The 55161-nt window shown below is 61.9% G+C and carries 61 protein-coding genes (1 of these 61 only partly in view); 18 read left to right on the plus strand and 43 right to left on the minus strand.

The annotated features are described in order from the left end of the window. Positions 1-148: 148 nt before the first annotated feature. From MRY75_RS08800 to MRY75_RS08815, 4 genes are all read right to left on the minus strand, one after another. Positions 149-1426, minus strand: coding sequence for a folylpolyglutamate synthase/dihydrofolate synthase family protein (locus tag MRY75_RS08800; RefSeq protein ID WP_292307033.1), 1278 nt, complete (start codon positions 1424-1426; stop codon positions 149-151). Then, positions 1423-2355 (minus strand): acetyl-CoA carboxylase, carboxyltransferase subunit beta, encoded by a 933-nt coding sequence (gene accD / locus MRY75_RS08805; protein WP_292307035.1) that lies wholly within the window; start codon positions 2353-2355, stop codon positions 1423-1425. The genes MRY75_RS08800 and accD overlap by 4 nt, the downstream gene beginning before the upstream one ends. 65 nt (positions 2356-2420) lie before the next feature. Next, positions 2421-3335 (minus strand): DMT family transporter, encoded by a 915-nt coding sequence (locus tag MRY75_RS08810; protein WP_292307037.1) that lies wholly within the window; start codon positions 3333-3335, stop codon positions 2421-2423. Positions 3336-3403: 68 nt separating this feature from the next. Beyond that, positions 3404-4180: a sulfite exporter TauE/SafE family protein gene (locus tag MRY75_RS08815; protein WP_292307039.1), complete on the minus strand. Its 777-nt coding sequence runs from the start codon at positions 4178-4180 to the stop codon at positions 3404-3406. Positions 4181-4281: 101 nt separating this feature from the next. Between MRY75_RS08815 and MRY75_RS08820 the strand changes: the two genes are divergently transcribed. Then, complete coding sequence (locus MRY75_RS08820; RefSeq protein ID WP_292307041.1) at positions 4282-5472, plus strand: hypothetical protein; 1191 nt, start codon at positions 4282-4284, stop codon at positions 5470-5472. An 11-nt stretch (positions 5473-5483) separates the two neighbouring features. Here MRY75_RS08820 and MRY75_RS08825 read toward each other — a convergent pair whose 3' ends face one another. From MRY75_RS08825 to MRY75_RS08865, 9 genes are all read right to left on the minus strand, one after another. After that, positions 5484-5861 carry a hypothetical protein gene (locus MRY75_RS08825; protein ID WP_292307043.1) on the minus strand — a complete coding sequence of 126 codons (378 nt, stop codon included), beginning with the start codon at positions 5859-5861 and terminating at the stop codon, positions 5484-5486. Positions 5862-5871: 10 nt separating this feature from the next. After that, on the minus strand, positions 5872-6645 hold the full coding sequence (locus MRY75_RS08830) for a DUF6478 family protein (protein WP_292307045.1): 774 nt from the start codon (positions 6643-6645) through the stop codon (positions 5872-5874). Between the two features lie 62 nt (positions 6646-6707). Beyond that, complete coding sequence (locus MRY75_RS08835) at positions 6708-7397, minus strand: dihydroxy-acid dehydratase (protein ID WP_292307047.1); 690 nt, start codon at positions 7395-7397, stop codon at positions 6708-6710. Next, positions 7394-9157: a dihydroxy-acid dehydratase gene (ilvD, locus tag MRY75_RS08840; RefSeq protein WP_292307048.1), complete on the minus strand. Its 1764-nt coding sequence runs from the start codon at positions 9155-9157 to the stop codon at positions 7394-7396. The genes MRY75_RS08835 and ilvD overlap by 4 nt, the downstream gene beginning before the upstream one ends. 157 nt (positions 9158-9314) lie before the next feature. Further along, positions 9315-10637: an FAD-binding oxidoreductase gene (locus MRY75_RS08845; protein WP_292307049.1), complete on the minus strand. Its 1323-nt coding sequence runs from the start codon at positions 10635-10637 to the stop codon at positions 9315-9317. Next, positions 10634-11452, minus strand: coding sequence for an ABC transporter permease (locus MRY75_RS08850; RefSeq protein ID WP_292307051.1), 819 nt, complete (start codon positions 11450-11452; stop codon positions 10634-10636). The genes MRY75_RS08845 and MRY75_RS08850 overlap by 4 nt, the downstream gene beginning before the upstream one ends. A gap of 106 nt (positions 11453-11558) precedes the next feature. Beyond that, positions 11559-12449: an ABC transporter permease subunit gene (locus MRY75_RS08855; protein ID WP_292307052.1), complete on the minus strand. Its 891-nt coding sequence runs from the start codon at positions 12447-12449 to the stop codon at positions 11559-11561. Positions 12450-12452: 3 nt separating this feature from the next. Then, positions 12453-13577 carry an ABC transporter ATP-binding protein gene (locus MRY75_RS08860; RefSeq protein WP_292307054.1) on the minus strand — a complete coding sequence of 375 codons (1125 nt, stop codon included), beginning with the start codon at positions 13575-13577 and terminating at the stop codon, positions 12453-12455. A gap of 67 nt (positions 13578-13644) precedes the next feature. Beyond that, entirely contained in the window at positions 13645-14730 is a 1086-nt protein-coding gene (locus MRY75_RS08865) for a polyamine ABC transporter substrate-binding protein (protein WP_292307056.1), read from the minus strand. Between the two features lie 179 nt (positions 14731-14909). On the opposite strand from MRY75_RS08865, the gene MRY75_RS08870 reads away from it, so the two are divergent. Together MRY75_RS08870 and MRY75_RS08875 are read left to right on the plus strand one after the other, a co-directional pair. Beyond that, complete coding sequence (locus MRY75_RS08870) at positions 14910-15581, plus strand: GntR family transcriptional regulator (protein WP_292307058.1); 672 nt, start codon at positions 14910-14912, stop codon at positions 15579-15581. Between the two features lie 64 nt (positions 15582-15645). Then, on the plus strand, positions 15646-17049 hold the full coding sequence (locus MRY75_RS08875; RefSeq protein WP_292307060.1) for an aspartate aminotransferase family protein: 1404 nt from the start codon (positions 15646-15648) through the stop codon (positions 17047-17049). 45 nt (positions 17050-17094) lie between these two features. On the opposite strand, the gene MRY75_RS08880 is transcribed toward MRY75_RS08875, so the two are convergent. The 17 genes from MRY75_RS08880 to folK all read right to left on the minus strand — a co-directional run bounded on the left by MRY75_RS08880 (position 17095) and on the right by folK (position 30392). Further along, positions 17095-17865 (minus strand): FCD domain-containing protein, encoded by a 771-nt coding sequence (locus MRY75_RS08880; RefSeq protein WP_292307062.1) that lies wholly within the window; start codon positions 17863-17865, stop codon positions 17095-17097. A gap of 58 nt (positions 17866-17923) precedes the next feature. Then, entirely contained in the window at positions 17924-18370 is a 447-nt protein-coding gene (locus MRY75_RS08885; RefSeq protein WP_292307064.1) for a molybdenum cofactor biosynthesis protein MoaE, read from the minus strand. Beyond that, entirely contained in the window at positions 18370-18615 is a 246-nt protein-coding gene (moaD, locus tag MRY75_RS08890; RefSeq protein ID WP_292307065.1) for a molybdopterin converting factor subunit 1, read from the minus strand. Before moaD ends, MRY75_RS08885 begins: the two co-directional genes overlap by 1 nt. Before the next feature lie 4 nt (positions 18616-18619). Then, entirely contained in the window at positions 18620-19279 is a 660-nt protein-coding gene (gene pgsA, locus MRY75_RS08895) for a CDP-diacylglycerol--glycerol-3-phosphate 3-phosphatidyltransferase (protein WP_292307066.1), read from the minus strand. Between the two features lie 93 nt (positions 19280-19372). Then, positions 19373-20110, minus strand: coding sequence for a DNA repair protein RecO (gene recO / locus MRY75_RS08900; protein ID WP_292307067.1), 738 nt, complete (start codon positions 20108-20110; stop codon positions 19373-19375). Between the two features lie 9 nt (positions 20111-20119). Further along, positions 20120-20458, minus strand: a complete 339-nt coding sequence (locus MRY75_RS08905; protein WP_292307069.1) for a DUF1491 family protein — start codon at positions 20456-20458, stop codon at positions 20120-20122. Continuing rightward, positions 20451-21359, minus strand: coding sequence for a GTPase Era (era, locus tag MRY75_RS08910; RefSeq protein WP_292307071.1), 909 nt, complete (start codon positions 21357-21359; stop codon positions 20451-20453). The genes MRY75_RS08905 and era overlap by 8 nt, the downstream gene beginning before the upstream one ends. Positions 21360-21387: 28 nt before the next feature. After that, positions 21388-22287 carry a DMT family transporter gene (locus MRY75_RS08915; RefSeq protein ID WP_292307073.1) on the minus strand — a complete coding sequence of 300 codons (900 nt, stop codon included), beginning with the start codon at positions 22285-22287 and terminating at the stop codon, positions 21388-21390. Next, entirely contained in the window at positions 22284-22973 is a 690-nt protein-coding gene (gene rnc, locus MRY75_RS08920) for a ribonuclease III (protein ID WP_292307076.1), read from the minus strand. Before rnc ends, MRY75_RS08915 begins: the two co-directional genes overlap by 4 nt. Then, the gene (gene lepB / locus MRY75_RS08925) at positions 22973-23809 is read right to left on the minus strand and encodes a signal peptidase I (RefSeq protein ID WP_292307077.1); all 837 of its coding nucleotides are present in this window, start codon (positions 23807-23809) and stop codon (positions 22973-22975) included. The genes rnc and lepB overlap by 1 nt, the downstream gene beginning before the upstream one ends. 71 nt (positions 23810-23880) lie before the next feature. Further along, positions 23881-24279 carry a holo-ACP synthase gene (gene acpS / locus MRY75_RS08930; RefSeq protein ID WP_292307079.1) on the minus strand — a complete coding sequence of 133 codons (399 nt, stop codon included), beginning with the start codon at positions 24277-24279 and terminating at the stop codon, positions 23881-23883. After that, entirely contained in the window at positions 24276-25760 is a 1485-nt protein-coding gene (locus MRY75_RS08935; protein ID WP_292307081.1) for an alpha/beta fold hydrolase, read from the minus strand. The genes acpS and MRY75_RS08935 overlap by 4 nt, the downstream gene beginning before the upstream one ends. Before the next feature lie 9 nt (positions 25761-25769). Further along, the gene (locus MRY75_RS08940) at positions 25770-26522 is read right to left on the minus strand and encodes a pyridoxine 5'-phosphate synthase (RefSeq protein WP_292307082.1); all 753 of its coding nucleotides are present in this window, start codon (positions 26520-26522) and stop codon (positions 25770-25772) included. A gap of 26 nt (positions 26523-26548) precedes the next feature. After that, positions 26549-27202 carry a DUF2062 domain-containing protein gene (locus MRY75_RS08945; protein WP_292307084.1) on the minus strand — a complete coding sequence of 218 codons (654 nt, stop codon included), beginning with the start codon at positions 27200-27202 and terminating at the stop codon, positions 26549-26551. A 20-nt stretch (positions 27203-27222) separates the two neighbouring features. Then, on the minus strand, positions 27223-29361 hold the full coding sequence (locus MRY75_RS08950) for a bifunctional (p)ppGpp synthetase/guanosine-3',5'-bis(diphosphate) 3'-pyrophosphohydrolase (protein WP_292307085.1): 2139 nt from the start codon (positions 29359-29361) through the stop codon (positions 27223-27225). A gap of 39 nt (positions 29362-29400) precedes the next feature. Then, entirely contained in the window at positions 29401-29754 is a 354-nt protein-coding gene (gene rpoZ, locus MRY75_RS08955) for a DNA-directed RNA polymerase subunit omega (protein WP_292307087.1), read from the minus strand. A gap of 74 nt (positions 29755-29828) precedes the next feature. After that, positions 29829-30392: a 2-amino-4-hydroxy-6-hydroxymethyldihydropteridine diphosphokinase gene (folK, locus tag MRY75_RS08960; protein WP_292307089.1), complete on the minus strand. Its 564-nt coding sequence runs from the start codon at positions 30390-30392 to the stop codon at positions 29829-29831. A gap of 154 nt (positions 30393-30546) precedes the next feature. Here folK and MRY75_RS08965 point away from each other — a divergent pair, with 154 nt between their 5' ends. Further along, positions 30547-31119, plus strand: coding sequence for an NYN domain-containing protein (locus MRY75_RS08965; protein ID WP_292307091.1), 573 nt, complete (start codon positions 30547-30549; stop codon positions 31117-31119). Between the two features lie 25 nt (positions 31120-31144). Then, positions 31145-31582, plus strand: coding sequence for a YqaA family protein (locus tag MRY75_RS08970; RefSeq protein WP_292307093.1), 438 nt, complete (start codon positions 31145-31147; stop codon positions 31580-31582). Here MRY75_RS08970 and MRY75_RS08975 read toward each other — a convergent pair. Both MRY75_RS08975 and MRY75_RS08980 read right to left on the minus strand, forming a co-directional pair. Beyond that, positions 31563-32816 (minus strand): MFS transporter, encoded by a 1254-nt coding sequence (locus MRY75_RS08975; RefSeq protein ID WP_292307095.1) that lies wholly within the window; start codon positions 32814-32816, stop codon positions 31563-31565. The genes MRY75_RS08970 and MRY75_RS08975 overlap by 20 nt on opposite strands. Positions 32817-32894: 78 nt before the next feature. After that, on the minus strand, positions 32895-33350 hold the full coding sequence (locus MRY75_RS08980; protein WP_292307096.1) for a c-type cytochrome: 456 nt from the start codon (positions 33348-33350) through the stop codon (positions 32895-32897). A gap of 150 nt (positions 33351-33500) precedes the next feature. Here MRY75_RS08980 and ispH point away from each other — a divergent pair, with 150 nt between their 5' ends. Next, positions 33501-34451, plus strand: a complete 951-nt coding sequence (ispH, locus tag MRY75_RS08985) for a 4-hydroxy-3-methylbut-2-enyl diphosphate reductase (protein WP_292307098.1) — start codon at positions 33501-33503, stop codon at positions 34449-34451. A gap of 66 nt (positions 34452-34517) precedes the next feature. On the opposite strand, the gene MRY75_RS08990 is transcribed toward ispH, so the two are convergent. Next, complete coding sequence (locus MRY75_RS08990) at positions 34518-36734, minus strand: DEAD/DEAH box helicase (RefSeq protein WP_292307100.1); 2217 nt, start codon at positions 36732-36734, stop codon at positions 34518-34520. Positions 36735-36845: 111 nt separating this feature from the next. On the opposite strand from MRY75_RS08990, the gene MRY75_RS08995 reads away from it, so the two are divergent. From MRY75_RS08995 to MRY75_RS09015, 5 genes are read left to right on the plus strand one after another with little or no spacing between them, the layout of a single operon-like run. After that, the gene (locus MRY75_RS08995) at positions 36846-37460 is read left to right on the plus strand and encodes a LysE family translocator (RefSeq protein WP_292307102.1); all 615 of its coding nucleotides are present in this window, start codon (positions 36846-36848) and stop codon (positions 37458-37460) included. A 37-nt stretch (positions 37461-37497) separates the two neighbouring features. Beyond that, positions 37498-37950 carry a DUF3429 domain-containing protein gene (locus MRY75_RS09000; protein ID WP_292307104.1) on the plus strand — a complete coding sequence of 151 codons (453 nt, stop codon included), beginning with the start codon at positions 37498-37500 and terminating at the stop codon, positions 37948-37950. Continuing rightward, a complete protein-coding gene (locus MRY75_RS09005; protein WP_292307106.1) occupies positions 37947-38537 on the plus strand; it encodes a class I SAM-dependent methyltransferase in 591 nt (196 codons plus the stop codon). The genes MRY75_RS09000 and MRY75_RS09005 overlap by 4 nt, the downstream gene beginning before the upstream one ends. Then, positions 38530-38991, plus strand: coding sequence for a ribonuclease HI (gene rnhA / locus MRY75_RS09010; RefSeq protein ID WP_292307107.1), 462 nt, complete (start codon positions 38530-38532; stop codon positions 38989-38991). Before MRY75_RS09005 ends, rnhA begins: the two co-directional genes overlap by 8 nt. After that, complete coding sequence (locus MRY75_RS09015) at positions 38988-39611, plus strand: trimeric intracellular cation channel family protein (protein WP_292307108.1); 624 nt, start codon at positions 38988-38990, stop codon at positions 39609-39611. Before rnhA ends, MRY75_RS09015 begins: the two co-directional genes overlap by 4 nt. A gap of 2 nt (positions 39612-39613) precedes the next feature. On the opposite strand, the gene MRY75_RS09020 is transcribed toward MRY75_RS09015, so the two are convergent. After that, positions 39614-40792 (minus strand): MalY/PatB family protein, encoded by a 1179-nt coding sequence (locus MRY75_RS09020; RefSeq protein WP_292307110.1) that lies wholly within the window; start codon positions 40790-40792, stop codon positions 39614-39616. 134 nt (positions 40793-40926) lie between these two features. Between MRY75_RS09020 and def (MRY75_RS09025) the strand changes: the two genes are divergently transcribed. The 5 genes from def (MRY75_RS09025) to MRY75_RS09045 are packed head-to-tail and all read left to right on the plus strand — an operon-like array spanning position 40927 to position 43356. Continuing rightward, complete coding sequence (def, locus tag MRY75_RS09025; protein ID WP_292307112.1) at positions 40927-41445, plus strand: peptide deformylase; 519 nt, start codon at positions 40927-40929, stop codon at positions 41443-41445. Beyond that, the gene (gene def / locus MRY75_RS09030) at positions 41442-41939 is read left to right on the plus strand and encodes a peptide deformylase (RefSeq protein WP_292307113.1); all 498 of its coding nucleotides are present in this window, start codon (positions 41442-41444) and stop codon (positions 41937-41939) included. Before def (MRY75_RS09025) ends, def (MRY75_RS09030) begins: the two co-directional genes overlap by 4 nt. Before the next feature lie 3 nt (positions 41940-41942). After that, positions 41943-42854, plus strand: coding sequence for a methionyl-tRNA formyltransferase (fmt, locus tag MRY75_RS09035; RefSeq protein ID WP_292307115.1), 912 nt, complete (start codon positions 41943-41945; stop codon positions 42852-42854). A gap of 2 nt (positions 42855-42856) precedes the next feature. Further along, entirely contained in the window at positions 42857-43117 is a 261-nt protein-coding gene (locus MRY75_RS09040) for a hypothetical protein (protein WP_292307117.1), read from the plus strand. 5 nt (positions 43118-43122) lie between these two features. Further along, positions 43123-43356 carry a GlsB/YeaQ/YmgE family stress response membrane protein gene (locus tag MRY75_RS09045; protein ID WP_292307119.1) on the plus strand — a complete coding sequence of 78 codons (234 nt, stop codon included), beginning with the start codon at positions 43123-43125 and terminating at the stop codon, positions 43354-43356. 1 nt (position 43357) lies between these two features. Here MRY75_RS09045 and MRY75_RS09050 read toward each other — a convergent pair whose 3' ends face one another. Together MRY75_RS09050 and MRY75_RS09055 are read right to left on the minus strand one after the other, a co-directional pair. Next, entirely contained in the window at positions 43358-44215 is an 858-nt protein-coding gene (locus MRY75_RS09050) for a universal stress protein (RefSeq protein ID WP_292307121.1), read from the minus strand. Positions 44216-44226: 11 nt separating this feature from the next. Next, positions 44227-45717 (minus strand): SulP family inorganic anion transporter, encoded by a 1491-nt coding sequence (locus MRY75_RS09055; protein WP_292307123.1) that lies wholly within the window; start codon positions 45715-45717, stop codon positions 44227-44229. Positions 45718-46037: 320 nt separating this feature from the next. On the opposite strand from MRY75_RS09055, the gene MRY75_RS09060 reads away from it, so the two are divergent. Continuing rightward, a complete protein-coding gene (locus MRY75_RS09060; protein WP_292307124.1) occupies positions 46038-47027 on the plus strand; it encodes a glutathione S-transferase family protein in 990 nt (329 codons plus the stop codon). On the opposite strand, the gene MRY75_RS09065 is transcribed toward MRY75_RS09060, so the two are convergent. The 3 genes from MRY75_RS09065 to smc form a co-directional block, all read right to left on the minus strand. Next, entirely contained in the window at positions 47024-47386 is a 363-nt protein-coding gene (locus MRY75_RS09065; protein ID WP_292307126.1) for a response regulator, read from the minus strand. The two genes, MRY75_RS09060 and MRY75_RS09065, sit on opposite strands and share 4 nt — an antisense overlap. 184 nt (positions 47387-47570) lie before the next feature. After that, positions 47571-47927, minus strand: coding sequence for a hypothetical protein (locus tag MRY75_RS09070; RefSeq protein WP_292307128.1), 357 nt, complete (start codon positions 47925-47927; stop codon positions 47571-47573). Positions 47928-47969: 42 nt separating this feature from the next. Beyond that, entirely contained in the window at positions 47970-51425 is a 3456-nt protein-coding gene (gene smc, locus MRY75_RS09075) for a chromosome segregation protein SMC (protein ID WP_292307130.1), read from the minus strand. A gap of 240 nt (positions 51426-51665) precedes the next feature. Between smc and MRY75_RS09080 the strand changes: the two genes are divergently transcribed. Next, positions 51666-52883 (plus strand): hypothetical protein, encoded by a 1218-nt coding sequence (locus tag MRY75_RS09080; RefSeq protein ID WP_292307132.1) that lies wholly within the window; start codon positions 51666-51668, stop codon positions 52881-52883. Between the two features lie 33 nt (positions 52884-52916). On the opposite strand, the gene MRY75_RS09085 is transcribed toward MRY75_RS09080, so the two are convergent. The 4 genes from MRY75_RS09085 to MRY75_RS09100 all read right to left on the minus strand — a co-directional run. Further along, positions 52917-53693, minus strand: a complete 777-nt coding sequence (locus MRY75_RS09085) for an HpcH/HpaI aldolase/citrate lyase family protein (RefSeq protein WP_292307134.1) — start codon at positions 53691-53693, stop codon at positions 52917-52919. A 50-nt stretch (positions 53694-53743) separates the two neighbouring features. Further along, entirely contained in the window at positions 53744-53941 is a 198-nt protein-coding gene (locus MRY75_RS09090) for a hypothetical protein (protein WP_292307135.1), read from the minus strand. A gap of 57 nt (positions 53942-53998) precedes the next feature. Then, on the minus strand, positions 53999-54808 hold the full coding sequence (locus tag MRY75_RS09095) for a division plane positioning ATPase MipZ (RefSeq protein ID WP_292307137.1): 810 nt from the start codon (positions 54806-54808) through the stop codon (positions 53999-54001). A 113-nt stretch (positions 54809-54921) separates the two neighbouring features. Next, on the minus strand, positions 54922-55161 hold the 3' portion of the coding sequence (locus MRY75_RS09100; RefSeq protein WP_292307139.1) for a hypothetical protein. The gene runs 807 nt beyond the window's last position; the window shows 240 of its 1047 coding nt (coding positions 808-1047); its start codon lies off the right edge, out of view; its stop codon occupies positions 54922-54924.

The following is a 55161-nucleotide window of genomic DNA, read 5'->3' on the forward strand; positions in this document are numbered from 1 at the left end:
ATAATCAAACAGTACCAGCCGCTGCCCTGTTCAACATGTGGCAGAGTGAATCGGCCTAACAAAAAGTCAGGTCAATTCAGGAGGACGGGTATATATAGGCGATTTAAGGCAATTTGGTCAATATAAAGTGACCTGACCGAAATTTAGGTCATCCGATCTGCCGCAAAACGTGACCGGCAAGATAGAGCGAGCCGCAAATCAGGACGCGGGCCTGTGGTTCGGACCGGGCGATCCGGCGCAGTGCATCTTCAACGCTATCTGCCTGATCCGCCATCAATCCGACGTCGCGGGCCGCAGTTTCGGTGTCTTGCGCGCTGAGCGTGTTGGTCTCGTCGGGGATGGAGATGGCGGTCAGGTTGTCGGCCACACCGGCCAGAGGGCGCAGGTAGCCGCGCACGTCCTTGGTGTTGAGCATGCCGCAGATCAGGTAGGTCGGGCGCTTGGGCAGGCCGCGCAGATGCAGGGCGAGGGCTTCGCCCGCCGCCGGGTTGTGGCCGCCGTCAAGCCAGAGGTCGGTCTGCGGGGCAAGGTCGTTCAGAAATGTGCCCTTGAGGTGCTGCATGCGGGCGGGCCAGTAGGCGTTCTGCACCGCGCCGTCAAAGGCCGCTTCGGGCATGTTCAGATGGCGCAGCGCGGCAAGGGCAGCGCCTGCGTTCTGGATCTGGTGCTGGCCGGGCAGGTTGGGCAAGTCGAGATCGAGAAGCCCGGTTTCGTCCTGATAGACGAGCCGCCCGCGTTCCTCAGAGACGTGCCAGTGCTGGCCATAGGCGAGCAGCGGTGCTCCAAGGCGCGCGGCTTGGGCTTCGATAACCTCTAGCGCGTCCTCGTGCTGTGGACCGACGACACAGGGCACGCCGCGTTTGATGATCCCGGCCTTTTCACCCGCGATCTTGGCGATCGTGTCGCCGAGAAAGCCTTCGTGGTCCATCGACACCGGGGTGATGATTGTCAGCGTGGGCTGGTCGATCACGTTGGTGGCGTCGAGCCGTCCGCCAAGCCCTACTTCGAGCAGCGTGAAATCGGCAGGGGTGCGGGCAAAGGCCAGCAGGGCGGCGCAGGTGGTGATCTCGAAATAGGTGATGTTGGCGCCGTCATTGGCGCGGTAACATTCGTCCAGAACCTCGGTCAGGTGCGCCTCGGTGATCAGCTCACCGGCTAGGCGGATGCGTTCGTGAAACCGCGCGAGATGCGGCGAGGTATAGGCGTGGACGGTTTTGCCAGCGGCTTCAAGCCCGGCGCGGATCATCGCCTGGGTCGATCCCTTGCCGTTGGTTCCGGCGATGTGGATCACCGGGGGCAGCTTGCGTTCCGGATTGTCGAGCGCGTTGAGCAGCGTCCAGACGCGGTCGAGGGTGAGGTCGATCACCTTGGGATGCAGGGACATCATCCGATCCAGGATGAGGTCCGACCCGATTTTGTTGTTCATGATGTCTGATCAGCAGGGGCCGGTTGGATCGGCGTTGTGTCGGCTGGTCCGGGGGCGGGCAGATCGCCTGCGACGGGGGGTGGCATGTGCATGAGCATGCGGATGATCTGCACCAGTTCCTCGCGCATCTTGCGGCGGTCAGTGACGCGATCAAGCATGCCGTGTTCGAGCAGGTATTCCGCACGCTGGAAGCCTTCGGGCAGCTTTTCGCGGATCGTCTGTTCGATCACGCGCGGGCCGGCAAAACAGATCAGTGCGCCGGGTTCGGCGATCTGGATGTCGCCCAGCATCGCGTAGGACGCGGTCACGCCGCCTGTCGTCGGGTGCGTTAGGACGACGATGTAGGGCAGGTTCGCCTCTTTCAGCATCTGCACCGCGACAGTGGTGCGCGGCATCTGCATCAGGCTCAGGATGCCTTCCTGCATGCGCGCGCCGCCGGCAGCCGAGAACAGCACCAGCGGGCGGCGGAGTTCGACGGCTTTTTCGGCAGCGGCGATGATCGCGTTGCCGACATACATGCCCATGGAGCCTGCCATGAAGCTGAAATCCTGCGCGGCGGCGACAATGGGTGTCCGGCCGATTTCGCCGGTCGCGACGAGCATGGCCTCTTTTTCGCCGGTGGCTTTCTGCGCGGCGCGCATCCGGTCGGGGTATTTCTTCTGGTCGCGGAACTGCAGCGGGTCGGGTAGCGGTTCGGGCACCTCGACCTCGGTGAAGATGCCGCCATCGAAGAGCCCCTGGAAGCGTTCGCGCGGGGTGATGTTCATGTGGTGGCCGCAATTGGTGCAGACATTCAGATTGTCCGACATCTCGCGGTGGAACAGCATGGTGCCGCAATCGTCACATTTCACCCAGAGGTTCTCGGGGATCTCGCGACGCGAGAAGATCGAGTTGATCCGGGGTCGGACGTAGTTGGTGATCCAGTTCATGCAGGCGGCTCCCGTCACCCTGACTTTGCTCGACGTGATCTAAGACCCCTGCGGCGGAAATGCAATCAACCGTGCGGGGTGAGATTGGATCGTGCCGGGCCGCGTTTGACGCCCAGTTGGCGTTCTCGCCAGATGATCAGGACGCCTGCACCGATGATGACAACCGATCCGATCAGCGTGTGGATCGTCGGGATTTCGTCGAAGATCGTGTAGCCGATCACAAGGGCAAACAGGATCGACGCATAGTCGAACGGCGCGAGGAACGCCGCTTCGGCATGGCGGTAGGACGAGGTCAGAAGGATCTGTGCCACGCCACCGATGACCCCTGCGCCAATGAGCTGGCTTGCGGTGATGGCGTCGGGCATGACCCAGCCGAACGGTATCGTGAAGAGCGACAGGCAGGAGGCGGTCACGGCGAAATAGAAGACAACCGACGAGGTGGTTTCAACCTGGACCAGTTTGCGGATGTGGACATGGGCCAGGGCGCGCAGCGTGGCCGAGGCCAGAACCAAAGCCACACCCCAGCGCGCGGCGGTGCCCATCTCTTCGTTGCCAAGCTGAGGCAGCATGACGATCACCACGCCGACAAGGCCGATGACAACGGCGGACATGCGCACCAGACGGATTTTTTCACCCAGCAAAAAGGCGGCAAAGATCACGGTCAGGATGGGGGCGGCATAACCGAGGACGGTGACTTCGGGCAGCGGCAGCAGACCGAGCGCCGCAAATCCGCAGGCCATCGCGCTGACCCCGAAAAGGCCGCGCCAGAAATGGCCAGATGGATTGCGGGTGCGCAACCCGGTGGCCAGTTCGCCGCGAAGGACAAGCCAGAGCAGGATGACCGGGATTGCAAAAAAGGACCGGAAGAACACCGCTTCGCCCGGCGGCACCACATCGGAGCTTGCTTTGATCAGAGCCGCCATGATGACGAATAGCAAGACAGCGCTGAGCTTCAGCGCCATGCCGCGTAGCGGGGACATAAGTTCTCCGGGTTCGGGTTATAGCGCTAACCTGCCCCCGCGATGCCGGAAGGTCAATGCGCTGCGGTTCAAGCCAGAAGGACTTCGTAGAGCAGTTTGACCGACACGACGGCCAGTGCGATTTCGATCAGCATGTAGAAGATGCGCTCCGGCAATGCGCGCGAGATGCGGGATCCGGTCCATGCACCGGCGAGGGCGAAGGGGACGAGCCAAATCGCTTGTGTGGCGCTGTCCCAGGTGATCTGGCCGGCAAGGATGAAGGGCGGCACCTTGAGCAGGTTCACCACCGTGAAAAAGATCGTCGTGGTCCCGAGATAGACCATCTTGTCGAGCTTCTGTGGCAGAACGTAGGCCTGATAGGGCGGCCCGCCCGCATGAGAGATGTAGCTGGTCAAACCTGCGACGGTGCCCCAGAACAACCCGCGCGGCACATCCGCCGGGCGGGGAGAAACCGGGTTGCCTGAAAACCGGCGTCGCAGCGAGGTGATCAGGTAATAGATGCCGATCCCGGCCACCAGCAGCTTGCCTGCATCTCCGGGCACATAGGACACCGCAGCAAATCCGATCAGAATGCCGACGATCGCGCCGGGCAGGAGAGTCCTGAGGTTCCGGAGCGAGAAGGCCCGGCGGAACAGGTAGACCGCGTACATGTCGGCCACGATGTAGATCGGAAGAAGCAGACCGGCGGCCAAGGCCGGGTTCATGAAGAGCGACATCAGCGGGACGGCAAGGATCGCGATCATGGGCACACCGCCCTTGGACAGCCCCATCAGAAAGGCTGCCAGCCCTGCCACGATCCAGAATTCCAAGACACGCCTCGTCGGTTGGTCGGTGTCTGGTCTCATGGAATGGAGGTCTTGCCAAGGGTCGTTGCGCGGCATGACGCGCGCTTGATTGTCCGTCGGGCAACCCGATAGGAGTAGGCGCATCAAGAGCGGGCTGGATCATGCTGAATATCGGCATTGTGGGGGTTGTGATCGCGACAGCGGCGCTGCTGCTGTGGCCACGGGTGTCGCGGGCTCCGCTCTGGCGGGCGACGATCACGCCTCTGGCGTCGATCATCGGCAGTGGCTTTCTCGTTCTTGGTCCCATTCTCGAGGTCAATTTCGGTCTCTATGCACCCGGTGTCATGCTGGCCCTGACCACTATGGCCTATGCGTTCGGCGCTGCAATCCGCTACAATATCCGTCAGATTGCACAGCGGCCGTCGCGGCCAAATCCCGTGGCTCGGATCGAAGAACTGGCTTCGCTCGTTCTGGCCTTCGCCTACGTGATTTCTGTGGCGTATTACCTCAATCTCTTTGGGGCGTTCGGCTTGAGCCTGACGACGCTGGACAATCCCGCAGATGCCCGGCTGCTGACCACGGCTGTCTTTGCGCTGATCCTGTTCGTCGGTTGGACGCGGGGATTTTCGGCCTTGGAGCGGCTGGAGCAGTTGTCGGTCGGCGTGAAGCTGACGATCATCGCGGGCTTGGTGTTCGGTCTTGGTGTGCACTTTGCCGACACAGCGCGGTCCGGCGGGCTTCTGGTCAATCCCGCGCAGGTGACGGGATGGCCCGCAATCACGCTGGTTTTCGGTTTGATCGTCACGGTGCAAGGGTTCGAGACCTCGCGCTATCTGGGTGAGACCTATGATGCCGATACGCGGATCCGGTCGATGAAGCTTGCTCAGATCGTGTCGACGGTGATCTACGTCGTCTACATAGTGCTCCTGGCATATGCATTTGTGCCGGGCACGATGACCCTCGATGAAACCTCAATCATCGACATGATGCAGATCGTCGCGCCGATCCTGCCCGTCCTTCTGGTGGCCGCGGCGCTGAGCGCGCAGTTCAGTGCAGCAGTTGCCGATACAAGCGGTTCTGGCGGTTTGATCGCCGAGATCAGCCGCAACCGTGTGTCCCCGCGTTGGGCCTACACGATCCTCGTGATCGTTGGTGTGATCCTGACTTGGAGTTTCAACATCTTCGAGATCATCAGCTATGCCTCGCGCGCCTTCGCGGCCTATTACGCGTTGCAGGCGGCGATTGCGGCCGTCACGGCGCGGTCAGACGGGCGGCACCTGACCGCTGCGGGCTTTGCCGCTTTGGCCTGTGTGGGGATCGCAATCCTGATTTTTGGACAACCCGTCGAATAGATCGTCCGCGCTCAGGCGGTCTCGCGGCAATGCCTGCGGAACGACCTCTTGAGCATGTCGAGTTCTGCCCGAAGCAGGGACAATTCGGCGCGGATGTCTTCGCCGGCCGCATCGCCCGCGATGATCGAAAAGCTGCCCAGCGATTGCCCAAGCGTGGCTTCCGAAATCATGAAGGTGTGGACGCCATCCGCCAACAGGTTTGCCGGGACCGGCACCTTGAGAAGCCACGATCCCGGATCGGGCAGCGGATCAAGCGATACATCGGCAATGGGTTTGTCATGCACGCGGACATCGACCTTGGGGGCCGGGCTGTCATCGGCATCGCCGGCGATCACGCCTTCCCAGACACCTTCGAAGAAACGGGCTTTCGACATGGAATACGCGGTCACGGTCGGGTCCTCACATCTCGGCTCGGGGGCGACGGCTGAAGAACAGGTCTCGCAGGATCACCTGGCTCATCTCGGGGTTTTCGAAGATCAGGTCGATCCAGATCTTCTCCACGCGTTTTTCGTTCAGCTTGGTATAGGCCAGATCGAATTCCACCGCGAGTTCGCGGTCGTTCACGGGCAGCTCGCGCACGATCTGTTCGGTATTGGGGCCATGCTGGATGTTCAGACGGGCGAAGATTTCCAGCGGGCGTTCCAGTTCGACAATCACGTCACAGCGTACCAGATGCCTGCGCTTGAGATCGACGGTCGCCTCGGGCGGGAGGTCAATCACCAGCGACAGGTATGAGCCGTCAAAGCGGAACACGTCGAGCCGCAGCCCGTAGGCGGCGAGATCATCGGCGCTGGTGTTGCGCAACTGGCGCAGGGTGAGTTCGGACTGGCTGCAGTCATGAAAGAGCGTCACTTCGCGCCCGAGCATGGACTTGTTCTCGACCGAGGAGATGCCCTGCACCGGCAAGGGGCCACACCAGATTTCCGGCCGCCACGACCAGTCCGCGTCATAGGGGATCGGCACCGCCTGATTGCCCAGAACCGGCAGGGCTAGGCGGTTGTCGGCAACATGCAGCAGTTCGTCGAGATAGTATTTGAGGCGCCGGGCAGCCGCCCGGTTCTGGCGCAGATCCCGCAGGTTCATGTCGCGCGCGGTTTCCGCCCAGCGGCGGAACCGCCGAAGTGCAGATTGCAGGATCACGCGATCAAGCAGACCGGGTTTCATTTCCGTCATGAGCTGCTCGCCCCTGATGATGTCTTTCGTCCGTCACTGTGCCGTTCCGGTTGCGACGCATATTACAGATCCCGTCTTGCAAATAAACGGCCAAGTCGCTCTGCCAGCGGATCGCGGGAAGACTGCGGCTGATCTGCACGCGCGGCGGTGTCTGTCCGAGCCTTAGCGCGAATGGTTGAAGAAACGGTGTTCACGAACGCGGCGCCCTGTGCGCCGACAAGCGGGCTGTCCTTGGGTGCATAAAGCGTTACGCCGATCAGATGAGGTCCGATGACGAATGCGCCGCGCCAGTGCCGGGGGTCGCTGCCGTCGAAAGCCGCTTCGCCGCCGGTTGCCATCAGGCCGACCGCCAGCGCGCTGAGTTCGCGGTCCTGCAACAGCGTCGTGCCAAGCACCTCGGCCAGATCCGACGGGCCTGGCACCTCGTCGGGAGCGGGACTGACGGTCACGGTGATCAACGCGGGTTCGACGATCGGACCCGTTTGTCCGCCGGACATGATGTGACAGCTGGCCAGCGCGGCAAAGCCGCCGCTTGGCGTCCGTCGCAGCGTTGCCGGGTCGATGCAGTAGCCGTCAGGCCCGGAAACGGTGATGGCCCCGCGCGCCAGTTCTGCGGACGTGACCAAGGGGGCTTCGGAGGCGGCATCCCCCTGCAACAGGGACATGCTCCCGAATGCGCCGGTCGGGCCGCATCCGGTCAGGTATGCCGCGCCCAGAAGCGCGGCATAAAAGGTGGTGCGTGTGCCGATCAAAGATCGGAATACACGTGTTTTTCGCCTTCGGCGCCCGGATGGGTGACGGCACCCTTGTAGGTCGGACCGACGAGTTTGGCGAATTTCCAGACGGCACCGGAGGTGTAAATGGTCTCGCGCGGGCCTGCCCATTCGGCTTTGCGCTTGGCCAGTTCCTCGTCCGACAGATCGACGGTCAGCGCACCGTTCACGGCGTCGATGGTGATCATGTCGCCGTTCTTGAGCAAGGCGATCGGGCCGCCCTGAGCCGCTTCGGGGCCAACATGTCCGACGCAGAACCCACGGGTCGCACCGGAGAAGCGACCGTCGGTGATAAGAGCCACCTTCTTGCCCATGCCCTGACCGGACAGAGCCGCTGTTGTCGACAGCATTTCGCGCATGCCGGGGCCGCCTGCGGGGCCTTCGTTGCGGATGACGATGACTTCGCCTTCCTTGTATTCCCGCGCCTTGACGGCGGCGAACGCCTCTTCCTCGCATTCGAAGACGCGCGCCGGGCCGGTGAAGACCTGATCTTCGGCCTTGATGCCTGCGACTTTCACAATGGCGCCTTCGGGGGCGAGATTGCCCTTGAGGCCGACCACGCCGCCGGTCTTGGTGATCGGGTTCGAGATCGGGTAGATCACCTTGCCATCCGCTTCGCGTTCGATGCGGTCCAGCTCTTCGCCGATGGTGCGGGTGGAGGCGGTGATGCAGTCTTCGTGGATCAGACCCGCCTTGCGCAGTTCCTTCATGACAACGGGGATACCGCCTGCGTCGTAGAGGTCCTTCGCAACGTAAGCCCCACCCGGCTTGAGGTCGACGAAATAGGGCGTGTCCTTGAAGATCTCGCAGACATCGTCGAGGTAGAATTCAATTCCAGCCTCATGCGCGATTGCCGGCAGGTGCAGACCGGCATTGGTGGAGCCGCCGGTGCAGGCCACGACGCGCGCGGCGTTTTCGAGCGCCTTGCGGGTGACCACGTCACGGGCGCGGATGTTCTGTTCGAGCAGGTCCATAACGGCGCGGCCCGACGCCTCGCCATACGCGTCGCGGGACTCGTAGGGTGCGGGCATGCCGGACGAATTGAAGAGCGCAAGACCGATGGCTTCGGACACGCAGGCCATGGTGTTGGCGGTGAACTGGCCGCCGCAGGCGCCCGCCGACGGGCAGGCCACGCGTTCCAGCATGTCGAGTGCCTTGTCGGAAAGCTCGTTGTTCTGGTGACGGCCCACCGCTTCGAACATGTCCTGAACGGTCAGGTCGCGGGTGCGGAAATCCTCGGGGATCTCGTCGACCTGCGGGGCTTTGCCCGGCAGGATGGAGCCGCCATAGATGAAGACGGACGGCACATTGAGGCGAACCATGGCCATCATCATGCCCGGCAGGGATTTGTCGCAGCCCGCAAGACCGACCACCGCGTCATAGCAATGGCCGCGCATGGTCAGTTCGACGGTATCGGCGATGGCTTCGCGCGAAGCGAGCGAAGAGCGCATGCCCTCGTGGCCCATGGCGATGCCGTCGGTCACGGTGATGGTGGTGAATTCGCGCGGGGTGCCGAAGGCTTGCTTGACGCCCATCTTCACGGCTTGCGCCTGACGGTTCAGCGCGATGTTGCAGGGTGCGGCTTCGTTCCAGCAGGTGGCAACGCCGACGAGAGGCTGATGGATTTCTTCCTCGGTCATGCCCATCGCATAGTAATAGGAGCGATGTGGTGCGCGCTCGGGGCCTTCGGTGACGTGACGGCTGGGCAGTTTCGACTTGTCGAATGGACGCTTGAGCATGACGCTCCTCCCTGAATTCGTTGCTTGCTCCGGAATAGCGAACCGGGCAGGGCGGCACAAGGGATTGGGCGGGGGCAAGCCATTTCGAAATGGCTTGCGGAAAGCGCCTTGAGCGCGGTTTCGAAACTGCGTGTCCGCCGCCTTTCGAAGGACGGGTCTAGCGGTCGAACAGGGTTGCCGCTGCGTAGGCCGGGGCGAGGATGAGGCGCCGCAGAGATCCGAGCGGAAATCGCGCCGGGGGCTTGGACAGGAACGCGGGGATGGGGCCATTTGGAGTATGTCCCAGCATCGTTTCGGCCAGTCGCGCACCAAGGTAACTTCCCATGGCCACGCCATTTCCGTGATACCCCATCGCGGTATAGAGGCCGGGCTGGTCCGGGACGGGGCCTGCGAAGGGTGTCAGAGAGCGCATGAGGCAGACCAGCCCGGACCATTCATGGGTGATCTCGACGTCCCGCCATTCGGGGAAGAGCGTGTGGAAATCCGACCGGATCTTGCGCGACAGGGTGGCCGCGGCCCTTGGCGTCGCGCGCAACCCGCCTCGCATGCCGAAGAGGAAACGCCCGTCGGGCATCAGGCGGAAATAATGCAGCAGGATGCGGCTGTCATAGCACATCTGAAGGCTCGTCCAGCCCTGACGGGCTTGCTCGCTGTCGGTGATCGGTCGGGTGACGATGATCGAGGATTGCACCGGCAGGTAGCGGGCGCGGAGCCAATCGGGCACGTCTTCGGCGGAATAGCCGTTGGTGGCGAGGAGCACCTTGTCGGCAGTGATGGTTCCGCCGGGGGTGGTGATGCGCCACGACGCCCCGCAGCGGGTGATCGCCTGAGCCGGGGTCTGGCCATAGAGGCGCACGCCTTTTGATCGCGCGACGCGGGCCAGACCGGCATGATACTTGGCTGGGTTCAGGGCAAAGCCGATCGGCAGGGTGATGCCGCCATGAAACGCGCCACCAAGGCCGCGCTGGCGGAGGTGTTCTTTTGGGATGATCTCGGGTGTCACGCCGTAGGTTGCGGCGGTTTGATCGGCACCGTTCTCGATGTCGCGCATGGCCCTGGGCGTATGGGCAAGCAGCGTTTCACCGTCGGAATGGCGGTCCACGTCGATTTGATGCTCCGACAGCAGCGCGTCGACATGATCGACCGCTGCGCGTTCGGCCCTGTGCCATGCGTCGCGCTGGTCGCTACCGAAGCGCTGCGCGAGCAGCGTGCTGCCGAGTTTCGAGCCACCCAGACAGCAGAACCCGCCGTTGCGCCCGGATGCGCCCCAACCGGGCTGTTCCGCGTCGATGACGGTTGTTTCCACCCCCGCCTTTGCAAGCACGAGCGCCGCGTTCAGGCCGGTGAAGCCCCCGCCGATGATGGCGACTTCGCACCTGTGGTCGCCCTCAAGCCGCGGCTGGTCTTCGGGTGGCGCGGTGTCGCGCCACCAGCAGGACTGCGGTGTTCTGTAGGCCGCGTCCTCGTAGATGCGCCTCATGCAGTCCGTTCGGCCATGCGCTCATCGCGGGCCTGCCGTACCGCCGCCTGTTTGGTGATCAGCGAGGCCGTGATCACGCCGATTGTCACGATGGCGATCATGATCGTCGAGAGCGCGTTGATCTCCGGACTGACGCCCAGGCGCACGGCCGAGAAGATCTTGATCGGCAGGGTGGTGGCCGACGGGCCAGTGGTGAAGCTGGCGATCACGAGGTCGTCCAGCGATAGGGTGAAGGCCAGAAGCCAGCCCGAGATGACGGCGGGCGCGATGATCGGCAGCGTCACAAGGCGGAACGCCTCGAACGGAGAGCAGCCGAGGTCGAGGGCCGCTTCCTCGAGCGACCTGTCAAAGGTGACAAGGCGCGACGACACGACAACCGACACGTAGCACATCGAGAATGTGGTATGCGCCAGAACGATGGTCAGAACGCCCCGGTCCAGCCCGATGCCGATGAAGAGCAGCAGGAGCGACAGGCCGGTGATCACTTCGGGCATCACGAGTGGTGCGTAGATCATCCCGGAAAAGAGCGTCCGGCCTCCAAAGCGTCCACCGCGGACCAATACATAGGCAGCCATCGTTCCCAAGACCGTGGCGATTGTGGAACTCATCACCGCGACCTTGATCGTGACCCAGGCTGCGTTGAGGAATTCCTCGTTTCGGACCAGTTCCCCGTACCACTGCGTCGAGAACCCGGCCCAGACCGTGACCAGCTTGGAAGCGTTGAAGCTGTAGATCACGAGGATGATCATCGGGATGTAGAGAAACGCAAAGCCCAGCGTGAGCGCGGTTGCGTTGAACCAGGAAAACCGTCTCATGCCGCGTGCCTTTCGGTTTCGTCCGCCTGCGCGGCCAACCGGCTGGGGGTTTCACCCCCAGACCCCCAGACTTTATTTGGCAAGATGAAGGGAGCAGGCAAGCGCATCATCCTTCGGCCTCGCGCTGTTTCTGTTCGTTGCGCTGGAAGAGGATGATCGGGATCACGAGAATAAGCAGCAGGATCACCGCCACGGCCGAGGCGACGGGCCAGTCGCGGTTGGAGAAGAACTCTTCCCACAACACCTTGCCGATCATCAGCGTGCCCGATCCGCCCAGAAGCGACGGGATCACGAATTCCCCGATGGTGGGGATGAAGACAAGGAAACAGCCGGCAATGATGCCGTTCTTCGACAGCGGGATCGTGACCAGCCAGAAGGCACTGAGGCGCGAGCAGCCGAGGTCTTCGGCGGCTTCGAGCAGGCTGTCATCCATGCGTTCCAGCGCCGAATAGATCGGGAGGATCATGAAGGGCAGGTAGGTGTAGACGATGCCGATATAGACGGCTGTGTTGGTGTTGAGGATCGTCAATGGTTCGTTGATCACACCGAGCCAGAGCAGGAACTGGTTGAGCAGACCCTCGTTCGAAAGGATTCCCATCCACGCGTAGACGCGGATCAGGAAGCTGGTCCAGAAGGGCAGGATCACCAGCATGAGCAGGGTCGGGCGCCATTCCGGGGCTGCGCGGGCCATCGCGTAGGCGATTGGATAGCCGACAATCAGCGTCATCACTGTCGAGGTGAGCGCGATCTGGAGCGAGCTGAGATAGGCTTTCCAGTAGAGATCGTCGGTGGTCAGGAACCAGAAATTTTCGAAATCCAGTTCGGCAAAGAAGCTGGTGAGGCCTTCCCACCCCTGCGACAGGTCAAGCTGGGGGAAATAGGGGGGGCGGGCCAGCGCGACGTCCGAGAGCGAGATTTTCAGGACGATCACGAAGGGGATCAGGAAAAGCGCGATCAGCCAGAGATAGGGCACCGCGATGAGGACGAAGCGGCGCATCCCTCAGTGCTCCAGCAGGACACCAGCGGTGTCGGTGAAGCTGATCCAGACCGGGTCTTCCCACGTGATCTGACGCCGCGACAGGCGGCGGGTGTTGGCGGTCTGCGCCTTGATGACATGGCCCGTGGGCAATGCGACGTGATAGGTCGAGATGTTGCCGAGATAGGCGATGTCGAGCACCTTGCCCTGCAGCTTGTTGGCTGCGTCCTGTGGTTCTTCTGTGCTGATGGCGACCTTTTCGGGGCGGATGGCGAAATGGATTTCCTGCCCGGCGTCGAATTTTGTGGCGGTCGTGCCGATGATGTCGGGCTGACCTTCGGCCCATTGGGTGACGACCTTGTCGCCACTGGGTTTGGCGCGGCCCGAGATGATGTTCACGTCACCGATAAAGTCGGCCACGTAGACCGAATTCGGCGCTTCGTAGATCTGGGCCGGGGTGGCGACCTGGATGATGCGGCCTTCATCCATGACGGCGACGCGGGAGGCCACGGTCATGGCCTCTTCCTGGTCGTGGGTCACGATCACGAAGGTGGTGCCGGTCTTTTCCTGAATGTCCATCAGCTCGAACTGGGTGTCCTGGCGAAGCTTCTTGTCGAGCGCGCCGAGCGGTTCATCGAGCAGGAGCAGTTTCGGAGCCTTGGCCAGAGAGCGGGCGAGTGCCACGCGCTGCCGCTGGCCGCCGGAAATCTGGTGGGGTTTGCGTTTGGCGAATTTGCTCAGACGGGTGAGACGCAGCATTTCTTCGACGCGCGCCGCAATCGCGTCCTTGTCCTTGCCTTCGCGCTTGAGGCCGAAGGCGATGTTGTCCCACACAGAAAGGTGCGGGAACAGCGCGTAGGACTGGAACATCATGTTCACCGCCCGTTTGTTCGGCGGGATCTTGGCCATGTCCTGGCCTGCGATGAAAATCTTGCCTTCGGTCGGCGTTTCGAACCCGGCGAGCATGCGCATCATCGTCGTCTTGCCGCAGCCGGATGGACCGAGAAGGGCAAAGAATTCCCGTGTGTAGATGTCCTGTGTCAGATCGTCGATGGCGGTGAAATCGCCAAACCGTTTGGTGACATTTTTGAACTGGATCAGCGGTTTTTCGTTGGGGTCGTCCCACGGAGCGAAAACGGTTTGCGACACTTCTGGCACCTCCGGGTCAAGACAACACCCGGCGGGAATGTCCCGCCGGGCAAGAGCACGTATCGGATCAGGTGCCGGATTTGACCTTTGTCCACATCCGCGTCAGCGAACGCTGCTCGGCCGGGGGGAAGGGGGTCACGGTGTAGAGCTTTTCAAGCGTCACCTCGTCCGGGTAGATCGCGGTGTCGCCGATCACGTCCTCGACGAGGAACTCCTTGGAGGCCGCGTTGCCGTTGGCATAGTACACGTAGTTCGACGCCGCCGCCATGTTCTGAGCGTCCATGATGAAGTTCAGGAACGTGTGTGCGCCATCCGGGTTTGGTGCATCGACCGGGATCGCCATCTGGTCGAACCACATCAAAGCACCTTCGACAGGGGCGTTGTAGGCCACTTCGACGCCATTGTCGGCCTCGGCGGCACGGTCACGGGCCTGAAGGATGTCGCCGGACCAGCCGAACGCGACGCAGATGTCACCATTGGCCAGCGCGTTGATGTATTCCGAGCTGTGGAACTTCTGGACATAGGGACGCACGGCCATGAGAACTTCCTCGGCTTTTGCAAGCGCCTCGTCATCCTTGCGGTCCGGATCCATACCGGCATAGGCGAGCGCGGCCGGGATCATCTCGGTCGGGGCGTCGAGGAAATGCACGCCGCATTCCGACAGCTTTTCCATGTTCTCGGGATTGAAGACGAGGTCGAGCGACGCGATTGGCGCGTCTGCGCCAAGCAATTCGGTCACCTTGCCGGTGTTCACGCCAATGCCCGTTGTGCCCCACATGTAGTTGATCGAGTATGCGTTGCCGGGGTCGTACTGCGCGGTCCGTGCTTCGATCACGTCCCACATGTTGCCCTTGTTCGGCAGCTTGGACATGTCGAGCTTCTGAAACGCGCCGGCTTCGATCTGGCGCTGAAGGAAGGTGCCGGTCGGAACCACGACATCATAGCCCGAACCGCCAGCCAACATCTTGGTTTCGAGCAGTTCGTTGCTGTCGAATACGTCATAGATCAGGTCGATGCCCGTTTCTTCTTCGAACTTGGCGAGCAGGCTTTCGTCGATGTAGTCAGACCAGTTGTAGACGCGCACTTCCTCTGCATGGGCGAGTGAGGCCAGAAGTGCTGCACCTGCGGTCATCGTCAGCAGATGGATTTTCATGAGGTACTCCCGTTGATCCCAGAACACTTGCGGTCCTGTGGATGTGAATTTGATCAAATCTTGCCCGGTCTGGCAATAGCTGTGATGTTTTCACTTCCCTCTGGAACGTGCAAGATGACTTGTCAGAGGCAGGATGTCGGGCATTCTGCCCAAAGACGCAGCAGTTCGTGAGGAATGACATGGCTGGACAGACAATGCGCACGCCCCCGGCAGAGCCGATCCGTTTGCCGGCCCATGAACTTGTGTATCGCCAGTTGCGCGATCAGGTCCTGTTCGGAGAGTTCGAGCCGGGCCAGCCCGTGACCATCCAGGGGCTTACCGAGGCGCTGGGTGTCGGCATGACCCCCGTGCGCGAGGCACTGCGGCGGCTGACAGCCGAAGGTGCTCTGGAATTCCTCGGCAACCGGCGAATCGCTGTTCCGGTGCTCGACGCGCAGGCCATCGAGGAGTTGAGCATTGCCCGCAAGGCCTTGGAGCCGGAGCTCGCCCGCCGTGCCGCGCATCGAGCGACCGTGCAGGACGTGGTCCGGCTGACCGAGATCGACCAACGTCTGGATGCCGCGATCCGGCGGGGGGATGTGCGCCGCTACCTTGTCGAGAACCACAGTTTCCACGCAGATCTGAATGCGCTCGCGCAGGCTCCGATCCTGACCGAGATGGTGGATCGGCTGTGGCTGCGCTTTGGTCCGTCGCTGCGGGTTGTCTGTGGGCAATTCGGGACCCGGAATCTGCCGGATCGTCACAAGGATGTGTTGGCTGCCCTAGCGTCACATGACGGGGCGGCGGCGGCGGACGCGATGATGGGCGACGTGGCGCAGGGCATGGAACAAATCCGCCAGGGACTGTCCTGATTCGATTGACTCGAAATAATTTGATCATATTTTGACGGCAATCGCACAAGAAGGATTTGCCGCCATGGTTTCGATCACCAATCACATGCCTACGTCCGAGTTGCAGGCGCTCGATGCCGCGCATCACATGCATCCCTTCACGCATGGGACGGGGCTCGCCGCAAAGGGCGCGCGGGTGATCACGCGGGCCGACGGCGTCTGGCTGACCGATAGTGACGGCCACCGCATCCTCGACGCAATGGCGGGGCTTTGGTGCGTGAACATTGGCTATGGCCGCAAGGAACTGGCCAATGTCGCAGCGCGTCAGATGGAAGAGCTGCCGTTCTACAACACCTTCTTCCAGACCACCCATGTGCCGGCCATTGCCCTGTCGCAGAAACTGGCCGAACTGGCACCCGAAGGGTTCAATCAGGTGTTTTTTGCCGGGTCCGGGTCCGAGGCGAATGATACCAATCTGCGTCTGGTGCGCACCTATTGGGCCGAAAAGGGCCAGCCCGAGCGGAACATCGTCATCTCGCGCTGGAATGCCTATCACGGCTCATCGGTCGGGTCGGGCAGCCTTGGTGGCATGAAGGGCATGCACATGCAGGGTGGCCTGCCGATCCCGAACATCCACCATATCGACCAGCCGAACTGGTGGGCCGAAGGCGGCGACATGACACCCGAGGAATTCGGGCTGGAGCGCGCGCGCCAGCTTGAGGCGGCCATCGAAGAACTGGGGCCGGACCGGGTTGCCGCCTTTATCGCTGAACCGGTGCAGGGCGCCGGTGGCGTGATTGTCCCGCCCGAGACCTACTGGCCCGAAATCCAGCGCATCGTCGACAAGTACGGCATCCTCCTGATCGCGGACGAGGTGATCTGCGGCTTTGGGCGCACAGGCAACTGGTTCGGCAGCCAGACCATGAACATCCGCCCGCATATCATGACCATCGCCAAGGGCCTCAGCTCGGGCTATCAGCCCATCGGCGGGTCGCTGATCTGCGACGAGGTGGCCGAGGTCATCAACAATGTCGAGTTCAACCACGGCTACACCTATTCCGGACATCCGGTGGCCTGTGCCGTGGCGCTCGAGAACCTGCGCATCCTCGATGAAGAAGGCATCATCACCCGAGTGCGGGAGCAGACGGCGCCTTACCTCAAGCAGAAGTTCGAAAGCCTGACCGAGCATCCTCTGGTGGGGGAGGCCAAGATTGTCGGCATGATGGGGTCGATCGCCCTCACACCGGACAAGGCCTCCCGCGCCGCGTTCGAGGCGGAGGCGGGCACAGTCGGTTTCATCTGTCGCGAGCGGTGTTTTGCAAACAACCTCGTCATGCGGCATGTCGGTGACCGGATGATCATCTCTCCGCCGCTGGTGATTTCGCGCGACGAGATCGACACGCTGATCGAACGCGCATGGCAGTCACTGGACGAATGTCATGCACGGTTGAAGGACGAAGGGTTGATGAAGGCGCGCGTGTCGAGCTAAGCGCGCAAAAACCTCAGAAGGTTTTTCGAAATGCGTCGTCGCATTTCAGCCCTTGGCCAGCGTGTGTTCGTATCTCTGACGTGCCACCGCCTCATGCGCTTCTGCCTTGCGATTGTCCGCGAGGCAGGTTTCCACATAGGTCAGGTGATCGACGACAGCCTTGCGCGCGGCCTCCGGTTCGCGTGCCTGCAACGCTTCGTTGATTGCCCGGTGCTGATCAAGAAGCGTGGCGCGCGTGGTGCGTTGGCGGAACATGATCTGGCGGTTGTAGAACACGCCTTCGCGCAGCAGCTGATACATTGACCGCATCATGTGCAGCATGATGACGTTGTGGCTGGCTTCGATGATCGAGAGATGGAATTCGGCGTCGAGCGCAGCCTCGTCCGCGGGGTTGCGCTTCTGATGCGCGGCCTCCATCCGGTCGAACACGGTCTGGATCACCTTGAGATCCGTGTCCGACGCCATCCGCGCCGCGCGTTCCGCTGCCAACCCTTCCATGTCGCGGCGGAAGGACAGGTAGTCAAAGACAGCCTCGTCATGGCTGGCGAAAAGCTGGATCAAGGCTTCGGAAAAGGCTGAACCCAATACATCAGCCACGTAGACCCCGGCCCCGGCGCGACTGGTCAGAAGCCCACGTTCAGACAGGTCCGCGATGGATTCTCGAAGTGATGGGCGCGAGACATTCAACCGTTCTGACAGTTCCCGTTCCGAGGGCAAGCGCTCTCCGGGGCGCAGGATGCCCTGAAGGATCAGCTTTTCGATCTGCCGTGTAACCGAGGTCGACAGCTTTTCAGGGGTGACGGGTTGGAAGGGCATGTTGCTCGCGATCGGGTTTATTGGTCAAATGATATGACCGATTTCCCGTGTGGGCAAGTTACCAGCGCGTGAGCGCATCCTCGTCTTCGTCCTTCGCGGCAACCCAGCTGGTTTCTCCGGTTGCAGCGTGTTCCTTTTTCCAGAATGGCGCGCGCGACTTGAGGTAGTCCATCAGGTATTCCGCCGCCTCGAACGCGTCCTTGCGATGCGGGGCGGCGGTGGCGACCATCATGATCTTCTCGCCCGGCTCCATCCGGCCATAGCGGTGGATCACCAGCACGTCGCCCAGGGACCAACGTGTCACCGCCTCGGCCGCGATGGCCTCGAGTGCTTTCTGCGTCATGCCCGGATAATGTTCGATCTCCATGGCATCCAGGCCGCCCTTGCCAAAGTCGCGCACGACGCCGGTGAAGGTGACGATGGCCCCCATGTCGTGACGGCCGCTGGCAAAAGCCTCGGCTTCTGCGCCGAAATCGAAAGGCGCGTCCTGAACGACGATCCGCATCAGCCGCCCGTCATCGGCGGGAAGAACGCAACTTCCCGCGCGCCTTTGATTGACGCGTCAAAATCGGTGAGTTCCTGATCAACGGCCACCCGCAGCGCGCTCAGGTCCGAGAAAGCAAGATCATAGCGGTCTTCCCGTGCGCGCAGTTCGGCCACGAGATCGGCCACGGTCTCGGCGTCAGTGGTGACGGTTTCCTTGGGGATGCCGATCCGTTCGCGGACCCAGGCAAAGTAGAGCACATTCATCCGATCAATCCTTCAAGAAGGGCACGGCCTTGCGGAAATAGTCCCAGCCTGTGACCAGCGTCAGAAAGGCCGCGACCCACAGCAGCACAATGCCCGCGTTGCCGGCCCAGACCATGCCGGCATGTTTCCACCACAGCCCATGCAGGTCTTCGATTTCGCCCATCATCACGCCCTGAAAGATCTCCGGGCTCATGCCCATGGCGGACATGCCAAGGTAGTGTTCGAACACACCTTGGGCAAACAGGATGGCGATTGCGATCATCTGCAGCGTGGTTTTCCACTTGGCCAGCGGCGTGACCTTGAGCGTACCGGCCGTGTCGCCCAGAAACTCGCGCAGGCCGGAGACAAAGACCTCGCGAAACAGGATGAAGGTCGCGGGAAGGACCAGCCAGGGCGACATCGAGGAATACCCCACGATGACCATCAGCGCGATCACCACCATCGCCTTGTCCGCAATCGGATCAAGCATCGCGCCCAGCTTGCTTTCCTGTTTCCAGGCGCGGGCAAGATAGCCGTCGAACCAGTCGGTGATGGCGGCGGTCACGAACAGGACCAAAGCGAACCAGTCGGCCGCGGGGCGCGAGAAATAAAGGAACATGAGAGCCACCCCCGGCGCCGCCAAGAGGCGCAGGACCGTCAGGATATTTGGCACCGTCATCTTCATGCCCCTTACCTATCGTGCCCCGTTGAGACTGAAAAGACGCGGTTTGGTGGTTTTCCAAACTTCGCCTGTCGCGGGCTGCGTCGGGTCGGGCGGCTATTCGGTGGTGGATGCGGTGCGGCGCAACAGGTCCAGATAGCGCGCCCGTGCCTCGGGCAGCGGCTTGCCCACCTGTCCTGCCGCCATTTTGTGTTCGAGGAAGTAACCTGTCAGCCCCAAAGCCTCAGCGATGTCGGCATTGTCCGTCGCGCCATCCTCGCGCAGGGCGTCGGGCAGGGGCAAAAGCCGGTCGGCCCAGACGCCTGCACCTTGGGCGGAAACGGCGCGGCCGGATTTTGGGGACACGTAGATCAGCCCCTCGGTGGCCCCCGTCACGGCGCAACAGCTCAGGTCTAAACCATAGCCCAGATCGTCCAGCAGCGCGGTTTCCCACCGCAGGTAAGCCAAGGGCCAGAGGTCGGTTTGATCCAGAAGATCGAGCAGGTTCTGCGTGTGGGTGTAGAGACCGGGATGCGGTTCACGTTCGGGCAGGACAAACGCCAGAATCGCCAGCGTTGCGTTCATCCCGGCCAGCGTGGCTCGGTTCTGCATAGCGATTGCCGCACGCGAGCGTTGGAGTTCGACGGTAAAACTGCCGAGATGGTCCTCAAGCCGGGCGCGCCAGACAAGATCAAGCTGCGCGCCGGGTTGGAGGATGGGCGCGATCTTGCGCGAGGCCCCACCGCGCACGACACCCGAATGGCGCCCGCGTTCCGGGGTGAACACGTCGATGATCATCGCGCTTTCGCCATGTCGTCGCGCGCTGAGAAGAATGCCTGTGTCGCGCCAATCCATGAGCTGAAACTAGCCCGACAGCCCGTCTTCATCCAGAAGATGCCGCCCGGCGCGGTCTTCGACCTCGATCACCCAGAGATCGCTGTCAAAGCTGCGCTGCTTGGCGATGCTGGCGTCGACTTCCGCCTCGGGCCCGTCGGCCAGCACCTGCCACGTCCGCGCGCCTGTCATCAGGTCGTATTGGCGCACAAAGGCCTTCGCTTGTCCGTCAAGCGTGTTGAGCTTGACCAGAACAGCGCCTGCCGTGTCGTCACCATGCGCGGTGACGAAGGCGGGGATGTCGGCCAGCGCAAGGCGGCGCAGATAGGCATGCGTCCAGAGGCCACTTGCCAGCCGGGCTTCAGGCATTGCCGTCCTTGAAATCGAGACCCATCTCGGAATAGCGTTCGGCTTCGTCGAGCCATTTCTCACGGACCTTCACCTGCATGAAAAGGTGAATGCGGCGACCAAGGAATTCTTCGAGTTCTTCGCGGGCGGCCTTGCTGATGGCCTTGATGGTTTCGCCCTTGTTGCCAAGAACGATACCTTTGTGCCCGTCGCGGACCACGTAGATCACCTGGTCGATCCGCGCCGATCCATCCTTGCGCTCTTCCCAATGTTCTGTCTCGACGGTGAGCTGGTAGGGCAATTCCTGATGCAGGCGAAGCGTCAGCTTTTCGCGCGTCATCTCGGCTGCGATCATGCGCAGGGGCAGGTCGGCGATCTGGTCTTCGGGATAGAGCCACGGGCTTTCCGGAAGCGTCGCCGCCAGCCATTTGCGCAGGTCTTTGACGCCATGTCCGCGTTCCGCCGAGATCATGAAGGTTTCGGTAAAGGCGAACTTCTCGTTCATGTCCTGCGACAGCTTCAGCAGATGCTGGGCTTCGACGCGGTCGATCTTGTTGATGGCTAGTGCCACGGGCCGCTTGCCCACCACTTCGGCAAGGTTTTCGAGGATCGCCTCGACCCCTTCGGTAATCCCACGATGCGCTTCGATCAGCAGCACGACGATATCGGCGTCCGACGCACCACTCCACGCGGCGGCGACCATGGCGCGGTCGAGACGACGGCGCGGTTTGAAGAGGCCGGGGGTGTCCACCAGAACGATCTGCGCATCGCCTTCGATGGCAACGCCGCGGATGCGCGCGCGGGTGGTCTGGACCTTGTGGGTCACGATCGACACTTTTGCGCCGACCATCTGATTGGTCAGCGTGGATTTGCCCGCATTGGGCTCTCCGATCAAAGCGACGAAACCGGCGCGCGTGGTCATAGGTGCATCCATCCTTAGAAGTCCGGCGTCATACGCCAGATCGCGGGGCAGAGCCAGCCCTGTCTTTGCGCCCGCTGCGCACCAAGGTGTAGACGCCGCTGCCGACAATCAAGGTGGCCCCCACCAGCGTGAGCGCGTCGGGACGTTCCCCGAAGATCAGATAGGCAAAGACCAGAGCGATCAAGAGACGGGAGTAGCGGAACGGGGCCACGACAGAGACTTCGCCGGTGCGCATGGCTTTGGTCAGGGCGCTGTAGCCGATCAGCCCGGCGAACCCGGTGCCCATGAGCATCGTCAGCGCAGGCAGGCTTGGGGCAGAGAGCGGCGCGCTTTCGAACAGAGTTATGACGACCCCTGCGATGAAGACCATCAAGAACCCCAGGACACCAAGCTGAGTTGCTGACACTTCCGGTGGGCTGGCGCGGGTCATGAGGTCACGACCGGCAAAGCCGATCATGCCCAGAACGGCAAAAATGACGGTTGCATCAAACCCTGATGGGGTGGGGCGCAGGATCAGCAGAACCCCGAAAAAGCCGACAGCCATCGCAATCCAGCGGCGGAGTCCGACTTTTTCCTTGAGAACAATCACCGCGCCAAGGGTGACCACCAGCGGGGCGGCTTGCAGGATGGCGGATGTTGTGGAGAGCGGTACGAAGGCAAGGCTGAGGGCAAAGAACAGACGACCAAGGATCTCGAAGGCCGAGCGGATCAGCAGCGGACCTTCGATATAGGCGTGGCTGTAGAGCGGTTCGCGGCGCCACAGCGCGTAGAGGAGAAAGAAGCCCGTTCCGAAAAGTCCGAAGAGCATTGTTCCGACGCCCGGAGAGACATCGCCCGTACCCGTTGCTGCCTTGAAGAACGCGTCCTCGATGGCAAAACCGAGCATGGCCAGAACCATGAAGAGGCTGCCTCGAAGATTGTCGCTCAAGACGGGCTCTTTTCGACCGCAGCCAGCAGCGTCTTGGCTGCCGCCTGCTCCGCCTGCCGTTTGGAGCCGGCCTTCGCGCTGGCGGTCTGACCGTCTTCCAGGCGCACTTCGATCACGAAGACCGGGGCGTGATCCGGGCCTTCGCGGGACAGTTCGACATAGCTGGGCGGTGGCATCGCGCGGGCCTGCGCCCATTCCTGCAAGGCGGTCTTGGCATCGCGTGCATCGTCTTTGACGGATCCGATCCTGTTGCCCCAGAGGCGCAGGACCATTGCCTTGGCCGCATCGAACCCGGCATCAAGATAGACGGCCGCGATCACCGCCTCCATCGCATCGCCCAAGAGCGCCTGCTTACGCCGGCCACCCGACATCATCTCGGACCGACCGAGTTTGAGCGAGTCTCCAAGGTCGATCTGGCGGGCGACGTCGGCGCAGGTTTCCTTGCGCACCAGCGCGTTGAAGCGGGGGGCGAGCTGCCCTTCGGAGGCGGCCTTGTCTTCGGCCAGCAAAGCCTCGGCCATCACCAGACCAAGCACCCGGTCGCCAAGGAATTCGAGCCTCTGGTTGTCTTCGCGGTTCACACCGGCTCGCGACGAATGGGTTACAGCGCGCACCAGCAATTCGGGACGTTCAAACCGATGCCCCAATCGTGTCGACAGCGTCTGAAGATCCGCCGAAAGTTTCACTACTCGATCTTCTCGAAAAAGCGGTCGCCGCGCCATGTCCAGAAGAACAGCATGGACGATCCGGCGGACGAGAACATCACGCGGTTGGCTTTCCCGATCAGGTTCTCGAACGGCACGAAGCCAACGCCACCGGCAACGCTGGGCACGCGGCTGTCCGAGGAATTGTCACGGTTGTCGCCCATCATGAAGTAATGGCCTTCGGGCACGGTGTAGACCGGGGTGTTGTCCGAGCCTTGTGTGCCGATGTTCAGGATCCCATGTGTCCGACCGTTCGGCAGGGTTTCCGCAAATTTTTCCTTGATGCAAGTGCCACCCGTGCCGACCGGTCCGTTCGCGCAGCGCGGGCGCAGGCCTTGCGGACCCTGTGGCGCAGCGGTTTCTTCGAAATCCGGAAGCTGGGCCAGTTCAACCGCGGTGCCGTTGATGTGCAGCACGCCACGGATCATCTGAATCTTGTCGCCCGGAAGACCGATCACTCGCTTGATGAAGTCGCGCCCGGTAACGGGGTGGCGGAACACCGCGACATCGCCGCGTTCGGGTTCGGAGCCGAACAGGCGGCTGTTGTCTCCATCGGCCCAACCGCACAAGTCCTTGGCGTCGATGTCGATCCCGAAATTCGGCATGTAGAGCGATGGGCAAGACGCATAGGAATAGCCGTAGGACATCTTGTTGACGAAGAGGAAATCCCCGATCAGCAACGTATCCTTCATGGAGCCGGAGGGGATCCAGAAGGGCTGAAAGAACAAGGTCCGGAAGACCCCTGCGATCAAGAGAGCGTAAACGATGGTTTTGACCGTTTCGACGATGCCGCCGCTTTTCTTGGGTTCAGACGCCATGTTCCTGCCTTCTGCTCGGGTGTCCCGCGCTACATGAGCGGGGGCGGCGCGGGTGTCAAGCCAAGCGCCTGTTACTTGGGCCGCGCCTCGATCAGCACGGTGGCCTGCGCCCAGGGGTGATCGTCGGTCAGGGTGACATGGATGATCGCTTCGTGGCCCGGCGGTGTCAGGTCGTCAAGCCGTTGCTTGGCCCAGCCTGTCACTTCCATCACCGGTTGTCCGGTATGGAGATTGCGCACCGACATGTCCTTCCACGCGATCCCCATGCGCAGACCCGTGCCAAGCGCCTTGGAACACGCTTCCTTGGCGGCCCAGCGTTTGGCATAAGTTCCTGCGACGTCGCGGCGTCGTTCGGCCTTGCGCTGTTCTGTCTCGGTGAAAACGCGGTTGCGGAAGCGGTCGCCGAACCTCTCCAGCGTGGCGGCGATGCGCTCGATATTGGCCAGATCTGTGCCGATGCCGATGATCACGTGCCTGCTCCGGTTGCTGCAAACATCGGGAAGCTGACGCCCAAGGCCCATGCGAGGATGATCCCCAATGCTATCCCGGCCAGCAATGGCCCTGCGCGTTTGCCGAAGGCGCGGCCCATTGCGCCGTGAACGAAGAAAAACAGAAGGATCACCGGCGCAATGATCAGCAAGAAGAACAGTCCTTCCAGATCAAGCGCAACTGCGATGCCCAAGGACACCAAAAGTGCCACGCGCGCCGCGATGCGCCGCCAGAGTGATGCCTGCCACACCAGTTGTGCATCTGCGACCATGAAAGGGATCGCACCCAAGAGAAGTGCGGCAATGATCGGCAAACGTTCCGCATTCGGAAAGAAGTTCGCGCCATAACGGTCGAGCGCAAAGCCAAAGACGCCGATCCCCCAGGCCAGCAGAACCAGGAGCGCGATGAAGAACGGCTCGGCCCCGGGCCAGCCAAAGGCCATCCGCCCCCACAGCCAGCGCTGCATGATCAGGCTGAGGAGCCCGAAGACACCCAGATGAATGGCAAGGTAATCGGCCACCAGCACGGGCAGCACGCCGAAATCGAGCGGCAGCGCAATGAACGGTGTCAGAATGGCGGGCAGGATCAATGTGCCCATAAAACGCAGGACGCCGGGTTGATGGCTGGGCGGCAAAGGGGCCTCTGGGACGACAAGACGGGCCAAGGCGCCGGCAAAGAGGGTGATGGCTGCCATGATCGCAAGGAACGCCCACCCCGTGGGAAGGACGCTCACGGTCTGATCGCGGTCATAGGCGCGGTTCAGCCAGTCCAGCGCGGCTTTGCGACCCGCGCGCGATTGCAGGATGGCGACATGTTCGGTCCACGGGGCGATGATCGCGGCGCGGATCACATCGCCCGCGACCACGGTCTCGCCTTCCTCTGCGTCGGGGTCCACCATCTGCACGGCGTCGACACCAAAATCCCGCAGATGCGGCTCCCACTGGCCCGCGATCAGCAACATGTCTTGCGGTTGTTCGGCCGTGACGGCCTGTGAGAATGCCGAAAGCAGGACAATCGGCCCCGTTTCAACTTCGAGCGCCACGCGGATCAGCACATCCGTCGCCATGGAGTGGCCCAGCAAGGCCACGGGCCTGCCATCGTTCACGTCTTCGATGATCGCGAGGGTCTGATCCATCAAGAGGCGGGTTGTGCCTTCGATCCGGGTCACGTCGCCTGACATCGGATCGGGATGCGCTCCATGTCCTTCGAAGTCGAACATGTGGACGCGGTAACCCGCCTGCGCGAGGGTCAGGCCATAGCCCTGCATCATTTCGCGTGACCCGGCGAATCCGTGCGCAATCACAACGTTCGGGCCATTCGCCCCGTCCCGTGCCAGCGTTGTCACTGGCGTAGGCCCAACATAGCGGTCCGTAAACGTCACACCGGCACGCGCCGTTTCCAGAACAAGGATCGACAGCCCGGCAATCAGAATCGCGAGGAAGGTCAGCAGCGGGCGGTTCATGCTGCTTCGTCAGGCTCGCGCGGCATCCATCAGCCGCCGCATTTCCGCGATGGCTGCTTCAAGACCAAGGAACACCGATTCTCCGATCAGGAAATGCCCGATGTTGAGCTCGACCACCTCTGGGAAGGCGGCAACCGGGGTGACGGTTTCGTAGTTCAGCCCGTGACCCGCATGCACCTCGAGTCCAAGCGAATGCGCATAGGCCGACATCTCGCGCATCATCTCCAGCTCGCGGTCGCGGGTTTCGAAGTCGCCCTCGGCATGAGCATCGCAATAGGCGCCGGTGTGCAGTTCTATGACCTGTGCCCCGATGCGGTGGGCGGCGGCGATCTGACGTTCATCGGCGCCGATGAAGATCGACACGCGGCAGCCAGCCTCGCGGAGGGGGGCAATGAAGCCAGCCAGCTTGTTTTCCTCGCGCGCGACCTCAAGCCCGCCTTCGGTGGTGCGTTCCTCGCGCTTTTCGGGAACGATGCAGACCGCGTGCGGTTTGTGGCGCAGAGCGATCTTCTGCATTTCCTCCGTGGCGGCCATCTCGAAGTTCAGCGGCACCTGCAAGGTTCCCATAAGACGGTCGATATCGCTGTCGATGATATGGCGGCGGTCTTCGCGCAGATGCGCAGTGATACCGTCTGCCCCGGCCTTTTCGGCCAGTTGCGCGGCGCGCACGGGGTCAGGGATCGCTCCTCCGCGTGCATTTCGCAAGGTGGCCACGTGGTCGATATTCACGCCGAGCCGCAAGCGGCCTGCATAGTCAGTCATTCTCGCCTCCATCGTTGAGGCAGAACCTAGTCTGCCGCCTGACCGTCGTCAGCCTGTTTCTTCTTTTTCTTCAAAGACGCCAGTTTGGCCTTCAAAGCGCCCTTCCGGCGGTTCTGATAGGCGCGGATCAGCGGCACCGAAAGATAATAGCAAATCAGCCCGCAGATGATGCCGGGGAGAATCCCACCGATCAGCCAGGGAAAGAACACCTCATCGTAGAAGATGCGCAGGCCTTCCCAATTGGCGGTTGCGTCGGTGAAGATCGCCATGAAATTGCGCCAGAGGTCTTCTCCGGCCTTGGCGAACTTGTAGCCGATGCTGCCATGGGCATGGCGGATTTCGCCCAGTCCCAAGAGCCAGTAGCCAGTTTGAAGAGAGGCCACGCTGATCGGCACATAGGTCAGAGGATTGCCGAAGAAGGTGGACAACAGGGCCGCCAGGATGTTGCCGCGCATGACCCAGGCGATGATCGCCGCCGTGATGAAATGGAGCCCGTAGAAGGGGGTGAACGTGGTCAGGACGCCGGCAAAGATGCCGCGCGCGATCCGTTCCGGGGGGTCGGGCAGGCGATGCAGACGGTGCTGGACATACCGTGCGGCGCGTGTCCAGCCGCCCCGCGGCCAAAGCGCCTCACGGAGGGTGGTCAGGAAAGACCGCCTGTCCCGCCGTTTGAATACCAAGTCGCGTCCCTTCGATCTTCCTATTCGGCCGCAGCCGGTTGTGTCGACAATGCAGGATCCCGCCGCCGAACCACGGACGCCACATCACTTTCCGCTTCGAGCGCAGACAGGACCGCATGAAGGTGATTTGCATCACTGAGGTCGATGTCTAGGAGCAGTTTGTAAAAGTCCGGTTTTCGATCCACAAAAATCAGGTCCGAGATATTGGCCTTTTTTTCGCCGATCAATGTGCAAATCCGTCCCAGGACGCCCGCATCGTTGCCGATCGTCAGTTCAAGGGAAACCGAATAGACAGGCGGGTGGTTCCCATCCGCCCAATGCAGGTCAAGCCATCGCGACGGGTGATCCTCGTGAGCGGCGAGGGCACCACAGTCGATCGAATGAACGACGACCCCTTTTCCACGCTGGACGATGCCCACGATCCGTTCGCCCGGGAGCGGCTGGCAGCAGGGCGCTCGGTCAAATGCCTGACCCTTGTCGAGACCGATGACGGCGCTCTGCATCTCGATGAAATCCGACGGTTCGGGTGCAAGATCGGGATAGACCGCCGCCACGACCTCGCGCGCGGACAGTTCCGCGCTGCCGAGCCGCGCCAACAGGTCTTGAGCGTCGGGAATACGCAGGTTGCGCGCGGCCATTTCAAGCGCCTTGTCGCTGGCTTTCTTGCCGACATTCTCGAAGGCAGAGCGCGCGAGTTCGCGCCCAAGCTGGGCAAACCGTTCGCGCCCGGCCTCGCGAAGCGCGCGGCGGATCGCGGACTTGGCCTTGCCCGTGGTCGCGATGTCAAGCCACGTGGCCTGCGGGCTCTGTCCCTCGGCTGTGACGATTTCGACGGACTGTCCGTTCTTGAGGCGTGTCCAAAGCGGCACGCGGATACCGTCTACCTTGGCCCCGACACATCCCGCACCGATGCGCGTATGGATCGAATAGGCGAAATCGAGCGGCGTTGCCCCGCGCGGCAGTTTGACCACATCCCCTTTGGGCGTGAAGCAGAACACTTGGTCGGGATACATCTCGAGCTTCACAGCCTCGAGGAAATCTTCGTGATCGTCCTCGCCGACAAACTGTTCGGTCAGGGAGGCCACCCATTTTGCCGGGTCAACGGCAAAGGGGTTTTCGCTGCGGACACCGTCACGATAGGACCAGTGCGCGGCAACGCCTGTTTCAGCCACATCGTGCATCTGACGCGTGCGGATCTGCACTTCGACGCGTTTGCCGTCGCGACCGGACACAGTGGTGTGAATCGAGCGATAGCCGTTCGATTTCGGTTCGCTGATATAGTCCTTGAAACGGCCCGGAATGGCGCGCCAGCGCTGATGAATCACGCCCAGGGTGGCGTAGCAATCCGCCTTGGAGCGGGTGATGATCCGGAACCCGTAGATGTCCGAAAGACGGGAAAACCCGATCTCCTTCTCCTGCATCTTGCGCCAGATCGAATAGGGTTTCTTGGCGCGCCCGAACACTTCGGCGTCGATCCCGGCTTTCTCAAGCTCATGCCGCATGTCGCCGGTGATGCGGTGGATCACGTCACCGGTTTCCTTCTGCAACGTGATGAAGCGGCGGATAATGCTGGCGCGGCCTTCTGGGTTCAGGACGCGGAATGCCAGATCCTCAAGCTCTTCGCGCATCCATTGCATCCCCATGCGGCCCGCAAGAGGCGCATAGATGTCCATGGTTTCGCGCGATTTCTGGATCTGTTTTTCCGGCTTCATCGCCTTGATCGTGCGCATGTTGTGCAGACGGTCGGCGAGTTTCACCAGGATGACGCGCAGGTCCTTGGACATCGCCATGAACAGCTTGCGGAAATTCTCGGCCTGCTTGGTTTCCGAGCTGGAAAGCTGCAGGTTGGTCAGCTTGGTCACGCCATCGACCAGCATTGCCACTTCGTTGCCGAAGCGGGTGGCGACCTCGGAGTAGGTCGACTTCGTGTCTTCGATGGTGTCGTGCAGCAGCGCGGTGATGATCGTGGCATCGTCGAGCTGCTGTTCCGTCAGGATCGCGGCAACTGCCACCGGGTGAGAGAAATATGGCTCACCCGAATGGCGGAACTGACCCTCGTGCATTTCGCGGCCATACTCATAGGCCGCACGAATGAGCGCTTCGTTCGTTCTTGGATTGTAGATGCGCACCAGCGCAACAAGGTCGTCGGCCGCGATCATCGGCGCCTCATTCTCATGCGGCCCGCATCGCGGCGGGCCTTAGCCCTGACCCTGCGCCTCCATCAGCGCACGGAGCAGTTTTTCCTCGGAAAGATCGTCGTCGGCGGGCTTGTCGGGTTCAGCACCCATCAGCAGCGCCATTGCGTCTTCTTCCGGCTCGTCGACTTCGATCTGTGTCTGGTTCGATTCGATCAGACGCTCGCGAAGCTCGTCGGCCGATTGAGTTTCGTCCGCAATCTCACGGAGCGCAACAACCGGATTCTTGTCGTTGTCGCGATCGACCGTGATCGCAGCGCCTGCCGACACTTCACGAGCACGGTGTGCCGCGAGCATCACAAGCTCGAAACGATTTGGGACTTTGTCAACGCAATCTTCAACCGTGACGCGGGCCATGGGAACTCCAATTCATCGGGCAGCCTTTGAGAGGTTGATAGATATCGCTCTGATCCCGCGAATACAAGTCAATATCAGGAGTCAAGCACAACAATCTCGGCCAGAGCCTCTGGCGCGAGCGCGGAACACAGTTCCGACACGGTCATATTCAGGACCGGATGACGCCATTCTGCCGCAATTTCCCGCAATGGCACAAGAACAAATGCACGGTCCTGAAGACGGGGATGCGGAAGGATCAGATCGGTCGGCGCGGTCTGCCGTTGCTCGGTTGCCGGAAGCGTGCGCCAATGCTCGAACGTGGCGAGATCCGGCAGCACCGAGTCGCCGCATGCGAGAAGATCCAGGTCCAATGTCCGCATGCCCCAGCGTTCAACGCGCTTTCGACCGTATTTTTGCTCGAGTCCATGAAGGTAAGCGAGCATATCTTTGGACGAGAGGTCAGACTTAAGATGGAGGGCCGCGTTTACGTAGTCCGGGCCTGATCCGGCAGGGAAACAGGGCGTGGCATAAAACGCGCTGACGGCCTGAATCTCCATGTTTTCTTGGCGCAAATCAGCGATGGCGGCTTTCAGCGTATCACTGGGCGAAGATTTGCCGGATGCTAAATTGGCGCCCAAAGCGACGAAAAAATCGTTCATAAATTTGTCATATGTGCGAGAGTGGCCGGAAATCTCACCTTGCGATGTTATGTCAAACCATTAAATCACCGGACGCGACTTGGCCATACGGCCATCGGACCCACCACTCCCGATTGTCGGCTCTGTCGCGTCTTTATTTCGAAAGGCTCAATTCATGTTCTACAAAGACGAGCGTTTGGCGCTGTTCATTGATGGCTCAAATCTCTACGCGGCCGCGAAGTCGCTTGGTTTCGACATCGACTACAAGTTGCTGCGTCAGGAGTTTGTGCGGCGGGGAAAGCTTCTTCGCGCCTTCTACTACACGGCGCTGCTGGAAAATGACGAGTATTCGCCGATCCGTCCGTTGGTGGATTGGCTGCATTACAACGGTTTCAACATGCGCACGAAACCGGCCAAGGAATATACCGACAGCCAGGGTCGCCGGAAGGTCAAGGGCAACATGGATATCGAACTGACGGTCGATGCCATGGAACTGGCCGACCATGTCGATCACATCGTGCTCTTCTCGGGCGATGGCGATTTCCGTCCGCTGATCGAAAGCCTGCAACGCAAGGGCGTGCGCGTGTCGGTCGTATCCACGATCCGCAGCCAGCCGCCCATGATCGCGGATGAACTGCGGCGCCAGGCGGACAACTTCATTGAACTCGATGAACTGCGGGACGTGATTGGCCGACCGCCGCGCGATCCGATGCCCGAGCGTCAGCCTGTTGCGGTTGAGCAGGACTGATCCTTGATCCGAGCCCGGATGCCCCATGTGGAGTGACCTGCTTGCGTTAGGCAGTCTGTTCATCGTGGCATTCGGGGCGGCAACAATCCTTCCGTTCCAGTCCGAGATCGTGTTCGTCGCGCTGCAACTGCGCGGCGACATTGCGATCGAGTGGATCGTTATCTTTGCCAGCGTGGGCAATATCCTTGGGTCCGGGCTCAACTATGCATTGGGCCGGGTTCTGGAACGGTATCGCGGGCGCCGATGGTTTCCGGTTTCCGAAGCACAGCTCGAAAAGGCGCGCGACTGGTATCTGAAATGGGGCGTGTGGACGCTCCTGCTCAGCTGGGCTCCGCTGGGTGATGCGCTGACCATCGTCGCCGGGGTGATGCGCACCAATGTCTGGCTGTTCTTCCTGCTGGTCGGCATCGCCAAGACCGTCCGCTATATCGTCGTGGCTCTGGTTACGGCTGCGGCGTTCTGACCTCGGAACTGACACGCGCCAAAGGCAGATCGCGGGCGGCGCGGGTGATGCCGAGGATCATGAGCAGGGTCGTCGCGCAGAAATACCCGGCCACGCCGATGAACTGAGTCTCGATGCCGACGCCAAGGTCGATGAGCAACCCCGTGATCCCGGGGCCGATGGCGGACCCAAGAACCATCACGGCCGTCGCCATCGACTTGATCGCCCCGATATGGGCGGTGCCGTAGAATTCCGCCCAGAAGGCGTTGGGCAGGGTTGAATTGGCCCCTGACGTGATCCCGAGAAAGGCAAAGCCAAGCGCAAGCGTTGCTGGGCTTTCGCTGACGGAAAACAGCAGGAATGCGACCACCATCGGCAATTGGTAGAAGGGTGTCAGCCGCGCGGTACCAAGCCGGTCCAGCGCCCAGCCCGACACGATCATCGAGGTGATGCCGATGGCGGTGTAGAGCGGGAAGAAGCTGACGAAGACAAGATGTTCGAGCCCTTTCACATTGGCCACATGGACCTGGTGAAAGAAGAACGCGGTGTTGAAGGCGGCAGGTCCCAGAACCGCAGGGACCATGCACCAGAACAGCGGATGCTTCAGGACTTCGAGCCGCCTCCAGTGCCGTCCGGACATGCCCAGCGACACATCGGTTTCAGCATGCGAGGCCGGCGTGCGTTCCTGTGCCAACAGCTTCCCAAGGATGGGAACTGCGCCGATGCAGATCAGTGCTCCCAAAATCCAGAGGTTTTGCCAGGCAAACACTGTCATCGCCGCGACGACCGCCATGGGGACCAGCGATTCGCCCACCGCAAAGCCAAGGGTCGCAATCGACAGGGCGCGACCGCGTGTGGCCACAAACCAGCGCGCCATGGCGACAACCGCGATATGCGAACACATGCCCTGCCCGAACAATCGCAGCGCGAATATGATCACCGGCAACGCCCAGACCCACGGGTTGAAGGCCATGGCAAGGCATGCCAGTGCAAGTCCGATCAGCACGACCGGTCCGAGAAGGCGCACGCGGAAAAGATCGGTCAGGCCACCGGCCCAGACCATCACCGCCGCCGAAGCCATTGTCCCGATCATGTAGATGCCGCCCCAGGCCCCGTGGCTCAGGTCGAAGGCCAGTCGGATCTCTCCGGCAAAGAGCGAGATGAAGTATGTCTGGCCGAAGGATGACAGGAAGGTGAGCATGGCACCTGCCGTCAGAAAGGGCGCGTTCTCGCGAAGATATTGGATCAGGTGCATCCCGCCGCCATGACTCCAACCTTGTTCGGTTGCAAGCGGCAAAAGTGGTTGCCTACCATTTGGCAGCCGTACGCTGTCTCAGGGCAGGGTGCGTGCGTTGATCTCGTTGTGGATTTCCCGAATCTCGGCGGGCCAGGTGCTTTTGATGTAACCGAGGACGCTGGCGATTTCGTCATCGCTCAGGACATCGCCGAACCCGATCATGTGCGACTTGTAGGAGCCGCCAACGATGGCTTCGGTACCTTCGCGCACGATCCGCATCAGCAGCGCGTTGTCGTGGTGCCACGTATGTCCGGTTGCGTCATGCGGCGGTGCTGGCAAATACCCGTCGGCATCGCGATCCTGCCAGTTGGGTTGCTGCCCTTCGAGGTTCGCCCCATGGCAGATCGCGCAGTACTCGGCATAGAGCGCTTTGCCCTCCGCGACGCGGGTGGCGTCGGTGTAGGGCAGGGTGGGGCGTGCGGTATCTTCCGTCCAGGCAGGACGGGTTGCGGCAAACCCGGCCACGATCGCCACAAGCACTAATCCAGTCATGACGGTCTTTTTCATATGGATTCCCTGATCAACGCTCCGACAATCAACGGCTTCCCGCGCAGGAAGGTCAATTCACAGGTGGGTGAGAGGAGCATTCCACTGGAAACGGACGCGCCGAGGCTTTAGGTCTGGAGCATGACGGAGACAAACATGACCAAACCGCCCCTGACCCTCTATCTTGCTGCGCCGCGTGGGTTCTGCGCCGGCGTGGACCGTGCCATCAAGATCGTCGAGATGGCGCTCGAGAAATGGGGTGCGCCGGTCTATGTACGGCACGAGATCGTGCACAACAAATACGTGGTCGACGGGTTGCGCAACAAAGGGGCGGTGTTTGTCGAGGAACTTCACGAATGCCCCGATGACCGTCCGGTGATCTTTTCGGCCCATGGCGTGCCCAAGGCCGTGCCCGCCGAAGCGGCCAAGCGCGATATGATCTATGTCGATGCGACCTGCCCCCTGGTGAGCAAGGTTCATATCGAGGCGGCCCGGCATCACGAGAACGGTCTCCAGATGATCATGATTGGCCACGAAGGCCACCCCGAGACCGTTGGCACCATGGGGCAACTGCCCGAAGGCGAAGTGCTGTTGGTGGAAACGGTCGAGGATGTGGCCACCGTTCAGGTGCGCGATCCCGAGCGTCTGGCCTTTGTCACACAGACAACCCTTAGCGTCGATGACACGATCGACATCGTCGCGGCCCTTCAGGCGCGGTTTCCCAAGATCGTCGGCCCGCACAAGGAAGACATTTGCTATGCCACGACCAACCGTCAGGAAGCGGTCAAGGCGATGGCCCCGAAATGCGACGCCATGCTGGTGGTCGGTGCGCCCAATTCGTCCAACTCAAAGCGCTTGGTCGAAGTTGGCAGCAAGGCGGGCTGCGCCTATTCGCAGCTGGTCCAACGTGCGCCCGACATCGACTGGCGGGCGCTCGAAGGGATTGCCAGCGTCGGCATCACCGCCGGAGCCAGTGCGCCGGAAGAGCTGATCAACGAAGTGATCGACGCGTTCCGGGATCGCTACGATGTGACGGTCGAGATGGTCGAAACGGCGGTCGAGAACGTGGAGTTCAAGGTGCCGCGCGTGCTGCGGGTTCCCGCGTAACGGTACGTGCAGGCACGCACCCGTTGGGTTGTGGGGCGCGGTAAGGTGCGTGTTCACACGCACCGCTTATTTCTTACCACCCGGCTTGCCACCAAACTTCCCCGCAGGTTTCCCGCCGGGCTTGCCTCCGAACTTGCCCGCAGGCTTGCCTCCCGGCTTTCCTGCTCCGGCACGCGGCTTGCGCATGCTTTGTGACGGATCGCTGGCTCCGGCACGGGCGGCCGCGCGAGCGATGTTTTTCTTGCTGTTGGGCTTGCCTTCGGGCGGGGGCGGGCCTTTCGGTTTGTCCTTGGGCTTGTAGGGCTTGGCCGCAAATCCACTGTCCGAGCGGCGCGGGGCACGGTCGCCATCGGATCTTTCACCATAGGGCTTGCGGTCACGGGAAGGCCCATCGGACTTCTCTTTATAGGGTTTGCGATCCTTCGCTGGTCCACCCGCTCCTTTGCCCGCAGGCTTACCGCCTTTGCGATCCGCCGGTTTCGGCTTGCGCACACGTGGGGTCGGCTCATCGTTCCAGTCGATGGGCGCGGACGACGCAGGCGCCGGTTTCGCAGGCGCCTCGATCCTGACTGCAGGCTCTTCCTTCGGGCGCGAGGCACTCGTCTCGTCCAGAGCGGTGTCGCGAGCGGGTTTGCGCTCTGGCTTCGGGCCATCCTCGCGCGGCTTGCGGTCGGGTTTCGGTCCACGTGGAGCAGTCGGGCGCGCGCCGCGCTCAAAGTTGGGGGCCTGATCCAGACGGGTCAGGGTTACGCCCTTTTCCAACTCCATCTCGGGACCGATGGCATTGAGGAACCGGGCCACCGAGGCTTCCTTGATCTGCACAAGCGAATGATCCTGCTGGATGCGGATCGCGCCGACATCCTCCTTGCTCAGATCACCGGCCCCGCAGATCATCGGCAGGATGCGGCGCGGTTCTGCTTCGGCGGCGCGGCCACCGGATACGGCGAACCAGACGCTCGGGCCGAATTCCTCGCGCGGGGCGCGCTTTTCGTTCGGATCAGACAGGTCCTCGGGCGCGGTGTGCTGTTCGCGGAACATGCGCAGATAGGCGACAGCGATCTGTTCCGGGGTCTTTTCAGACACCAGACGCGAAACCACCGCTTCCTCGGATTCGGCCACCGGCGTGTCCCAGGCGGGATCGGCGAACATGCGGTCCTCGTCGCGCGCCAGCACTTCGTCGGCAGAGGGCGCAGAACCCCATTCCGATTTCAGCTTGGCCATACCCAGAATGCGCTCGGCTTTCTTGCGCACCTTGGGTGTGACGATCAGGGCAGACACACCCTTGCGCCCGGCGCGGCCGGTCCGGCCGGAGCGGTGCAGCAGGGTTTCGTGGTTCGAGGGCAATTCGGCATGGACCACGAGATCGAGGTTCGGCAGGTCGATACCCCGCGCCGCCACGTCGGTCGCTACGCAGACCTGCGCACGCCCGTCGCGCATCGCCTGCAGCGCGTGGGTGCGTTCGGTCTGGGACAGCTCACCTGACAAAGCCACAACCTGAAACCCACGGTTCGACAGGCGGGTGGTCAGACGGTTCACCATCGCGCGGGTGTTGGCAAAGACGATGGCGTTGGGGGCCTCGTAATAGCGCAGCGTGTTGATGACGGCGTTGTCGGTGTCACGCTCGTTCACCATCATCGCGCGGTAGGCGATGTCGGCGTGCTGGCTGGTTTCGGATTTCGTGACCACGCGGATCGCGTCACGCTGATAACTTTGCGCCAGCTTGGCGATCTGCGGCGGCACGGTGGCCGAAAACATCAGCGTTTGGCGATCTTCCGGCGATTCACCGAGGATGAATTCGAGGTCTTCACGGAAGCCGAGGTCGAGCATCTCGTCGGCCTCGTCCAGCACCACGGCGCGGCACTGCGACAGGTCGATGGAGCCGCGCATGATGTGGTCGCGCAGACGGCCGGGCGTCGCCACGACGATATGTGCACCGCGCTCCAGCGCGCGGCGTTCGTCGCGCATGTCCATGCCGCCCACGGTCGAGGCCATGACGACACCGGCCTGCGCATAAAGCCACGCGAGTTCGCGCTTGACCTGCATCGCCAGTTCGCGCGTCGGCGCGATCACCAGCGCAAGCGGCGCACCTGCGGCGTCGAACACCTCTCCGTCGAGGATGGTCGGCGCAATCGCGAGGCCGAAGCCCAAGGTCTTGCCCGATCCTGTCTGGGCCGAGACCAGAAGGTCGGCACCGACATAGCCGGGATTGAGAACCGCCTCCTGAACCGGGGTCAGCGTGTCATATCCACGGGCATCTAGGGCGTCTTGCAGGGCTTTTTTCACGGGCGTCGTCTTTTTCCAGAAAGTCGGCCCACCAGCGGGCCAAAGCGCGCGTCTAGATCATTGTCGGACAAATGTATAGCGTCAACACAGCACACCCAACGAGGACCCGCTATGCTTTCCCTGCAATTCCTTCTCACGGCCTTTGTCGTCGTCATCGCCCCCGGAACCGGCGTCATCTATACGCTGGCCATCGGGTTGGGGCAGGGGCGCTGGCCGTCGATATGGGCGGCGCTGGGATGCACTTTCGGGATTGTGCCGCATCTTCTGGCAGCGACACTTGGGCTGGCGGCGGTGCTGCACACCTCTGCAGTTCTGTTCAACGTGGTGAAATTCGCGGGCGTCGCCTACCTGCTTTGGCTGGCCTACCAGTCGTTGCAGTCTGGTGGCGCGTTGGCCGTGTCGGCAGATCGGAGCGCCGAAAGCGGGTTGCGCATCGCGCGACGTGGGGCGCTGATCAACATTCTGAACCCGAAACTGTCGATCTTCTTCCTCGCATTGCTGCCGCCGTTCCTGACGGGAAATCCGGCAACGGCCACAGCAGAAATGGCAGTCATGGGCGGCATCTTCATGCTGATGACGTTTGCGGTCTTCGTCCTTTACGGCGTCTTTGCTGCGGCGGCACGCACATGGCTTCTGGGCAGCGAACGGGTGATGCGCTGGCTCAATCGGTCCTTTGCCGCGCTGTTTGCGGCACTGGCGGGACGGTTGGCGCTGGAACGTGCCTGAGCTATTTCACGTCCCGTAACATGACGACGGACCTGCCATGACCCAAATTCCCCGTTCCGCGCTGATCCTTGGCCTTGCCGGTGTGATCCCGTTTGCATGGGGTGCGCTGACGCTGCTGTCCGAGGGGGCGGCGATCTGGGGGCAGTCCACGCTTGGGCCGCGCTTTATCGGGCCTTACGTGCAACTCAGCTACGGAATGGTGATCCTCAGCTTCATGTCCGGCGTGCTCTGGGGATTCGCGACCAAAGCCGAGGGCGGGCAGGCCGCCACGGGCTATGCGCTGTCGGTCATCCCGGCGCTCTGGGCGTTCTTCATGACGGGTGGCGGGCCGGTGTCGGCCGGAACCAACCTGATCTTCGGGTTTCTCGGGCTTCTGGTGCTGGACTATGCGTTCTGGACATGGGGCCTTGCGCCGAAATGGTGGATGCACCTGCGTGTCCTGCTCACCACCCTTGTCGTCCTGTGCCTGTCGGTCGGGGTGTTCCTGTGACTGACCGCGCAACCATTGCCGTCTACGATTCCCGCGCCGGTGATTATGCCAAGCTGGAGCCATCGAACACGCCAAGTGACACTCTGGCCACCTTCATTGCGGCGTTGCCGAAAGGCGCGCGCGTCCTTGATCTTGGATGTGGGCCGGGCACGTCTGCGCGCCACATGGTGCGGGCGGGATGTGCGGTTGACGCGCTGGACGCCTCGGCCGAGATGATCGGCCTTGCCTCGGCTATCGAAGGCGTTACCGCACGGCAGGCCAGTTTCGACGACATCCGCGGCACCGCGATCTATGACGGGGTCTGGGCCAATTTCAGCCTTCTTCACGCCCCGCGCGCCGACATGCCCAGACATCTGGCGGCGATCCACGGCGCGTTGAAACCGGGTGGGCTGTTTCACATCGCGGTTAAGGAAGGCACGGGCGAAGGCCGGGATTCGCTTGGACGGCATTACACCTATTACACCGAACCCGACCTGACAGCACTTCTGGAAACCGCCGGGTTTTCGGTCGGTCCCTATCGACGTGGCCGCGACAAGGGGCTAAGCGGCACGGACGCAAACTGGATCTCCGTGACTGCCCATGCCTGACCTTTACGCCTATACCGACGGAGCCTGTTCCGGAAACCCCGGACCGGGTGGTTGGGGTGTCCTGCTCTTGGCCAAGGATGGTGAGACGGTGGTCAAGGAGCGCACCCTGTCGGGGGGTGAGGCCAACACCACCAACAACCGGATGGAACTGCTGGCAGCCATCCATGCGCTGGAAACCTTGGCGCGTCCGTCCTCGCTGACCATTGTGACCGACAGCGCCTATGTGAAGAACGGCGTGACGGGTTGGATCCATGGCTGGAAACGCAATGGCTGGAAGACCGCGAACAAGAAACCGGTCAAGAATGTCGAACTCTGGCAGCGTCTGGACGAGGCGCAACAGCGTCACAACGTGACCTGGGAATGGGTCAAGGGCCATGCGGGCCATCCCGAAAACGAACGCGCCGATGAGCTGGCGCGTGAGGGCATGAAGCCGTTCAAAAAAGGCGCGGCGTGACCCTGATCGCGTGGATCGACCATGCGGCGGTTCTGGTCTTTGCCCTGACCGGTGCTCTGGTGGCCAGCCGTGCTCAGCTCGACATCATCGGCTTTGCGTTTCTTGCGATCCTGACCGGCGTCGGGGGCGGAACGGTCCGTGATGTTCTGCTCGACCGGAACCCTGTCTTCTGGATGGCGGACCCCACCTATCTGGGTGTGGCTGTCTTCGCCGCCTTCGTGGTGTTCTTCACCGCGCACCTGTTCGAAAGCCGCTACAAGGCAATCCTGTGGCTCGACGCGGCGGCGCTGGCCTTTGCGGTGGCGGCCGGCGCCAATATCGCCGCCACTCTGGGGCAAAGCGCGGCGATCGTCGTGGTCATGGGCACCGTCACGGGCTGCCTCGGAGGGCTGATGCGCGATGTGGTGGCGAACGAAGTGCCGCTCGTTCTCAAACAGGGCGAACTCTACGTCACCTGCGCAGTGGCTGGTGCCGCTGTGGTGGCGTTGGCCCCGTTTGCAGGACTAAGCCAGACGCCGACCGTTCTGGCAGCCGCAGGGATCACGTTTGGCTTGCGGGCAGGCTCCATCGCCTTGGGCTGGAGCCTGCCGGTCTACAAGTCGCGCCCGCCGCGCAACTGACCTTATTGCAGATCGCGGAATGCCGCCTGAAGACGCTCGCCAGCTTCGATCACACGGGATCGGGGTGTCGCGAAGTTGAACCGCAGAAAGCTTTCGCCGCCCGTTCCAAAGGTCGGGCCATGGTTCGCGGCAATCCGCGCGTCCTTCTCGACCCGTCGGGTGAATTCCGCAGGCTCCATACCTGTCCTGGCAAAGTCGACCCATGCAAGATAGGTCGCCTGCATCGGCATCGACGTCACCCCGGGGATCGCGTTGACCATGTCGTCAAAAAGTCTCCGGTTGCCATCCAGGTAGTCCACCAACTCGTCCACCCATGCCGCGCCAGCGGGCGAATAGGCAGCCATCGCAGTGAACAGGCCAAAGGAGTTCGGCGACATGCCAAGCGCTGCCATGCGTTTGGCAAAGCGCGCGCGCAGTTCGGGGTCCGGGATGATGACGTTGCCGATATGGCTGCCCGCGATGTTGAAGGTCTTCGTCGTCGCGGTCATCATCACCAGCCGGTCAAGGCAGTTCTCGTCAGCCAACGGCATGGGGATATGCGTGTTGCCCGGCATCACGAGGTCATGGTGGATTTCGTCGGACACGAGGATCAGGTCGTGCCGCTTGGCAAAGGCGGCCACAGCCTGCAATTCGGCCTTGCTCCAGACCCGACCACCGGGATTGTGCGGCGAGCAGAGAATGACCATCCGCTCTGTCCCGGTCATCTGCGCGTCATAGGCCTCGAAATCCATTTCGTAGCGCCCATCGGTCATCGTCAGCGCGCATTCGACAACCTGTCGGTTGGCCGCTTTGATGACACGCGCGAAGGCGTGATAGACCGGCGTGAAAAGTACAACGCCATCCCCGGGTTCGGTGAACGCATCGACACACATCGCCGTGCCGTTGACCAGACCATGTGTTGAATAAATCCAGTCGCGCTCGACTGTCCAGCCGTGCCGTTCATCCATCCACCAGCGGATCGCATCCAGATAGGGGCCGTCATTGCCGAAATAGCCGAAGACCCCATGATCCAGCACTTCGCGCAGTTCGTCTGTCACGCAGGCAGGCGGCCGGAAGTCCATATCCGCAACCCACATGGCAAGCCCATCGTCCTTGGGTACGCCGTAGAGCGTATCCATCATGTCCCATTTCACACAATGGCTGCCTCTGCGGTCGATCTCTTCGTCAAATTGGCTGGTCATGTCGGCTCCTTGGGTCGCGTTGCCCTATTCCTTGGCCGGATCGAGAGCGGGTTCAAGGGCGAAAGACCGAATGCTGGTACCCGAGGCTGCGACTGTCCGTTGCGCTTTGGTGTCAATCTCCCTAAATCACGCTCATGAAACTGCCGATCCTCATCCACCCGGACCCGCGTCTGAAAAAGGTCTGTGACCCCGTGCCCGATTTGTCGGACGACTTGCGCACGCTGGCCAAGGACATGCTGGAAACCATGTATGACGCGCCGGGCATTGGCCTTGCCGCGCCGCAGGTGGGCGTGCTGTCCCGTCTGATCGTTCTGGATTGCATCAAGGACGAGGAATCGACACCGCGTCCGCTGATCATGTTCAACCCCGAAATTCTGGCGTCCTCGGATGATTTGAACGTCTACGAAGAGGGCTGTCTGTCGATCCCGGATCAGTTCGCGGATGTCACCCGGCCCGAAGCGGTCAAGGTGGCGTGGATCGACGAGAACGGCAATCCGAAGGAAGAAGAGTTTGATGGGCTCTGGGCGACCTGCGTTCAGCACGAGATCGACCACCTCAATGGCAAGCTGTTCATCGATTATCTCAAACCGCTCAAGCGGCAGATGATCACCCGCAAGATGGTCAAGCTCAAACGCGAACAGGCGCGCGCATGACCGTACGGCGCTGTCTGCCGTGGCCGAACGCCTGTCTTCGTACACCCGCCGAGCCCGTGGACGAGATCACCGACGAGATCCGCGAAATTTGGACAGACATGATCGACACGATGGAGGCGATGCCCGGTGTCGGTCTGGCCGCCAACCAGATCGGCATTCTGAAACGGCTGGCCGTTGTCGACGCATCTGATGATCGGGGCCGCGCGGTTCGAATGGCAAACCCGGAAATCCTGCACGCCTCGGTGCAGCTTCGGTCGCATGAAGAGGCGAGCCCGAACCTGCCCGGCGTCTTTGCCAAGATCGACCGACCTCGCGCCGTGACCGTACGGTTCATGGGGGAGGATGGTACGGTTCGCGAACAGGATTTCGTCGGTCTTTGGGCCACCTCCGTGCAACACCAGATCGACCATCTGAACGGCAAGATGTATTTCGACCATCTGAGCAAGACCAAGCGCGACATGCTTTTGCGGCGGGCGAAAAAGCTGAAAGGCTAGGACATGCGGATCATCTTCATGGGAACGCCCGACTTTTCGGTTCCGGTGCTGGATGCGCTGGTCGGGGCCGGGCACGAGATCGCCGCCGTCTATTGCCAGCCGCCGCGTCCGGCAGGGCGCGGCAAGAAGGACCGCCCCACCCCTGTCCACGCGCGGGCCGAGGCGCTTGGATTAGAGGTTCGGCATCCAACGACGCTCCGAAACGACGACGCACAGCGGGACTTTGCCGCTCTGGCCGCCGATATCGCGGTTGTCGTGGCCTACGGGTTGATCCTGCCACAGGCCGTTCTGGACGCGCCGAAACAGGGGTGCCTGAACATCCACGCCTCGCTTTTGCCGCGCTGGCGGGGGGCAGCCCCCATTCACCGCGCGATCATGGCGGGGGATGCGGAAACCGGGATTTGCATCATGCAGATGGAGGCCGGTCTGGACACCGGGCCTGTGTTGCTGCGAGAGGCGACGCCGATTGGCGCAACCGAGACCACGGGCGAATTGCATGATCGGCTGAGCGCCATGGGCGCTGCTCTGATAGTGCAGGCGCTTGACCAGATTGGTGACCTGACTCCGGAGCCGCAGCCTGACGACGGCGTCACCTATGCCGAGAAGATCGACAAGGCCGAAGCCCGGATCGACTGGACCCGACCGGCGGTCGAGGTAGACCGCCAGATCCGCGGGCTGTCGCCCTTTCCGGGCGCCTGGACGATGATCGGTGACGAGCGCGTCAAACTGTTGGGCAGCCGCCTTTCGGATCAGCAGGGCGCTGCAGGGACCGCGTTGGATGATGCCTTCACCATTGCCTGCGGCTCAGGTGCGGTTATCATCACTCGTGCGCAGCGTGCAGGCAAAGGCGCGCAGGATACCGAAACGTTCCTGCGGGGCATGACGGTTCCGAAGGGGACCCGGTTGGGAGAGTAGGGATGTTCATGATCTTGATGGGCACGGTCGTGATCGCGGGGATCGTCGGCTATATCTCGGAAAAGACAGGCTTTACCAACAACGGCGTCATCCCAAGCATCATCATCTGCGTTGGCGGTGCGTTCCTCGCCTATTTCGTGCGCATCATGTTCGGCATCGGTTTCGGATCACCGGGCATGAACGCGATCGTTTCGTCGCTTGGCGCGTTGATCATTGTGCCGACCCATTGGCGCAGCAGCGTGCGCGACCGTCGGCGGAGGTAGATCGCGTGCCGATTCTGTTTTTGCTGATCATCGGTGCCGCTGCCGGATTTCTCGCCACGCGCTTCATGCGTGTCGAAATGAGCATGCTGGCGACCATCATGGTGGGGGTCGCTGGTGCCCTGATCGGCGGCATGGTGATCCGCCTGCTGCTGGCCGCAACAGGAGCAGTCGCGGGACTGGTTGGTGCAGTTCTGGGCGCAATGGTCGTGATCTGGGTGGTGCAACGCCTGCGGTCGTGACCTATCGCATGATAAGCACGGGCACCTTGCAGGAGCGGAGCATCTCGGTTGTTGTCGACCCGATGATGAAGCTGCGCACCCGGCTGTGACCATAGGCGCCCATCACCAGCAGGTCTTGCGAACCGGTCGAGGTGATCTGCGCAAGCACCTTTTCCGGCTCACCAATTTCAATCACAATCTGCGCGTCAAATCCACCGGCCTTGAGCGTCGCTGTTGCGTCGGACAGCGCCTTCTGGATCGCCGGGGTCTCTTTGCCGGCGAACACCAGTGTCACGGCAAGGCCTGCGAACATCGGGCTGCGTGCGATATAGTCCACCGCCTTGAGGGATGACGGACCACCGTCGAAGGCGACAAGTGCTGATGTGATCGGCTTGAACGCGCGGTTCGCGATGAACACGGGCTTGTGGCTGGCCCGGACGATCCGTTCAAGGTTGGAGCCAAGATGCTCCATCGCCAGACCGGCCGCCTCACCGCGCTTGCCGATGACGATCATGTCGCCGGTTTCTTCCTTGGCCGTCACGGTTTCGACCAGATCGCCCTGACGCAGACGGGTTTCGACGGTGATGTCGGCGCCTTTGGTGATGATCGCCTTGGCGTCTTCCAGAATGGCCCGGCCATGTTCATGCGCCAGCTTGGCGCGGGTGGCGTCGAGTTCGGACAGTTGCTCCAACAGCGACGAACGCGCCCCAAGCCGGATGGCGCCGGACAGGTCCTGTTTTTCGACCGCATCGCGGCGACCCATCACGTGGTAGACCTTGACCTTCCAGTCAGTGCACCCGGCGATCCACGCCGCGTGATGGCAGACGCTTTCGGCATAGGCAGAGGCATCCACAAGGGCGATGAGGGTGTTCGTGGTCATGGTCTGTCTCCCTAGTGGCCCAGCAATTCGTCCATCGCGCCGGGTTTGTCGTGGATGGCCAACCTGTCGACGATGGTCTCTGATGCCTCGTTGAGGCCGATCAACTCTACCTCTGCACCTTCGCGGCGGAACTTGAGCACAGCCATGTCAAGCGCCGCAACCGACGAGATGTCCCAGATATGCGCGCGGCTCAGGTCGATGGTCACGCGGTCCGGGGCTTCGCGGAAATCGAAGGCCTTCATAAAATTCTCAGACGAGGCGAAGAAGAGCTGCCCTTCGATGGTGTAGGTGCGATGTGACCCGTCCGGCGTGATCGAGGTCCGAACGCGGAAGAGTTGCGAGATCTTCCAGGCAAAGAAGATGCCCGAGAGCAGCACGCCGACCAGAACGCCGATGGCAAGGTTGTGGGTGTAGATCACGAAGAACACCGTCGCCAGCATCACGATGGAGGACGATTTCGGGTGGTCGCGCAGGTTCTTGATCGACGACCACGAGAACGTGCCGATGGACACCATGATCATGATCGCCACCAGCGCTGCCATCGGGATGATCGCCACGATGTCGCCCAAGGCGACCACGAGGATCAGCAGGAAAAGACCCGCGACAAAGCTCGAAAGCCGCCCGCGCCCACCGGATTTCACGTTGATGATCGACTGGCCGATCATGGCACAACCCGCCATGCCACCGATGAACCCGGTGGCGCTGTTGGCCAGGCCCTGACCGATACATTCCTGATTGCGGCTGGAGGTCGTGTCGGTGAGGTCATCGACGATCTGCTGTGTCATCAGGCTTTCCAGCAGGCCAACCACGGCCACCGCGACCGAGTAGGGGAAGATGATCTGAAGTGTCTCGAAGGTCAGCGGGATGTCGGGGATCAGGAACACCGGCAGCGTGTCGGGCAGTTCGCCCATGTCGCCCACGGTGCGCACATCCCACCCCATGAAGACCACCACGGCGGTCAGCACGATGATGGTGACCAGTGGCGACGGGACTGCCTTGGTCACCATGGGGAACAGGTAGATGATCAGCAGGCCCGCCGCGACTAGCACATAGGTCAGCATCGGCACGCGGCTTGGGTCAAGTTCGGGCAATTGCGCCATGAAGATCAGGATCGCCAGCGCGTTGACGAAGCCCGTCATCACGGATTTTGACACGAAGCGCATGACGTAGCCCAGTTTGAGCAGCCCGGCCCCGATCTGCAACAGCCCCGCCAGCACCGTGGCGGCAAGCAGGTATTGCAGCCCGTGATCCTTGACCAGAGTGACCATCAGCACCGCCGTTGCCGCTGTGGCCGCCGAGATCATGCCCGGTCTGCCTCCGGTGATCGCGGTGATCACGGCAATCGAGAAGGATGCGTAAAGACCCACCTTGGGATCGACCCCCGCGATGATCGAGAACGCGATGGCCTCGGGGATCAGCGCCAGCGCCACCACCAGTCCGGACAGAAGATCGCCACGGATGTTCTGGGTCCATTGTTGTTTGTACTGTGCAGCTGAGATCATGAAAGAATTTGCCCATAGGCCGCGAGCGGGTCGCGCGGTCTTTGTCGGTGTCATCGGTGTGCAGGGGTTCCAGCGGACAACCGGCCAGTTCGGCCAGCCAAGGGTGTCACCCGGCGTAAGTCGCCGCTCCCTTACCGCGAGATGGCGGGGATGCCAAGTTGAAGGGACAGGATTTGCCCACGCGTGACGATCAAGGCGCAACACCACGGCCAGCCCGAGCCTCTGTGCGCTCATCCATGACAATCTGCGCGGAAGTGGATGTTTTGTGAAACTGTGCAGAGTTCTATGTGTTGAACTCACACGGATGCAAGGAGCGAGACATGGGTATTCTGGTTGACGGGGTCTGGAAAGACCAGTGGTACGACACCAAGAGCACCGGTGGTGCCTTCAAACGGTCCACCTCCAAATATCGCAACTGGATCACCACCGATGGCAGTGCCGGACCGACCGGCGAGGGCGGTTTCAAGGCCGAGTCCGGCCGCTATCATCTCTATGTCAGCCTCGCCTGCCCCTGGGCCCATCGGACACTTGTGTTCCGCGCGATCAAAGGGCTGACGGATCATATCGGTGTATCGGTCGTGCATCCCGACATGCTGGGCGACGGCTGGACCTTCGACACCGATTTTCCCGGTGCGACGGGGGATAAACTCTATGGTCTGCCTTTTGCCCGCGACATCTATCTCAAGGCCGATCCCAGGGCGTCGGGACGTGTGACCGTGCCGATCCTTTGGGACACGCAGCGCGAGACCATCGTGTCGAACGAAAGTTCGGAAATCATCCGCATGCTCAATTCGGCCTTTGACGGGTTGACGGGGGACCGGCAGGATTTCTGGCCCGTCGCGCTGCGGGACGAGATCGAAGAGGTCAATGCGCGGGTTTATGACACGGTGAACAACGGCGTCTACAAATCCGGATTTGCGACCACGCAAGAGGCATATGATTCAGCGGTGAGTCCGCTGTTCGACAGTCTTGATTGGTTGGAAGAGCGTCTGTCGCGCCAGCGCTATCTCGTCGGCGACCGCATTACCGAAGCCGATTGGCGGCTTTTCACGACGTTGGTGCGATTTGATTCCGTCTATCACCTGCACTTCAAGTGCAACCGCCGGCGGATCGTGGATTACCCAAATCTCTGGGCTTACACGCGCGAGCTGTATCAATGGCCGGGCGTGGCTGAGACCGTCAACCTTGATCACATCGTGCGGCACTATCACTTCAGTCACGAAAGCATCAATCCGAACCGGATCATTCCGATCAATCCGGTTCTCGACTTCGATGCACCGCATGGGCGGGAACGGCTGGCTGCGCCCTAGTCCGTCTTGGCGTAGTGCTCGACCATCGCGGTCAGGTCTTCGGGCTGGGTCGCGGTGGGAACGAAAGCGCAGGCATTGGCGCAGAGCTGAAAGATCGACCCGTCCGAGAAAAAGCTGGTGTTGGTGACAAAGATCACGCGGGCATCGGGATGCCGGTAGCTCGCGTAGTCGGCCACGGCGATGGCGCTGCCACCATCCAGCACCACATCGAGAATGATGATCGAATAGAATTGCTCATGCAGACGCTGGATTGCGCTGTCCTGATCCAGCGCAATATCCGCAACATGGTCATGGCGCTGCAAATGGCGTTGCCAGATATTGCCAAGCTTGGCGTCGTTCTGCACGATCAGCACATTCATCGCGGCAACACGTCTTTCGAATTGGGCGGCCCACACCCCTGTAGAGTCCACCCTCATTAGATAACAAACGGTTAATCTTGGGGTAAGGAATGTGATCAATTCCTTAAATTGAGCGAAACTCGGCCTATCTTCGCGGCTGATCTATTGAATCTAAACAGTTTTTCCGATGGTGCCTGCCCCAAGGTCAAGGACGGGTTGGAAACCGGTCGCCAGTGGCGGTTATGACAATCAGACGCCCTTCGGCATCGGTGACATAGAGATCGCAGCGCGAAAAGCCGGTGACGAAGTCGATGCAGATCGTACTGTCCTCCATCACGGTGAAGTACCCGTAACCGGTGCCGCCATTATTGGCGTAGGTGTAGGTATATCGGTCGTCCTCGTAGAACTGCGACTGACCGTCGTCAAAAAAGGTCAGGGTTGTCCCGCGCAGCAGGTCATCCAGCCGGCTCTGATCGAAGAGTGCATCGCTGTCGCGCGGCACCTGCCCCTGGGCAAGCAGTGGAAGTGGCGTAAGGAGAAGGGCAAGAACGAGTCTCTGCATTCTGGCAGCCTAGACCGATCTTCGGACTCGCCGCAGACACGTTTACGCGACGAGGCGTTCCGCTTTCTTGAGGTCTACGGACACAAGCTGGCTGACACCCTGTTCCTGCATCGTGACGCCGAACAACCGGTCCATGCGGGACATGGTGACGGCATGGTGCGTGATGATCAGGAACCGCGTTTCAGTCCGGCGGCACATCTCATCGAGCAGATCGCAGAAGCGCGTGACGTTGGCATCGTCGAGCGGCGCGTCGACCTCGTCGAGCACACAGATCGGTGCGGGATTGGCAAGGAACACCGCAAAGATCAGCGCAAGCGCGGTCAGCGTCTGTTCCCCACCTGACAGAAGCGAGAGAGTCGACAGCTTCTTGCCCGGCGGTTGGCACATGATTTCAAGCCCCGCTTCCAGCGGATCGTCGCTTTCCACCATGACAAGGTTGGCCTCGCCGCCGCCAAAGAGATGGGTGAAAAGCAGGGTGAAGTTGCTATTCACCTGCTCGAATGCAGTCAGAAGGCGTTCGCGGCCTTCGCGGTTCAGGCTGGCGATGCCCGACCGCAGGGTCTTGATCGCTTCTTCAAGGTCCATTTTCTCGGACAGAAGGTGGTCATGTTCCTCCTGCACCTCGCGCGCGTCTTCCTCGGCGCGCAGATTGACCGCGCCAAGCGCATCGCGCTGCCGCTTGAGCCGGTTCACATCGGCTTCAATCGCCTCGGCACGGGGAAGATTGTCGGGATCGGCCCCCAGCTTTTGCAAGAGGGTCGTGGGGCTGGTGTCCTGCTCTTCCGCGATCCGTTCCGCGGCGGCGTTGACCGCGTCACGTGCGGCCTCGGCGCGGGCCTCCGACCGTGCACGCGCCTCGCGCGCCTCCGAGGCCTTGCGCTCGGACTCGCGTTCAGCCTGATCGGCGCTGCGCAGGGCAGCTTCTGCCGTAGAGAGCGCGTCATCCGCCGTTGCCTTGCGCGCCTCGGCCTCGGAGATTTCGTGTCCCAGGCGGTCGCGCTGGGCGGCAAGCTCAGCCGGCAAGCCGGACGCATCATCCAGCTCCTTCTGGGCGGCGGCACGGCGCTCGGCCAGCTCCGCGCTGCGTTTTTCGGCTGTGTCGAGCCGGTGCCTCCAGCCGCTGAGTTCCTTCGTGACCTGCTGTGAGCGGGCTTTGCGGGCGTCACCCTCGCGGCGCAGTTCATCCTGTGCAGAGCGGCGGGCCATCATCGTCATGCGCGCCGCTTCGACGGTCATCTTGAGGTCTTCGACCTCGGCGCGCGCCGAATCGAGATCCTCCAGATCCGCCACAGCGCGCTGGGCTTCGACCAATTGCGCGCGCGCGGTTGTCGCTTCGTCCTCGTGCCGCTTCACCGCCATGGACAGGCTTTCCAGCTTGCCTTCGGCCATGTCGCGGTCCGCTTCTGCGCGGCTGAGCTTGCGCGCCGCGTCCGTCACCGAGGCATCGGCATCCCGGCGCGCCTGTCGGGCTGCTTTCTCGGCCATGGCAAGGTCGGCCAGGCGCTGGGTCAGGCTCTCATGTGCCGCCCGCGCACCATCGACACGGGCTGAGGCCCGGGCGGTTTCCTGCTTCAGCGCCTCCAGGCGGTTGAGCTGTTCCAGCCGAAGGGCAGCCGCTGATGGGGCGTCCTCGGCCCAGGCGCGGTACCCGTCCCAGCGCCAGAGATCGCCTTCGAGGCTGACGAGACGCTGACCGGGTTTGAGCAGGGGTTGCAAGCGCGCGGCATCCTCTGGATCCGCAAGCCCGATCTGAGCCATGCGCCGTTCCAGCACTTCGGGGACGGACACGTGGTTTGTAAGGGGCGTGACCCCGGCAGGAAGCGGTTGATCGCTGTCGTACCGTGGCAGCGCCGTCCAGCCGGTCGGGCCGTCGCCATCAACCTCGGGCGCCCGAAGATCATCCGCCAGTGCGGCCCCGAGTGCCTTCTCGAACCCTTGTTCGACCTGCAGACGATCAAGGATTTGGCCTCCTTCGGCCGTGTCCCGATCCAGAAGGCGGGCCAACGCCGTGGTCTCGGCACTGAGGGCGTTCATCTCGCCTTCGGCTTCGGACCGTTCCGCACGGGCATCGGCTTCGCGCGACTGGGTCTCGGCGCGGGCGGCTTCGGCTTCGGTCAGAACCTGATCGGCGCGGTCCGCGAGATCGCGCGCCGCCTCCTGTTCTGTCGCGGCAGCGATTGCTGCGTCTTTGGCCGCAGCGAGGGTCTGTTTCGCGGCGGCCACCGCGTCGCGCGCCCGCACCGCGTCTGCCTCGTTCCGATCCAGATTTTTCTGGCTGTCCGACAGCAGCCGGTGCGCCGATTGATGCCGCGCGGCAAGGCGGGCCACGTCTTCGGTCTTCTGGCTCAGATCGGCCTCGCGGGCCTGCAGGACGGCACCGGCCTCCTGCGCCGCCTCAATCGCGGCAGTCAGTTTGTCGTCATGCCCCTCGGCGGCCTTGGCAAGTTCGCGGGCTTCCCATTCAAGCTGCTGGATGGTTTCTCCGGCGTCCCGGTTCAACCCGCTTTCCCGCTCCATGTCCTTGGTCATCTGGTCGATGCGGCGGGTCAGGGTCTGAATGGTCTCTTCCGCACGGCGCTCTTCTTCGGAAAGCGTGTCGCGCTGCAGGGTCAGCCTCTGAACGATAGCGGCGGCGATGGCGGCCTCTTCGCGCAGCGGCGGCAGGGCAGCATCGGCGGCCTCACGGGCCTTCGTCGCCTCGCGTGCGGCTGACTCGGCCTTTGCCGCTTCGGTGGTCCGCTCGCGCAATTGGGTATCCGCTTCGGCACGCGCGATGTCTGCGTCTTTCCAACGACGATAGAGCAACAGGCCCTCGGCATGCCGCAACTCCTCGCCAATGGCACGATACCGGGCGGCCTGACGTGCCTGCCGGGCCAGTTGTGCCAATTGTGCAGCCAACTGTTCGATCACATCGTCGACCCGCAGCAGATTCGCTTCGGTGTTCTTGAGCTTCAGCTCAGCCTCGTGACGCCGTTGGTAGAGGCCCGAAATCCCAGCTGCTTCCTCAAGGATGCGGCGGCGGTTCTGCGGCTTGGCGTTGATCAGTTCGCTGATTTGCCCCTGCCGCACCAACGCCGGGGAATGTGCGCCTGTCGAGGCATCGGCAAACAGCATCTGCACGTCGCGGGCGCGCACATCCTTGCCGTTCACCTTGTAGGCGCTGCCGACGTCGCGGGTGATGCGGCGGACGATGTCAAGCTGGTCCTGGTCGTTGAACCCGGCGGGGGCCAGCCTGTCGGAATTGTCGATCTGGATCGACACTTCGGCAAAGTTGCGGGCAGGCCGGGTGGCGGCCCCGGCAAAGATCACGTCCTCCATCCCGCCACCGCGCATCGCGGTCGGGCGGTTCTCGCCCATCACCCAGCGCAGCGCTTCGAGAAGGTTGGATTTTCCACACCCGTTCGGCCCCACAACGCCGGTCAGACCATCCGCGATGATCAGATCGGTGGGGTCAACGAAGCTTTTGAAGCCCGTCAGACGAAGTTTGGAAAAGCGCACCTGTAGAGCCTGTCTGATTCCCGTGTTGAGGGTCAGTGTGTCGCGGGGGTTGGCGCTGAGTCAACGATTTGGTTCCGCATATGGTAAGCGTTGGCCGTTTATCCACAAGATATTGCGGGGCGGACTGCCTTGTTTTGGTATGACCTCCAAGCCAGCCAAAGCGCAATTGCAGGATAGCTCTTTACATTCCGATTTGCGAATGTAAATATATTCCAAAATCGGAATACAAGGAGACCCGCCATGGACCATTCCGTATCCAGACCCGCTGACACCTACTCGCCCATCTACTTTTTGGCCTCGCTTGGTGCGGGCGGGATCGCAGTCACATTCTTTATGTTCCTGATGTTCTGGGTGCCGCATCCCGGACAGCCGGTCCCGGTGTTCGAGGATATCGCAGCCGCCTTTGCAAAGGGTGACGTTAGGATGCAGGCTGCAATCGCCGCTGCCTTGATCGGGATCGCCGTCTTTGCGGTCCTCAACATCAAGTCGTTGATCTGGAACCTGCAGTCCTTGTCAGCCTTCAAGAAAACCGAAGCCTACACAAAGCTGCGCGAAACCAACGCCGAAGCCACGCTTCTCGCGATGCCGCTTGCGCTTGCGATGAGCGTGAACGCGATGTTCATCGTGGGTCTCGTCTTCGTGCCGCAGCTTTGGAGCGTGGTGGAATACCTCTTCCCGATGGCTTTGATCGCCTTTGCCGCTATCGGCGTGCTGGCCTTCCGCATGATCGGCGCATTCCTTGGCCGCGTCCTGTCCAAAGGTGGTGTGTTCGATGTGACCGCGCATAACTCGTTTGCGCAGCTTCTGCCTGCCTTCAGCATTGCCATGGTCGGCGTCGGTTTCGCCGCCCCTGCCGCGATGAGCACGTCCGCCACCACGGTCGCCGTTGCCCTGATGCTGTCGACCTTCTTTGGCGTCGCCGCGATCCTCTACACTGTGATTGCCGCCACCACCGCATTTGCATCGATGCTCCAGCACGGCACTGCACGGGAATCCGGCCCGACCCTTATGATCATCGTGCCGATTGTCACCGTTCTGGGCATCCTCTTCCTGCGTCAGAGCCACGGTCTGCATGTCGCCTTCGACACCCATGCACAGCCCGGTGAAACCATGATCTTCCTCGCACGGCTTCTGTCGATCCAGATCGTGTTCCTGCTGCTCGGTGCGGTTGTGATGATGCGTCAGGGATACTTCAGCGACTTCGTCATGGGCACCAAGACCTCGCCGGGCTCCTACGCCCTGGTCTGCCCGGCCGTGGCGCTCTCGGTCATGATCCACTTCTTCGTCAACAAGGGTCTTGTTGCTGCGGGTGCGATCGAAAAGTTCGGTGTGGCCTACTGGGGTGTAACCGGTATTGCCATCGTGGCGCAGCTTGTCGCCATCGTGTTGGTTCTCCGCCTCAACCGCCAGCACTTTGTACGTCGCGCTGTTCCGGCAAATGCGGTTCCCGCAGAATAAGTCCAGCAAACACCGAAGTTGCGAAAGCCCGGATCATGTGGTCCGGGCTTTCCACGTCTTGACAAGCCCGCGCATCGCATCGGCCAGCAGAAGAACATCGGCGCCCAAGGCGACGAAGTTCGCGCCCGCGTCGATGTCCTGCTGGATCAAGGCGGGGTCCCCGTCAATGATGCCCGCCGCCTTGCCTGCGGCGCGGATGCGGCGCAGGCCGTCCTGCACGGCGGCACGGACATCGGGATGGGTGATATTGGGCAACAAGCCCATATCGGCGCAAAGATCGGCGGGGCCGATGAACACGCCATCCACACCGTCGACCGCGCAGATGTCGTCCAAGGCGTCCATCGCGGCGACACTTTCAGCCTGAACGATGATGCAAATCTGATTTTCAGCCGTTTCCAAATAATCCGGGATGCCGTTGAACGCCGACGCCCGCCCCAGCATGTGCCCCACCCCCCGGATGCCGCGTGGCGGATAGCGGGTTGCTTCGACAATCGCACGGGCCTCGTCGGCGGAATTGACCATCGGGCAAAGCAGCGATTGCGCGCCGAGGTCGAGCACCTGCTTGATCAGCGCCGGATCATTGTGGGGGATGCGCACGACGGGGGACACGGCATGCCCCGACAGAGCCATCAGTTGCTCGTGGATCGTGCCCAGATCGTTGGGTGCGTGCTCTCCGTCGATCAGCAGCCAGTCGAACCCGGCGGCGGCCGCGATTTCTGCGGCATATCCGCTGCCCATGGCCAGCCAGAGGCCAAGCGACGGTGAGTCCGAAGTCAGGGAAGCTTTGAAACGATTAAGGGGGGCTGGCATGAAGACGTCCTTTTTCGACGATCTGACACCAGCGCCCTGGGTAAGGCAAGTCAATCGCGGTGACGTGCCAGCTTGACCGCCGACCAGATTGCGGTTCCCCCAAAGAACGCGCCTGCGATGCCCACCACCTCGACCAAAGCCGCCGAGTTCGAAATCCCGCGCACCATCACGGCCACGACCAGCAGCACCAGCCCGCCAAGGCTGAAGATCAGGCGAAACCAAAGCTCGTTTTTCGTGGGGCCGGTCACGCGCGTCTCCTTCTGCTTTTCGCAAAGATAGGCGGCGCGGGGTGGGTGGCCAGCGGCCTAGAACGTGACCGACACACCGGGCAGGTTCAGCGCCTTGATCAGATCGCGCAATTCCTGACGGGCGGCAATGTTCGAGATGTTGAGCTGTTTGACCCCCACATCCTTGAGATCGAGCAGCGTCATCCCGCGCGGGAAGAGTTCGCGGAAGATCACGCGTTCATTGAACCCCGGTGCCACACGAAAACCGATCCGCTTGGACAGACGCTCCAGCGCCTTTTCCATCTTGGCCTTGTTGACCATCTGCTGTGCGCCAAGACGGTTGCGCAGGACCACCCAGTCGATCGGGGGCAGGCCGGCCTGTGCGCGAAGCTGACGGGCGTTCCAGACCATTTCGGAATAGACCGACGGCCCTTCGATCTTTTCGCCGCTGGCATCCGTATGGGCCAGCAGATCGAAATCCACGAAACTGTCATTCAGCGGCGTGATCAGCGTGTCGGCCAGAGAATGCGCGACCTGGCTCAGGCGGGTGTGCGACCCGGGGCAGTCGATCAGGATGAAATCGCTGCCCGGCTCCAGTTCGGCCACGGCGGCGGAGAGGCGATGATCGTAGATGTTTTCGCCCGGTTGCAGCGTGTCGGGGTCGATCTCGGGCAGTTCGAGATAGCGCGGGCTGGGCAGATCCAGATCGTCGGTCTCCAGCGTCTTCATCCGGTTGGTGATGTAGCGCCCCATGGTTTTCTGGCGCAGGTCAAGATCCAGCGCGCCGATCTTGTGCCCCATGCGTGCCAGCGCCGTCGCAACGTGCATCGACACGGTGGATTTCCCCGCGCCGCCCTTTTCGTTTCCGACAACAATGATGTGTGCCATGTCTCTGCTCTTGCATGCTTTTGATCAGCTATGCGCATAGACGCCGGAGGTTGCAACGGCAGATGCGTGAACGGGCGCAATCCGTTGCGGAACGGTGCACTCGCGACTCACATTTACAGGATGCCGGTCGCGCCCCAGATCCATCCGAACGCCATTGTTACAGCGGTCAATCCTGCGGAATAAGCCGCCAGTTTCCATCTGGAAAACGGGCGTTCGCCAAAGGTGCGGCCGTCGATTCCGGAGACAACGATCTTCTTCGCCTTGCCCGCGTAGGTGTAGTGCAGGATCCAGACCGGCAGAAGAATACGCCGGTAGTGGATGCCGGTCGTGTCGGTTCTGTATCGATCGACCCG

The sequence above is a fragment of the Marivita sp. genome (assembly GCF_022763305.1).
Lineage (GTDB): Bacteria > Pseudomonadota > Alphaproteobacteria > Rhodobacterales > Rhodobacteraceae > Marivita.

What these genes read in the sequence shown, in the direction of transcription:
- MRY75_RS08800 (WP_292307033.1), bottom strand. Translation starts at nt 1,426, where the DNA reads ATGAACAACAAAATCGGGTCGGACCTCATCCTGGATCGGATGATGTCC.
- accD (WP_292307035.1), bottom strand. Translation starts at nt 2,355, where the DNA reads ATGAACTGGATCACCAACTACGTCCGACCCCGGATCAACTCGATCTTC.
- MRY75_RS08810 (WP_292307037.1), bottom strand. Translation starts at nt 3,335, where the DNA reads ATGTCCCCGCTACGCGGCATGGCGCTGAAGCTCAGCGCTGTCTTGCTA.
- MRY75_RS08815 (WP_292307039.1), bottom strand. Translation starts at nt 4,180, where the DNA reads ATGAGACCAGACACCGACCAACCGACGAGGCGTGTCTTGGAATTCTGG.
- MRY75_RS08820 (WP_292307041.1), top strand. Translation starts at nt 4,282, where the DNA reads ATGCTGAATATCGGCATTGTGGGGGTTGTGATCGCGACAGCGGCGCTG.
- MRY75_RS08830 (WP_292307045.1), bottom strand. Translation starts at nt 6,645, where the DNA reads ATGACGGAAATGAAACCCGGTCTGCTTGATCGCGTGATCCTGCAATCT.
- ilvD (WP_292307048.1), bottom strand. Translation starts at nt 9,157, where the DNA reads ATGCTCAAGCGTCCATTCGACAAGTCGAAACTGCCCAGCCGTCACGTC.
- MRY75_RS08845 (WP_292307049.1), bottom strand. Translation starts at nt 10,637, where the DNA reads ATGAGGCGCATCTACGAGGACGCGGCCTACAGAACACCGCAGTCCTGC.
- MRY75_RS08850 (WP_292307051.1), bottom strand. Translation starts at nt 11,452, where the DNA reads ATGAGACGGTTTTCCTGGTTCAACGCAACCGCGCTCACGCTGGGCTTT.
- MRY75_RS08855 (WP_292307052.1), bottom strand. Translation starts at nt 12,449, where the DNA reads ATGCGCCGCTTCGTCCTCATCGCGGTGCCCTATCTCTGGCTGATCGCG.
- MRY75_RS08865 (WP_292307056.1), bottom strand. Translation starts at nt 14,730, where the DNA reads ATGAAAATCCATCTGCTGACGATGACCGCAGGTGCAGCACTTCTGGCC.
- MRY75_RS08870 (WP_292307058.1), top strand. Translation starts at nt 14,910, where the DNA reads ATGGCTGGACAGACAATGCGCACGCCCCCGGCAGAGCCGATCCGTTTG.
- MRY75_RS08875 (WP_292307060.1), top strand. Translation starts at nt 15,646, where the DNA reads ATGGTTTCGATCACCAATCACATGCCTACGTCCGAGTTGCAGGCGCTC.
- MRY75_RS08880 (WP_292307062.1), bottom strand. Translation starts at nt 17,865, where the DNA reads ATGCCCTTCCAACCCGTCACCCCTGAAAAGCTGTCGACCTCGGTTACA.
- MRY75_RS08885 (WP_292307064.1), bottom strand. Translation starts at nt 18,370, where the DNA reads ATGCGGATCGTCGTTCAGGACGCGCCTTTCGATTTCGGCGCAGAAGCC.
- moaD (WP_292307065.1), bottom strand. Translation starts at nt 18,615, where the DNA reads ATGAATGTGCTCTACTTTGCCTGGGTCCGCGAACGGATCGGCATCCCC.
- pgsA (WP_292307066.1), bottom strand. Translation starts at nt 19,279, where the DNA reads ATGAAGATGACGGTGCCAAATATCCTGACGGTCCTGCGCCTCTTGGCG.
- recO (WP_292307067.1), bottom strand. Translation starts at nt 20,110, where the DNA reads ATGGATTGGCGCGACACAGGCATTCTTCTCAGCGCGCGACGACATGGC.
- MRY75_RS08905 (WP_292307069.1), bottom strand. Translation starts at nt 20,458, where the DNA reads ATGCCTGAAGCCCGGCTGGCAAGTGGCCTCTGGACGCATGCCTATCTG.
- era (WP_292307071.1), bottom strand. Translation starts at nt 21,359, where the DNA reads ATGACCACGCGCGCCGGTTTCGTCGCTTTGATCGGAGAGCCCAATGCG.
- lepB (WP_292307077.1), bottom strand. Translation starts at nt 23,809, where the DNA reads ATGGCGTCTGAACCCAAGAAAAGCGGCGGCATCGTCGAAACGGTCAAA.
- MRY75_RS08935 (WP_292307081.1), bottom strand. Translation starts at nt 25,760, where the DNA reads ATGAACCGCCCGCTGCTGACCTTCCTCGCGATTCTGATTGCCGGGCTG.
- MRY75_RS08940 (WP_292307082.1), bottom strand. Translation starts at nt 26,522, where the DNA reads ATGACTGACTATGCAGGCCGCTTGCGGCTCGGCGTGAATATCGACCAC.
- MRY75_RS08950 (WP_292307085.1), bottom strand. Translation starts at nt 29,361, where the DNA reads ATGATCGCGGCCGACGACCTTGTTGCGCTGGTGCGCATCTACAATCCA.
- rpoZ (WP_292307087.1), bottom strand. Translation starts at nt 29,754, where the DNA reads ATGGCCCGCGTCACGGTTGAAGATTGCGTTGACAAAGTCCCAAATCGT.
- folK (WP_292307089.1), bottom strand. Translation starts at nt 30,392, where the DNA reads ATGAACGATTTTTTCGTCGCTTTGGGCGCCAATTTAGCATCCGGCAAA.
- MRY75_RS08965 (WP_292307091.1), top strand. Translation starts at nt 30,547, where the DNA reads ATGTTCTACAAAGACGAGCGTTTGGCGCTGTTCATTGATGGCTCAAAT.
- MRY75_RS08970 (WP_292307093.1), top strand. Translation starts at nt 31,145, where the DNA reads ATGTGGAGTGACCTGCTTGCGTTAGGCAGTCTGTTCATCGTGGCATTC.
- MRY75_RS08975 (WP_292307095.1), bottom strand. Translation starts at nt 32,816, where the DNA reads ATGCACCTGATCCAATATCTTCGCGAGAACGCGCCCTTTCTGACGGCA.
- MRY75_RS08980 (WP_292307096.1), bottom strand. Translation starts at nt 33,350, where the DNA reads ATGACTGGATTAGTGCTTGTGGCGATCGTGGCCGGGTTTGCCGCAACC.
- ispH (WP_292307098.1), top strand. Translation starts at nt 33,501, where the DNA reads ATGACCAAACCGCCCCTGACCCTCTATCTTGCTGCGCCGCGTGGGTTC.
- MRY75_RS08995 (WP_292307102.1), top strand. Translation starts at nt 36,846, where the DNA reads ATGCTTTCCCTGCAATTCCTTCTCACGGCCTTTGTCGTCGTCATCGCC.
- MRY75_RS09000 (WP_292307104.1), top strand. Translation starts at nt 37,498, where the DNA reads ATGACCCAAATTCCCCGTTCCGCGCTGATCCTTGGCCTTGCCGGTGTG.
- rnhA (WP_292307107.1), top strand. Translation starts at nt 38,530, where the DNA reads ATGCCTGACCTTTACGCCTATACCGACGGAGCCTGTTCCGGAAACCCC.
- MRY75_RS09020 (WP_292307110.1), bottom strand. Translation starts at nt 40,792, where the DNA reads ATGACCAGCCAATTTGACGAAGAGATCGACCGCAGAGGCAGCCATTGT.
- def (WP_292307112.1), top strand. Translation starts at nt 40,927, where the DNA reads ATGAAACTGCCGATCCTCATCCACCCGGACCCGCGTCTGAAAAAGGTC.
- def (WP_292307113.1), top strand. Translation starts at nt 41,442, where the DNA reads ATGACCGTACGGCGCTGTCTGCCGTGGCCGAACGCCTGTCTTCGTACA.
- fmt (WP_292307115.1), top strand. Translation starts at nt 41,943, where the DNA reads ATGCGGATCATCTTCATGGGAACGCCCGACTTTTCGGTTCCGGTGCTG.
- MRY75_RS09040 (WP_292307117.1), top strand. Translation starts at nt 42,857, where the DNA reads ATGTTCATGATCTTGATGGGCACGGTCGTGATCGCGGGGATCGTCGGC.
- MRY75_RS09050 (WP_292307121.1), bottom strand. Translation starts at nt 44,215, where the DNA reads ATGACCACGAACACCCTCATCGCCCTTGTGGATGCCTCTGCCTATGCC.
- MRY75_RS09055 (WP_292307123.1), bottom strand. Translation starts at nt 45,717, where the DNA reads ATGATCTCAGCTGCACAGTACAAACAACAATGGACCCAGAACATCCGT.
- MRY75_RS09060 (WP_292307124.1), top strand. Translation starts at nt 46,038, where the DNA reads ATGGGTATTCTGGTTGACGGGGTCTGGAAAGACCAGTGGTACGACACC.
- MRY75_RS09065 (WP_292307126.1), bottom strand. Translation starts at nt 47,386, where the DNA reads ATGAATGTGCTGATCGTGCAGAACGACGCCAAGCTTGGCAATATCTGG.
- MRY75_RS09070 (WP_292307128.1), bottom strand. Translation starts at nt 47,927, where the DNA reads ATGCAGAGACTCGTTCTTGCCCTTCTCCTTACGCCACTTCCACTGCTT.
- MRY75_RS09080 (WP_292307132.1), top strand. Translation starts at nt 51,666, where the DNA reads ATGGACCATTCCGTATCCAGACCCGCTGACACCTACTCGCCCATCTAC.
- MRY75_RS09085 (WP_292307134.1), bottom strand. Translation starts at nt 53,693, where the DNA reads ATGCCAGCCCCCCTTAATCGTTTCAAAGCTTCCCTGACTTCGGACTCA.
- MRY75_RS09095 (WP_292307137.1), bottom strand. Translation starts at nt 54,808, where the DNA reads ATGGCACACATCATTGTTGTCGGAAACGAAAAGGGCGGCGCGGGGAAA.